This is a genomic window from Acrocarpospora sp. B8E8, assembly GCF_039871605.1.
In the GTDB taxonomy this organism is placed as follows: Bacteria; Actinomycetota; Actinomycetes; order Streptosporangiales; family Streptosporangiaceae; genus Acrocarpospora; species Acrocarpospora macrocephala.
Genome location: NZ_JBDPLV010000049.1, coordinates 1 through 57,671 on the forward strand (window position 1 = coordinate 1; position 57,671 = coordinate 57,671).

Annotated in this window: 39 protein-coding genes (1 of these 39 running past the window's edge); 7 read left to right on the forward strand and 32 right to left on the reverse strand. The window is 70.1% G+C overall.

Translation table 11 applies throughout. The features are described 5' to 3' along the window. Positions 1-319 precede the first annotated feature (319 nt). From ABGB08_RS36185 to ABGB08_RS36195, 3 genes are read right to left on the reverse strand one after another with little or no spacing between them, the layout of a single operon-like run. Positions 320-1,105, reverse strand: a complete 786-nt coding sequence (locus ABGB08_RS36185) for an SAM-dependent methyltransferase (RefSeq protein ID WP_347600061.1) — start codon at positions 1,103-1,105, stop codon at positions 320-322. Between the two features lie 54 nt (positions 1,106-1,159). Continuing rightward, the gene (locus tag ABGB08_RS36190) at positions 1,160-2,494 is read right to left on the reverse strand and encodes a 3-deoxy-7-phosphoheptulonate synthase class II (RefSeq protein ID WP_347600063.1); all 1,335 of its coding nucleotides are present in this window, start codon (positions 2,492-2,494) and stop codon (positions 1,160-1,162) included. 11 nt (positions 2,495-2,505) lie between these two features. Beyond that, positions 2,506-3,762 (reverse strand): FAD-dependent oxidoreductase, encoded by a 1,257-nt coding sequence (locus tag ABGB08_RS36195; RefSeq protein WP_347600065.1) that lies wholly within the window; start codon positions 3,760-3,762, stop codon positions 2,506-2,508. A gap of 136 nt (positions 3,763-3,898) precedes the next feature. On the opposite strand from ABGB08_RS36195, the gene ABGB08_RS36200 reads away from it, so the two are divergent. Together ABGB08_RS36200 and ABGB08_RS36205 are read left to right on the forward strand one after the other, a co-directional pair. Beyond that, positions 3,899-4,462 carry a sigma-70 family RNA polymerase sigma factor gene (locus ABGB08_RS36200; protein ID WP_155354177.1) on the forward strand — a complete coding sequence of 188 codons (564 nt, stop codon included), beginning with the start codon at positions 3,899-3,901 and terminating at the stop codon, positions 4,460-4,462. Continuing rightward, positions 4,459-5,199, forward strand: a complete 741-nt coding sequence (locus ABGB08_RS36205; RefSeq protein WP_347600067.1) for an anti-sigma factor — start codon at positions 4,459-4,461, stop codon at positions 5,197-5,199. Before ABGB08_RS36200 ends, ABGB08_RS36205 begins: the two co-directional genes overlap by 4 nt. Here ABGB08_RS36205 and ABGB08_RS36210 read toward each other — a convergent pair. The 9 genes from ABGB08_RS36210 to ABGB08_RS36250 form a co-directional block, all read right to left on the reverse strand. Further along, positions 5,183-6,169, reverse strand: coding sequence for an aminoglycoside phosphotransferase family protein (locus ABGB08_RS36210; RefSeq protein WP_347600070.1), 987 nt, complete (start codon positions 6,167-6,169; stop codon positions 5,183-5,185). The two genes, ABGB08_RS36205 and ABGB08_RS36210, sit on opposite strands and share 17 nt — an antisense overlap. Before the next feature lie 12 nt (positions 6,170-6,181). Beyond that, positions 6,182-7,060, reverse strand: a complete 879-nt coding sequence (locus ABGB08_RS36215; RefSeq protein ID WP_347600073.1) for an aldose 1-epimerase family protein — start codon at positions 7,058-7,060, stop codon at positions 6,182-6,184. Between the two features lie 137 nt (positions 7,061-7,197). Further along, positions 7,198-8,499 (reverse strand): GH1 family beta-glucosidase, encoded by a 1,302-nt coding sequence (locus tag ABGB08_RS36220; RefSeq protein ID WP_347600076.1) that lies wholly within the window; start codon positions 8,497-8,499, stop codon positions 7,198-7,200. Between the two features lie 62 nt (positions 8,500-8,561). Further along, entirely contained in the window at positions 8,562-9,665 is a 1,104-nt protein-coding gene (locus tag ABGB08_RS36225; RefSeq protein ID WP_347600079.1) for a 2-oxo acid dehydrogenase subunit E2, read from the reverse strand. Further along, positions 9,662-10,645: a transketolase C-terminal domain-containing protein gene (locus tag ABGB08_RS36230; protein ID WP_347600082.1), complete on the reverse strand. Its 984-nt coding sequence runs from the start codon at positions 10,643-10,645 to the stop codon at positions 9,662-9,664. Before ABGB08_RS36230 ends, ABGB08_RS36225 begins: the two co-directional genes overlap by 4 nt. Beyond that, positions 10,642-11,568, reverse strand: coding sequence for a thiamine pyrophosphate-dependent dehydrogenase E1 component subunit alpha (locus tag ABGB08_RS36235; protein WP_347600085.1), 927 nt, complete (start codon positions 11,566-11,568; stop codon positions 10,642-10,644). The genes ABGB08_RS36230 and ABGB08_RS36235 overlap by 4 nt, the downstream gene beginning before the upstream one ends. Beyond that, on the reverse strand, positions 11,556-12,791 hold the full coding sequence (locus ABGB08_RS36240) for a glycosyltransferase family 4 protein (protein WP_347600088.1): 1,236 nt from the start codon (positions 12,789-12,791) through the stop codon (positions 11,556-11,558). Before ABGB08_RS36240 ends, ABGB08_RS36235 begins: the two co-directional genes overlap by 13 nt. Next, positions 12,788-13,111 carry a phosphopantetheine-binding protein gene (locus ABGB08_RS36245; protein ID WP_347600091.1) on the reverse strand — a complete coding sequence of 108 codons (324 nt, stop codon included), beginning with the start codon at positions 13,109-13,111 and terminating at the stop codon, positions 12,788-12,790. The genes ABGB08_RS36240 and ABGB08_RS36245 overlap by 4 nt, the downstream gene beginning before the upstream one ends. After that, a complete protein-coding gene (locus ABGB08_RS36250) occupies positions 13,108-18,462 on the reverse strand; it encodes an amino acid adenylation domain-containing protein (protein ID WP_347600094.1) in 5,355 nt (1,784 codons plus the stop codon). Before ABGB08_RS36250 ends, ABGB08_RS36245 begins: the two co-directional genes overlap by 4 nt. A gap of 580 nt (positions 18,463-19,042) precedes the next feature. Between ABGB08_RS36250 and ABGB08_RS36255 the strand changes: the two genes are divergently transcribed. Both ABGB08_RS36255 and ABGB08_RS36260 read left to right on the forward strand, forming a co-directional pair. Beyond that, entirely contained in the window at positions 19,043-20,278 is a 1,236-nt protein-coding gene (locus ABGB08_RS36255; protein ID WP_347600097.1) for a nucleotide disphospho-sugar-binding domain-containing protein, read from the forward strand. Beyond that, complete coding sequence (locus ABGB08_RS36260) at positions 20,275-21,186, forward strand: TauD/TfdA family dioxygenase (protein ID WP_347600100.1); 912 nt, start codon at positions 20,275-20,277, stop codon at positions 21,184-21,186. The genes ABGB08_RS36255 and ABGB08_RS36260 overlap by 4 nt, the downstream gene beginning before the upstream one ends. Before the next feature lie 117 nt (positions 21,187-21,303). Here the strand turns inward: ABGB08_RS36260 and ABGB08_RS36265 are convergent, their stop codons facing one another. The 6 genes from ABGB08_RS36265 to ABGB08_RS36290 form a co-directional block, all read right to left on the reverse strand. After that, entirely contained in the window at positions 21,304-22,323 is a 1,020-nt protein-coding gene (locus ABGB08_RS36265) for a LacI family DNA-binding transcriptional regulator (protein ID WP_155346452.1), read from the reverse strand. Positions 22,324-22,349: 26 nt separating this feature from the next. Then, positions 22,350-23,786 carry a GH1 family beta-glucosidase gene (locus tag ABGB08_RS36270; RefSeq protein ID WP_347600105.1) on the reverse strand — a complete coding sequence of 479 codons (1,437 nt, stop codon included), beginning with the start codon at positions 23,784-23,786 and terminating at the stop codon, positions 22,350-22,352. Positions 23,787-23,868: 82 nt separating this feature from the next. Next, positions 23,869-24,753, reverse strand: a complete 885-nt coding sequence (locus ABGB08_RS36275) for a carbohydrate ABC transporter permease (protein ID WP_347600108.1) — start codon at positions 24,751-24,753, stop codon at positions 23,869-23,871. Beyond that, positions 24,750-25,724, reverse strand: coding sequence for a sugar ABC transporter permease (locus ABGB08_RS36280; RefSeq protein WP_347600111.1), 975 nt, complete (start codon positions 25,722-25,724; stop codon positions 24,750-24,752). Before ABGB08_RS36280 ends, ABGB08_RS36275 begins: the two co-directional genes overlap by 4 nt. Positions 25,725-25,845: 121 nt before the next feature. Then, positions 25,846-27,189, reverse strand: coding sequence for an extracellular solute-binding protein (locus ABGB08_RS36285; RefSeq protein WP_347600113.1), 1,344 nt, complete (start codon positions 27,187-27,189; stop codon positions 25,846-25,848). Positions 27,190-27,488: 299 nt separating this feature from the next. Further along, positions 27,489-28,916: a sulfatase gene (locus ABGB08_RS36290; protein ID WP_347600116.1), complete on the reverse strand. Its 1,428-nt coding sequence runs from the start codon at positions 28,914-28,916 to the stop codon at positions 27,489-27,491. 141 nt (positions 28,917-29,057) lie between these two features. On the opposite strand from ABGB08_RS36290, the gene ABGB08_RS36295 reads away from it, so the two are divergent. Next, positions 29,058-30,029 carry a hypothetical protein gene (locus tag ABGB08_RS36295; protein ID WP_347600119.1) on the forward strand — a complete coding sequence of 324 codons (972 nt, stop codon included), beginning with the start codon at positions 29,058-29,060 and terminating at the stop codon, positions 30,027-30,029. Then, entirely contained in the window at positions 30,026-31,297 is a 1,272-nt protein-coding gene (locus ABGB08_RS36300) for a DUF6716 putative glycosyltransferase (protein WP_347600122.1), read from the forward strand. The genes ABGB08_RS36295 and ABGB08_RS36300 overlap by 4 nt, the downstream gene beginning before the upstream one ends. 405 nt (positions 31,298-31,702) lie before the next feature. Here the strand turns inward: ABGB08_RS36300 and ABGB08_RS36305 are convergent, their stop codons facing one another. From ABGB08_RS36305 to ABGB08_RS36365, 13 genes are all read right to left on the reverse strand, one after another. Next, the gene (locus ABGB08_RS36305; RefSeq protein ID WP_347600125.1) at positions 31,703-32,992 is read right to left on the reverse strand and encodes a CHAP domain-containing protein; all 1,290 of its coding nucleotides are present in this window, start codon (positions 32,990-32,992) and stop codon (positions 31,703-31,705) included. A 111-nt stretch (positions 32,993-33,103) separates the two neighbouring features. Then, a complete protein-coding gene (locus ABGB08_RS36310; RefSeq protein WP_155354158.1) occupies positions 33,104-33,859 on the reverse strand; it encodes a pirin-like bicupin family protein in 756 nt (251 codons plus the stop codon). A gap of 172 nt (positions 33,860-34,031) precedes the next feature. Further along, positions 34,032-34,370, reverse strand: coding sequence for an XRE family transcriptional regulator (locus ABGB08_RS36315; RefSeq protein ID WP_347600129.1), 339 nt, complete (start codon positions 34,368-34,370; stop codon positions 34,032-34,034). After that, entirely contained in the window at positions 34,367-34,744 is a 378-nt protein-coding gene (locus ABGB08_RS36320; protein ID WP_347600132.1) for a type II toxin-antitoxin system RelE/ParE family toxin, read from the reverse strand. The genes ABGB08_RS36315 and ABGB08_RS36320 overlap by 4 nt, the downstream gene beginning before the upstream one ends. Before the next feature lie 70 nt (positions 34,745-34,814). Next, entirely contained in the window at positions 34,815-36,041 is a 1,227-nt protein-coding gene (locus ABGB08_RS36325) for a polysialyltransferase family glycosyltransferase (RefSeq protein WP_347600135.1), read from the reverse strand. Next, complete coding sequence (locus tag ABGB08_RS36330) at positions 36,038-36,961, reverse strand: glycosyltransferase family 2 protein (RefSeq protein ID WP_155346465.1); 924 nt, start codon at positions 36,959-36,961, stop codon at positions 36,038-36,040. Before ABGB08_RS36330 ends, ABGB08_RS36325 begins: the two co-directional genes overlap by 4 nt. A gap of 31 nt (positions 36,962-36,992) precedes the next feature. Continuing rightward, positions 36,993-39,056 (reverse strand): N-acetylneuraminate synthase family protein, encoded by a 2,064-nt coding sequence (locus ABGB08_RS36335; protein WP_347600139.1) that lies wholly within the window; start codon positions 39,054-39,056, stop codon positions 36,993-36,995. A 671-nt stretch (positions 39,057-39,727) separates the two neighbouring features. Then, complete coding sequence (locus ABGB08_RS36340) at positions 39,728-40,843, reverse strand: LLM class flavin-dependent oxidoreductase (protein WP_347600142.1); 1,116 nt, start codon at positions 40,841-40,843, stop codon at positions 39,728-39,730. Continuing rightward, positions 40,840-41,814: an ABC transporter substrate-binding protein gene (locus ABGB08_RS36345; RefSeq protein WP_347600144.1), complete on the reverse strand. Its 975-nt coding sequence runs from the start codon at positions 41,812-41,814 to the stop codon at positions 40,840-40,842. Before ABGB08_RS36345 ends, ABGB08_RS36340 begins: the two co-directional genes overlap by 4 nt. Continuing rightward, the gene (locus tag ABGB08_RS36350; RefSeq protein ID WP_347600147.1) at positions 41,811-42,137 is read right to left on the reverse strand and encodes an ATP-binding cassette domain-containing protein; all 327 of its coding nucleotides are present in this window, start codon (positions 42,135-42,137) and stop codon (positions 41,811-41,813) included. The genes ABGB08_RS36345 and ABGB08_RS36350 overlap by 4 nt, the downstream gene beginning before the upstream one ends. Then, complete coding sequence (locus tag ABGB08_RS36355) at positions 42,113-42,937, reverse strand: ABC transporter permease (RefSeq protein WP_347600150.1); 825 nt, start codon at positions 42,935-42,937, stop codon at positions 42,113-42,115. Before ABGB08_RS36355 ends, ABGB08_RS36350 begins: the two co-directional genes overlap by 25 nt. Positions 42,938-43,018: 81 nt before the next feature. Further along, positions 43,019-44,620 (reverse strand): condensation domain-containing protein, encoded by a 1,602-nt coding sequence (locus ABGB08_RS36360; RefSeq protein ID WP_347600153.1) that lies wholly within the window; start codon positions 44,618-44,620, stop codon positions 43,019-43,021. Further along, positions 44,617-51,207 carry an amino acid adenylation domain-containing protein gene (locus tag ABGB08_RS36365; RefSeq protein WP_347600156.1) on the reverse strand — a complete coding sequence of 2,197 codons (6,591 nt, stop codon included), beginning with the start codon at positions 51,205-51,207 and terminating at the stop codon, positions 44,617-44,619. The genes ABGB08_RS36360 and ABGB08_RS36365 overlap by 4 nt, the downstream gene beginning before the upstream one ends. A gap of 212 nt (positions 51,208-51,419) precedes the next feature. Between ABGB08_RS36365 and ABGB08_RS36370 the strand changes: the two genes are divergently transcribed. Next, a complete protein-coding gene (locus ABGB08_RS36370; RefSeq protein WP_347600159.1) occupies positions 51,420-56,681 on the forward strand; it encodes an amino acid adenylation domain-containing protein in 5,262 nt (1,753 codons plus the stop codon). Positions 56,682-56,684: 3 nt separating this feature from the next. Here the strand turns inward: ABGB08_RS36370 and ABGB08_RS36375 are convergent, their stop codons facing one another. Next, positions 56,685-57,671 carry the 3' portion of an ATP-binding protein gene (locus tag ABGB08_RS36375; protein WP_347600162.1) on the reverse strand. 291 nt of this gene lie beyond the right edge of the window, so only the last 987 of its 1,278 coding nucleotides appear in the window; the start codon falls outside the window, past its right edge; it ends in the stop codon at positions 56,685-56,687.

Genomic DNA, 57,671 nt, shown 5'->3' on the forward strand with positions numbered 1-57,671 from the left:
GCCACCTCGCCACGCCACCGGTGATCCCGCAGCCCACCCCCACCCAGCTCGATCTCCTCTATCTCCTCGGGGTGGATCCACGGCAGCTCCGGTGACGATCACAGACCTGCGGAAAACGGGGCTAGGAGTGGTAGCGGCATTCCGTTAGGTGCCCTTGGGGCCGGTTAGACCTTGAAGCCTGGTAGCTAGCGCGCCCCTCAGATCTTGAGCCGGTCAGATCTTGCGGGCGGATAGACCCTTGAGGCCCGTCAGACCCTTGAGGTCCGTCAGATCCTTGAGGTCCGTCAGATCCTTGAGGTCCGTCAGGCCTTAAGGGCGGTTAGAGCTTGCGGCCGACGCCGCCGAAGCCGACTGAGGCGTGGGTGTCGGGGAGGTAGGTGTCTGCGTCGGGGCGCCAGTCGCGGGGGGCGACCAGGCCGGGGTCGAGGAGTTCGTAGCCGTCGAAGAACGGGAGGATTTCCTCGTATTCGCGTAGGGCCAGGGCGGCTGTGGCCTTCTTGTAGATCTCCAGGGCCGCTTCGCTGACGTCGGGGATCGCGGGTGCGGCGTGGGTGAGGGCGAGGTAGCTGCCGGGGGCGCTCAGGTCCCGCATCTGGGCGACGATCTCGTACGGCTTGTCGGCTTCGTGGACGAAGTGCAGGAGCGCGAAGAGGAGGAACGCCACCGGGCGGTCGAAGTCGATCTCCTGGCCCACCTTGGCCAGGAGGTCGTCGGGCTGGCGGAAGTCGCCCATGACGACCTCCACGTTCTCGCCCCGGCTGAGCAGAGCCTGCCCGTGCGCGACCACGACGGGGTCGTAGTCGACATAGACCACCTTGCAGTCCGGCGCGACCCGGTGGGCGATCTCGTGCACGTTGCCCTGGGTGGGCAGGCCCGAGCCGATGTCCACGATCTGGCGGATCCCCGCCTCGGCGAGGCAGTGCACGGTCCTGGCCAGGAATGCCCGATTCTCCAGCGCCGCCGCCCTGACGTCGGGGAACAGACTGGCCATCTGCTCCGCGGCGGCCCGGTCGGCGGCGAAGTTATCCTTGCCCCCGAGGTAGTAGTCATACATGCGGGCCACATTGGGCGTATTCGGATCGACGCCGGGCGGCGGCTGGCTCATCGGTTCTCCCCTGACAGCGGAGTGACGATCATACGGCGAAATCCCGAAATATCGTCACTGGGCCCGGTAGAGTTCGGCGACCCGGAACGCCAGGTCGAGCGACTGGCCCCGATTGAGCCGGGGATCGCACGCCGTCTCGTACCGCAGCGCCAGATCGCCCTCCACGATCGGGTGGCCGCCACCCACGCACTCGGTGACATCGTCGCCGGTGAACTCGATGTGGATGCCCCCCGGGTGGGTGCCAAGCGCCCGGTGCACCTCGAAGAACCCGGCCACCTCCTCCAGCACGTCGTCGAGCCGCCGGGTCTTGTAGCCCCCGGCCGCCTCGAAGGTGTTGCCGTGCATCGGGTCGCACACCCAGGCCACCGTCGCCCCGCTGGCGGTGACCTTCTCCACCAGCATCGGCAGCGCCTCGCGGACCTTGCCCGCGCCCATCCGGGTGATGAAGGTGAGCCGCCCCGGCTCGTTGTCCGGGTTGAGCTTCTCGACCAGGGTGAGCGCCTCCTCCGGCGTGGTGGCCGGGCCCAGCTTCACCCCGATCGGGTTGCGGATCTTGCTGAAGAACTCCACGTGCGCCCCGTTCAGCTGCCGGGTGCGCTCGCCGATCCAGACCATGTGCGCGGACACGTCGTAGGCCAGCCCGGTGCGCGAGTCGATCCGGGTCAGCGCGTGATCGTAGTCGAGGATCAGCGCCTCGTGCGAGGAATAGAACTCAACAGTGTGGAATTCCTCGGGTTCGGCCCCGCAGGCGCGCATGAACGCGAGCGCGTGGTCGATCTCGCGGGCCAGCCGCTCATACCGCTGCCCGGCCGGGGAACCGGCCACGAAGTCCTGGTTCCAGGCGTGCACCTGGCGCAGGTCGGCGTAGCCGCCCTTGGTGAAGGCGCGGGCCAGGTTGAGCGTCACCGCCGAGGAGTGGTAGGCGCGCAGCAACCGGCCCGGGTCGGGGACCCGGGCCTCGGGGGTGAAGTCGAAGCCGTTGACCATGTCGCCCCGGTAGGCGGGCAGCTCCACGCCCTGCCGGGTCTCGGTGTTCTTGGAGCGCGGCTTGGCGAACTGCCCGGCCAGCCGCCCGATCTTGACCACCGGCACCCGGCCCGCGTAGGTGAGCACGATCGCCATCTGGAGCAGCGTCTTGAGCTTGTTCCGCACGTTGTCGGCGGTGGCCCCGGCGAAGGTCTCGGCGCAGTCGCCGCCCTGCAGCACGAAGGCCTCGCCCCGGGCGACCGCGGCCATGTGGTCCTTGAGCTGGTCGCACTCGCCGGCGAAGACCAGCGGCGGCAGGCCCTTGAGCTCGGCCACCACATGGTCCAACGCGGCCCGGTCGGGCCATTCGGGCTGCTGGGCGGCGGGCAGGTCACGCCAGGTATCGAGGTTCAGAGCGCTCACGACAACCCAGGTTATTGCACGGCGTCCACCGTCACCGCCCTCATGTCCACGTGGTGAGACCGTACATGTTCCGGCAGGAAGCCGAGTCCGACCACCCGCCCGGCCAGCCGCTTCAGCGGTCCGGGGATGTTTCTGGCCGCGCCGCCGAGGTCCTGGGAGAGCTCCTGGCCGGACAGGACCTTGGCGATGACCCGGTTCTGGACCTGCAGCTGCAGGAACTGGGTGGCCACCGTCGGGTACATCCGCCGCCGCTGCACCCGGGCCAGCAGCGAGTCCGGCACCGCGTCGAGCACCGGGCGCCTGCGCCGCTCGGCCTTCGCCATCGGCCCGGCCAGGATGTTGGCCGCCGCCACCGCGTCCTGCACGGCCAGGTTGATGCCGACGCCGGCGATCGGGGACATGGCGTGCGCGGCGTCACCGATGACCAGCAGCCCGGGCAGGTGCCATCGGCGCAGCCGGTTCACCCGTACGGTGAGCACGCTCACGTCGTCGAAGGTCAGCGCGTCCGGCTCGAGGAAGGGCACCAGACGCTTGACGGTGTCCCGGAAAGCGGCCACGCCGCGCGCCTTGAGCGCCTCGTAGCCGCCCTTCGGGATCAGGTAGGCCAGCTGCCAGTAGGTGTCCCGGTTGATCGCCGCGACGCCGACGCCGATGCCCGGCCGCAGGAACGTCTCCACCGGGTCGCCGTCGTGCCGGTCCAGCCGGAACCAGGCCACGTCCATCGGCGCGCCCAGCTCGACCGGCTGGAACCCGGCCACCCGCCGCAGGTCGGACCCCCGCCCGTCGGCCGCGACGGTGAGCGCCGCCCGGATCTCCCGCTCCCGCCCCTCCTCCCGGTACTTCACGCCGCGTACGGCGCCGCCGTCCCTGATCAGGTCGTACGCCTCCGCCCGCATGATCAGCCTGAAGTTGGGCAGCCGGGCGGCGGCCGCGGTGATCATGTTCAGGAAGTCCCACTGCGGCACCATCGCGACATGCCGGTACCTGGACGGCAGCCGCCGGAAGTCGGCCAGCGGCACCAGCTCCTCGCCGGTGTTGAGCGCCAGGAACGGCAGGGTGTGGTGCGGCAGCTTCTCGAACTCCGCCATCAGGCCCAGCTCGTCCAGGACCTGAAGGGTCGACGGATGGATGGTGTCGCCCCGGAAGTCGCGCAGGAAGTCGGCGTGCTTCTCCAGCAGGGTCACGTCGACCCCGGCCCGGGCCAGCAGCAGCCCCAGCATCGCCCCCGCGGGCCCGCCGCCCGCGATCACGCACGTGGTGTCGGTCATAATTCATCACCCCTTGAAATATGGTGTCACCCGCCGGTGGCCGACTGAAGCCGTCTACCCGGGAAAAATCCCGGCAACCCCGCCAATCCACGGGGACCCTGGTGGCGAATAGCCCAGTGTGAACGAGGTTGTGTCCATGCTCGCGGCGGGACGCGGCCCGGGGCTCGAGGAGCTGCTGGGCGAGGTCGCGCGCGGCGATGAAGCGGCGTTCGAGCGGTTCTACGACCGCGTCAGCGGCCAGGTCTTCGGGCTGATCCGCCGGGTCCTGCGGGACCGGGCGCAGGCCGAGGAGGTGGCCCAGGAGGTCCTGGTCGAGATCTGGCGCACGGCCGCCCGGTTCGACCCCGGCAGGGGGAGCGCCCTGTCCTGGGTCCTGACGATGGCGCACCGCCGCGCGGTCGACCGGGTCAGGTCGGCGCAGGCCGCCACCGACCGGGAGGAACGCGCCGCCCGGCTGGACAACGACGTCGCCTACGACCAGGTCGCCGAGGCGGTGACCACCCGGCTGGAGGGCGAACGGGTGCGTCGCTGCCTCGACGGCCTGACCGACCTGCAACGCCAGGCGGTCACGATGGCGTATTACGGGGGATACAGCTACCCGGAAGTAGCCGGGTTGCTCAAGGTGCCACTGGGCACAGTCAAGACACGCATGCGCGACGGACTGGTTCGACTGCGCGACTGCATGGGGGTGGACAAATGAACGACGACCTCCACACCCTCTCGGGGGCGTACGCGCTGAACGCACTGCCGCACCGGGATCAAGGGTTGTTCGAGGAACACCTGGCGCGCTGCGAGGCGTGCGCGGACGAGGTGCGCGGGCTGCGCGAGACCGTGGCGCGGCTGGCCGCGGGGGTGGCCGAGCCGCCGCCGCTGGCCCTGAAGCGGCGGGTGCTGGCCGAGATCGCGCAGGTGCGGCAGGAGCCGCCGAGGCCGGTCAGGACCGAGCGCGCGAACGTGGTGCCGCTGGCCCCGCGCTGGCGGTCCCGGCTGGCCGTCGGGCTCGCGGCGGCCTCGGTGGCCGCGGCCGTCACGGTCGGGGTGGTGGCGGTCAACACCGTCCAGCAGCGGGACCGCACGCTGGAAGAGACCCAGCAGCTGCTGGCTGCGACCCAGAACCTGCTGGCCGCGCCGGACGCCGTGGTCCGGCGGGTGCCGATGACGGGCGGCGGCGGGGCGACCATCGTGCTCTCGCCGCACCAGGGCAAGCTCATGTTCGCCTCGGACATGCCCGGGCTGCCGTCCGGCCAGACGTACCAGATGTGGCTGATCGGCCCGACCGGGATCCACTCGGCCGGCCTGGTGGACGGCGGCGGCGGGGTCAGGACGGCCACGCTGGCCGTTCCCGGCGAGGCGGAGCGGTTCGGCGTGACGGTCGAGCCCGCGGGCGGTTCCCGGCAGCCGACCACCACGCCGATCCTGCTCACGAAGCTCGCCTGAGCACCTCCAGGGCCCGGACCAGGCTCTCGGTGGCCAGCTCGCGGATCCGCCCGTAGGACTCCTCGGGATACTGCCGGGGGCCGTTCTCCACCAGCAGGATCAGGTAGAGATAGGCCCGGTAGAGCGCGACCCTGACCTCGGTGGTATGGGTGAACAGGCCGCGCCCGCCGCCCCCGTCGTGGTATCCGGCCAGCATCGGGTCGTCGCCCTGGATCTCGCCGAAGATCGTCGGGGTGACGAAGTCGGCGATCGGGTCGCCCCAGAACGCCCGCTCGTGGTCGATGAGCGCCTCGATCCTGCCGTCCTTGAGGAAGACGTTGCCGGGCCAGATGTCGAAGTGCACCAGATGGGGGGTGACGATCTCGTCCAGCGCGGCGGCGTTGGTGTGGAACAGGCGGGCGATCTCCAGGATGGTGGCGGGCAGCGGCGTGTCGTAGCGCACGGCGTCGTCCAGCAGCGCCCCGGCCATGACCAGGAACGCCTCCCGCCAGGTGCCGCCGGTGAGTCCCGCGTACGGGTAGCCGAACACGCCCGTGCCCGGGATCGTGTGCAGCGTGGCCAGGTGGCGGCCGAGTTCGAAGCGGATCTCGCGGTCCTGGGCGGGCTCCAGGGTGGCCCGGTTCCACGGCACCCCGTCCAGGGCGGCCAGGATCAGGTAGTCGCCGCCGATCAGTGCGTCGTCGAAACCCGCGTGCAGCAGCGCGGGGAGCGGCAGGCCGGTGCCGGCCGCGAGGTCGTAGACCATCGCCTCGGTGCGCAGCAGGTCCCGCTCGTAGGTGAGGAGTTTCAGGTCGGGTGGGGGGCCGACCTTGAGCACGACGTCCCGGCCGTCCTCCAGGCCGAGCCGCCAGACGGCGTTGGCGAAGCCGTCGGGTAACTCCTCGGAGGAGACCATCCCGACGCCCAGCGCGCCAAGCACGAGGGCGTCCAGTTCGGCGGCGGAGAGCCGCCGTTTCGTCCTGCTGTCCATAGGTGTGGGTTCCTAGATGATGGCGAGGGTCCAGGCGGCCTCGTGCGTGTCTCCGGGCTTGAGCACGATCAGGTCGGTGCCGGAGTTGAAGGCGTCCGGCGGGCAGGTCATGGGTTCGACGGCCAGCCCGCGGAAGTCGAGCCCGGTCCCGGTGCAGACCTGAACCCAGGGCAGCACCCGCGGGTCCCACGACATCTCCAGGCCGCCTTCCGGGCCGCGCACCCGCACCCGCCCGGCCGTCAGGTCGGTGAAGGCGTGGTCGATGGCCGTCTCCCCGATCTGGCGGGGGACGCGGTAGTCGTACGGCGTGTACGTGACGTCCTCCAGCGTCACGGGCGCGAGGATGTCGTTGACGAGCAGGACCTTGGCCGCGGGCAGATCCAGCTCGTACTCCCGCACGTCCGGGCCGGCGAGCAGCCACGGGTGCGGCCCGGTGCCGTACGGCGCGGCGGCCTCGCCCACGTTCTCGGCGGTCATGGTGGTCGTCAGGCCGTTCGCCGACAGGTCGTGCCGCAGCTCGAACCGCAGCCGGAACGGGTAGCCCGGCTTCGGCTCCAGCGTGTGGGTCAGCCGGATGAACGCGTGCTCGTCCTCGATGGAGGCGAACTCCACCGCCGTCCACGGCACGTCCGCGACGAACCCGTGCAGCGCGTGACCCCGGTCGGGCTCGTTGACCGGGAGTTCGAAGCACTCGTCGGCGAACACGTATCGGGCGCCCACCACCCGGTTCGGCCACGGCGCGAGCACCGCCCCGCTGTAGAAGGGGATCGGGCCGTCCTCCGGCCAGCTCGGCATGAGCTCGTGGCCGCCGCGCCAGAGGCCGTGGACGGCGCCGCCGAGCTCGGTGACATCGGCGCGATAGCCACCACCGAGAAGTGTGAACTGGGACACGGGGGTCCTTTCTAGGCATTAGCCGTACCTGAGGCGCGGCGGGACCCATATTAATGACAATTCCGGCAAGGCTGTGGGAGCGCTCCCACAGATTAAGGGGACTTTGATGGGATAGTCAACTAACTAGAATCAGGGGATCACCGCAGCTCTCCGGTCCTGATCAGGTCGCGGTACCAGTGGGCGCTGTCCTTCGGGATACGCTTCTGCGTCTCGAAGTCGACGTGCACGATGCCGAAACGCTGGGCGTAGCCCTCGGCCCACTCGAAGTTGTCGAGCAGCGACCAGACGTGGTAGCCCTCGACCCGCACGCCCGCCTTCATCGCGCGGTGCATCGCGGCCAGGTGCCCGCGCAGGTAGGAGATCCGGTCCTCGTCGGCGACGCGCCCGTCCGCGCCCGGCTCGTCGTCGGTGGCCAGACCGTTCTCGGTGATGACGAGGGGGACTTCGGGGTAGTCGCGCTTGAGGCGGACCAGGATGTCGTGGAAGCCGTCCGGGTAGTCCTCCAGCCAGCCCGCCTGCCGGGTCCGATGTTTGATCACCCGGCGCTGGTCGGGCCCGACGAAGATCGGCGTGTAGTATTGTACGCCGAGCAAGTCGATTGGCTCGCTGATCGTTGCCAAGTCACCTTCGCGGATATGGTCGCGGTCGGTCGAGAGGATCTCAATCGGGTAGAACCCCTTGAAGATCGGATCCAGGTAGAGCCGGTTTTCGACGGCGTCCTGCCGCACGGCCGCGTCCCTAGCCTCCTGGCTGTCCTCGGCCGGGTAGGTGGGGTGCAGGTTGAGGGCGGGGCCGATCCGGCGTCCCGGGTGTTGCTCGTGCAGTAGCCGGGACGCCAAGCCGTGCGCCAGCAGCAGGTGGTGGCAGGCCACCAGGGCGCGGTCCCCATCGGCGATCCCCGGCGCGTGCACGCCCTGCCGGTAGCCGCAGTCCACCACGGTCTTCGGCTCGTTGATGGTCAGCCAGTCGCGCGCGTGCAGCGCCCCGAAGACGATCTCCGCGTACTCGGCGAACCGGAGCGCCGTGTCCCGGCTCTCCCAGCCGCCCGCGTCCTGCAGCGCCTGCGGCAGGTCCCAGTGGAACAGCGTCACCATCGGCCGGGTGCCCCGATCGACCAGGCCGTCGATCAGCCGCCGGTAGAAGTCCAGGCCCTTCTGGTTGGCCTTGCCGGACCCGTTGGGCTGGATCCGCGGCCAGGCCACCGAGAACCGGTAGCTCTGCAGGCCGAGGTCGCGCATCAGGTCGAGGTCCTGCGCGTAGCGGTGGTAGTGGTCGGCGCCCGGGTCCCCGGTGTCGCCGCCGCGCACCTTCCCGGGCGTGGCGGCGAAGGTGTCCCAGATGGACACCCCCCGGCCGTCCTCCTTGGTCGCTCCCTCGATCTGGTACGCCGACGTGGACGCACCCCAGACGAAGTCACTGGGGAACCTCAGGGCGTTCATGGGCCTCCTAGATGGGTTGGCGCAGGCACTGACCGGTATCAGCAGGAATACGGTACGACGAGTTATTCCAGCCATCGCCGCGGCGTCTCCAGCATCTGCTTCACCGCGCCCAGGAACATCGCGGCGTCCCGCCCGTTGACCACCCGATGGTCGAAGGCGAGCCCGAGCTGCACGGTCTGCCGGACCGTGAAACCATCATCGGCGGGCGCCACCTCCTGCTGCGTCGCCGCCAGCGACAGCGCGCACACGTGGCCCGGGTAGACGATCGGGATGGCGAGCGTGATCGCGCCGTCGTTGTGCAGGGTGACGGCGATGTTGGCGCCCTCCAGGTCCCGCTCCCGGAAGCTGCCGCGCAGCGCGGTCATCCGGTAGTCCATGAGCTCGCGGGCGACCGAGTCCAGCGGCCGCGCGTCCGCGTCGCGGACGACCGGGATGAACAGGCCCTTGCCGACGTCGATGGTCACCCCGACGTGCGCGCCCTCGGCGAGCCGGACGTAGCCGGGCTCGACCAGGGTGGCGAACAGCAGCGGGAACTCGGCCCGCTGGTCGGCGACGGACTTCACCACCAGCTCGGACAGGCCGATCAGGGTACGCGCGTGCTTGGACAGGTCGCGGGTGAGCTTGGCCGTGCCGGTGACGTCGATCTTGACGGCGGTGAAGGCGGCCGGGATCGTCTGGTGCGAGCGGCTGACCACGTCACCGGTCAGCCGCTGCGCCTTGCTCAGCGCGACGAGTCCGGCGCGGGCGTCCGGTTCGGGGGCGCGGGTGAGGGCTTCCACGTCCTCGCGGCGGATCACCTTCTTGCCGAGCGTGCGCAACCGCTCCGCGGACACCCCGAGCTCCTCGATGAGCGCTCGCGCGGGAGCGGTGATGACGATCTCCCCGGCGTCCTGCTGCCCGGCCGCCACGCTCACCTGCTGGGGTACGGCCTCGCCGGGCGCCTGCAACCGGGCGATGAGCTGCCCGGGTTCGCAGTCGGAGCCCTCGGCCACCACCCGGCGCAGGATGCCCGCGTCCTCGGCGAGCAGCTCCTCGGCGGTCTTGGAGGTCTCCACCACGACCAGCGGATCGCCGATCGCCACCGCCTCGCCGTCGGCGGCCAGCCACTCCACCAGGATGTAGCTGGTGTCGTTGTTGTTGAGCTTGGGCACCCTGATCTCGATCACGCCAGCACCGCTCTCCTGATGGTGTCCGCCTGGACGAGGACCTCGCGTTCCAGGTGCGCGGCCGTGGGGATGATCGAGTCGGCCGCGCTGACCAGCCGGATGGGCCCGGACAGGGAGGCCCACAGCTCGGGATGGAGCAGCCGGGACACCTCGGCCCCCCAGGTGCCGCCCGCGGAGCCGTCCTCGGCCACGACGATCGTGCCGGCGCCGCGCAGCACCTGCATGACGGGGGCCGGGTCGAGCGGGTAGAGGCGTTCCGGGACCAGCAGCACGCAGGTGATCTCGTGGTCGATGAGCAGGTCGCGCATGGCTTCCAGGGCGCGGTCGGTGAGGCCGCCGGGGGCGATGATCACGCAGTCGGGGGGCAGGTCGCCGTCGGCGTAGACGCGGGCCCAGCCGCCGATCAGCTCGAACCTGAACAGGTCGTCGACGACGCCGTCCCGGCAGATCCGCCGGGTGTAGAGGACCTTGTCCTCGAAGAGCACGCAGGGGTTCTGGCGGGCGAACATGGTGGCCAGCAGGGCGTGCGCGTCGTGGAAGGGGCTCAGCTCGTACAGGTCCAGGCCGGGGATGCCGATGAAGTGTTTCTGCAGGCTCTGGCTGTGGGTGGGGCCGTAGCCGCGCCGGCCGCCGGTGGGGCAGCGGACGATGAGGGGGATCGGGACGCGCCTGCCGTACATGGTGGTGGACTTGCTGGCGAAGTTGAGCAGCTGGTCGAAGGCGAGGGCGGCGAAGTCGCCGAACATGATCTCGACGATGGCGCGGTCGCCCGCCAGGGCGAGACCGGCGCCGACGCCGACGATGCCGCCCTCGCTGAGCGGGGTGGAGATGACCCGGGAGCCGTGTTTGGTGGACAGGCCTTTGGTGATCTTGAAGGCGCCGCCGTAGGGGTCGACGATGTCCTCGCCGAGCACGTGCACGGCGGGGTCGGCGTCCAGCAGCGCGTGCAGCGCCTCGTTCAGGTGCTCGGCGACCCTCATGGCCGCTCCCATTCCGACGCCGGGCGGATCAGCACGTCGTCCACCACGCGGGCGATGAAGGCGCGCTGCTCCTCGTCCAGGCGGGCGAACTGCTCGGGGAACGCCTCGGCGTAGCGCGGGTGCCAGTCGCCCTCGGCCGCCTCGCGCAGCTCCTCCGGGGTGCGCGTGTCGTCGCCCTTGCTGTGCGGCCCGGCCCGGCGCACCGCGATCTCGGCGACCACCGGCCGGAACTCGGATCTGACCACGGCCGCCAGCGGGGCCAGCTCGGCCCTGATCACGTTCACGTCCACCGACTCGATCCGGTGGTGGAGCACGCCGAACCCGGCCGCGCGGCCCGCGATCGAGCCGGACAGCTGCGCGGTCGTCGGCGTGGACTGGGCGATCCGGTTGTGCTCCACCACGACCAGCAGGGGCACCCGCCACAGCTGCGCCATGTTCAGCGCCTCGTAGACCGACCCCTCACCCCACGTCCCGTCCCCGATGTACGCGCAGGCGAGCCGTCCCGGCGTGACCCGCTTCAGCCGCAGCGCCACCCCGACCGCCACCGGCAGGCTCTCGCCCTGCACCCCGGTGGACAGGAACCGCTCGTGGTAGACGTGCTGGCTGCCGCCGACGCCGTTGCAGACCGCCCCGGCCCGGCCCATGATCTCGGCCAGCAGCGCGTGCGGCTCGTCGTGCCTGGCCAGGAAGTGGCCGTGGCCGCGATGGTTGCTGAACACGTAGTCGTCCGGATGTAGCAGAGCACTGACCGCCACCGGGACATGTTCCTGCCCCAGGCAGGTGTGCGTGGTGCCGTTGAGCTGGCCGCGCTCGAAGAGGAGTAGTAGCGCCCGCTCGAAATGCCTGATCCTGAGCATGCGCCCCAGATCCACGTCGGCCACAGGCGTCAACGCCCGCACCCGCTCCTGAATCACACCGACCATGTGCTCTCTATCCTGCCTTCCTTCGCACGAGCCGCGAGCGCCGCCAGCGCGGCCTGACGCCGGTTCGGGCGCAGTGCGGTGAGATGGGTCTCCAGCGCGTCCTCGTCCAGCGACGCGATGAAGTCACGGGCGGACGCGCGAGACCGCCGCGACAGCTCGTGGTAGAGGTCGGGGTGGGCCAGCACGGCCGACAGCGCGTCCGCCCACGGCCCGAGGTCCTGCTCGGGCACCACGGGAACCGGCCGCGCGTGGCCCGCCGACTCGTACTTCTCGATCCGCCGCACCGGCAGCAGATAGGGCACGCCCAGCTTGGCCTCGGCCAGGCCGCCGACGTCGGAGGCCAGCACCGGGATGCCGCGCGCCATCGCCTCCACGCAGGTGTAGCCGAACGTCTCGTCCCACAACGACGGCATCAGCAGCACCCGGGTGCGGGCCAGGATGTCGTCGATCTCGTCGGACGGCTCGATCACCGTGATGTTCGGCCGCCGCTCCAGCTCGGCCAGCTCCGGTGGGGTCGCCCCCCAGGTGGGCACGGCCAGGAACGGCACGTCGGGCCGCGCGTCGGCCAGCCCCAGCAGGATGGGCAGCCCCTTGTAGCCGCACGGGTTGATCATCGTGACGTGCGTGCCCTCGGTCCGCTCCTGCGGATCCCCGTAGATGTGCGGGTAGATCAGCGTCGACCGCAGCTCGCCCCATCGCTCCATGTACGACTGCGCCGCCTTGCTCACCGCCAGCACGCTCGCCGCCCGCTTCACCATCCGGGTCCCCGCCCCGCTCGGATAGAACGAGCCGGGGCCGAACGGCAGCTGCTGCAGCGTGTGCGCGAGATACACCACCCGCTCCGGCGTCGCCTTCAGCGCCGCCCCCAGCATCAGCAGGCCGGGGTCGTCGGACGGCACCAGCGTCCAGTCCGGCTTGACCTCGGCGGCCACCTCCCCGACCCGGCGGGCCAGCTGCGGCGGGCGCGCGACCGCGCGCGCGTTCACTCCCTTGTACGCGTACTCCACCCCGTCCTCGGTGACCGATGTGATCGTGGCGCCAAGATTCCGCAGGTAGGCCACGTGCTCGTCCACCGAGGTGGCCCGGAGCGCGCCGGACATCGGCGCCACCACGTGGCACTCGTGGCCGCGCGCCGCGAGCTGCTCCAGCAGGACCCGGTTGGATTTGTTCGCCCCGCCGTGACTCGGCAGGTGGAACATGTTCTGGGCCAGCAGCACCCTCATGCGTCTTCCGAGAGCAGCTCGCTGATCTCCTCGTCGGACATGCCCTCAAGCTGCTTGAGCAACTCGGCCAGCTCCTCCTCGCCGACCGCGTCCAACCGGCCCTGGTCGATCGCCTTGGCCACCTCGGCGACCGTGAAGCCGGAGGTGAACAGGACGTCGATGGGGAGCTCCACGCCGTACTGCTCCTCGACCCTGGCCAGGAACTGGACCATGGTCAGCGACTGGCCGCCGAGCTCGAAGAAGTCGTCGTGCGGGGTCGGCGGGGCCTGCCCGAGCAGCTCGGTCCAGATCTCCGTCACGGCGGACTCGGTGGGGGTCATGCCAAAATCCTTTCAGCGGGAGACTTCCTGGCGTTCAGCTCCGCGAGGCCGGCCAGATCGTCCGGCTCGGCGTCGGGAGTGTCCCGGTCGAAGTGGGCGAGCGCGGGATGGCGCAGCGCGATCACGATGGTGACCGCCATCGCCAGGCCGCAGATCAGGTAGAGCAGGCCGATGCCGCGCCCCTCGCCCACCCCGATCAGCGCGCCCACGGTCGGCGCGAGCGCGCCGCCCTCCCGCAGCAGTGGTTCGAAGACCAGCCCGGCCGCCCACGCCTGCACGGCCAGGCCGATCGGCTGGGTGGACATGGCCAGCATCTGGTTGATCGAGATCACCCGGGCGTGGTAGCGCTGCGGGACCTTGGCGTGGATGATCGTGATCCAGATGCCGTCGCCGATCGACATCATCAGCGCCATCCCGGCCGCGCACACCGCGATCAGCGCCAGCGACGGGCGCAGGCCCATCGCGAAGGCGAACGCCGCCACGACCCCCACCGAGGCGAGCATTCCGAACATCCGCCGGCGTTTCGGGCCGCCCCAGAGGGAGATGGCGAAACCGCCCGCGACCGCGCCCAGACCGGCGATCACCGCGATCCTGCCGGTGTCGGCCAGATCCCCGATCGACAGCACCAGCGGCGAGATCATCACGAACGCGGTGAACAGGAAGAAGTTCACGGCGAACATGGTCAGCGCCATCGCCCGCAGGCCGCGCCGCCGCCACAGGTAGCGGAAGCCGTTACGGATCTCCGCGCCGACGCTCTCCCGCCGCGTCCAGGCCAGCCGCTTCGGGAACGGCGTGAGCAGGGTGACCGTGACGGCGACCACGTAGCAGGCCACGTTGGCGATCAGGATGCCGTCCAGGCCGATCGCGGCCAGCACGCCGACCGCGAACAGCGGCACCATCAGGCGGCCGATCGCGTTGCCGAGCTGGAGCACGCCGCCGGCGTGGCCGAGATAGTGCTTGGGCGCCAGCTGCGGCACCGCCGACGACCAGGCCAGGCGCTGCACGGTCAGCGAGATGGACAGCAGCGTCAGGATGCCGTACAGGGCGGGCATGGACAGGTTGCCGGTGAGCAGCAAGGCCAGCATCACGGCCTGCAGGGCCAGGCAGGCGCCGTCCCCGGCCAGCATGGCGAGACGGCGGTCGTTCCGGTCCACCAGCGCGCCGATCACCGGGGACAGCACGAGCCCCGGCACCAGGCCGATGATGGCGAACAGGCTGAACTGGAGCAGCGAGCCGGTCTGCAGGTAGGCCCAGATCGGCACGGCGAACTCGGTCATCGCGGTGCCGATCATCGACACCATCTGGCCGCCCGCGACGCGCAGGAACCGGCCGAGCCGGGTGTCGGCGGGCGGCGCCTCCCGGGAGACCGCCTCCTTGCGCCAGGTCCCGGCCTCGTGCGGGCCGTCCAGCGACCGGTGCACGGTGGTGACGATCTTGGCTAGCTCGTCGGGGCGGTAGCGGAGGAAGTAGTGCCCGGCCTCGTCGATGACGACCAGGGCGGTGGTCCTGGCGGTGACGTGCCAGTCCCGGTAGCGCTCCGGGTAGTAGTCGGTGATCGGGTCGCGGCTGCCCACGATCGAGATGACCGGCGCGGACAGCAGCGGCGCGCCGGTCTCGATCAGGTCGGTGAAGTACTCCTCGCCCGCGCGGGCGTCGCCGCGCATGGTCCTGACGATCGTCTCCACCTGGTCGACGTCCAGGCCGTCCAGGTCGGCGCCGATGGCCCGCAGCCAGTTGGCCTCGCCGTTGTCGTTGAGCGTGCGCTCGCGCCGGAAGTAGCGGGCCAGCAGGCCGTTGAGGCCCTTGCGGGGGGCGGCGAACGGGAAGCTGCCGCCGATGTAGACGGCGTCGATGGTGCGCCCGGCCCGCTCCACCCGGCGGGCGATCTCGGTGGTGAGGGCGCTGCCGACGCAGTGGCCGTACAGCACGAGCGGGCCGCGGACGGTGGCCAGGATCTCGGCGGCGACCTGCTCGGCGGCCTCGTGGAAGGGCAGCGCGTCTTCCTCGACGCCCAGCTCGTGGCCGGGCAGGGCCACCGCGTGCAGGGCCACCCCCGCCGGCAGCGCTTCGGCGAGGGCCTGGTAGACGACCGCGCTGCCACCGCCGTACGGCACGCAGACCAGCGTCGTCGTGGCCGGGCCCGGGGGAGTGAGGCGCACCAGCAGGCCACGGCCCGGCTGGCCCGGCTCCTCCGCTTCCTCCGGGCCGTCGACGAGGGCGGCCAGGGCGGCGATCGTCCGGTTGGCGAGCGCGTCCAGGACGCTGACCGGGCGTTCCGGGAGGACCTGCCGGAGGCGGGCGATCATCCGGATCATCAGCAGCGAGTGGCCGCCGAGCGCCATGAAGTCGTCCTCGACGCCGACCTCGTCCCGGCCGAGCACCTCGCGCCAGACGCCCGCGATCACCCGCTCGGTCTCGGTGCGCGGCCCGACGGCGCCGGCGGTGACGGCCGCGACGGGTTCGGGCAGGGCCTTTCTGTCCACCTTGCCGTTGGCGTTGAGCGGGATCGCGTCCAGCTCGGTGAACACCACGGGGATCATGTACTCGGGCAGCCGCAGCGCGCAGTGTTCCGCCAGATCACCGGCCGGGCCCGCCGCGACGTAGTAGGCGACCAGGCGGTCTTCGTAGACGGTTGCCACCGCGTCGCGTACGCCCGGGTGGTCGAGCAGCGCGGCGCGGACCTCGTCCAGCTCGATCCGGTAGCCGCGGATCTTGACCTGGTCGTCGAAACGGCCGAGGAAGGCGACGTTCCCGTCGGGCAGCCAGTGCACGCGGTCGCCGGTGCGGTAGACGCGCTCGCCCTCGAAGGCGACGAAGCGCTCGGCGGTGAGGTCGGGGCGGTTCAGGTAACCGCGGGTGACTCCGACGCCGCCGACGTAGAGCTCGCCGGGGACTCCGGCGGGGACGAGCTTGCCGGCCGGGTCGAGGACGTACATCCGCATGTTGGGCAGCGGGCGGCCGATGGGCACGATCTCGTGGTGCTGGTGGTGGGTGATCGGGTAGACACAGGTGCCGACCGACGCCTCGGTGGGGCCGTACTCGTTGATCAGCCGGCCGGGGCCGAGGATCTCCAGCCAGCGGTCGGCCAGCGAGCCGGGTAACGCCTCGCCCGCGACGACGATCACCCCGGCCAGCCGGGCCGCCTGCTCGTCGTCGAGTTGATGCCCGAGAACCTCGAGGTGGCCGGGGGTGAGCTTAATAAAGGAGAAGGGTCCGGAACGTGCCAGAATCTGACCTAGCTCACCCATATCAATGTCTTGCGGGAGGATTGTCACGGTTTGCCCGGCTACCAGCGGGGCCCACAGGTTGGGCACCACCAGGTCGAACGCGACAGAGCCCATCAGCGGCGCGCCGCCGTCGCCGCGCGCGGCGAGCTCCTGAACCGCCCACCAGACGTGGTTGACCAGCCCTCGATGGGTGACCTGCACGCCTTTCGGACGTCCGGTCGAACCCGAGGTGAAGATCAGATACGCGAGCCGATCGAGGTCATAAGGCACGCCGGGCGGCGTCGCGGGCTGTGCCTCGATTGTCGGATCGGTGATGTCGAGCACCTCGACGCCGGTGAACAGGTCCGCGTAGGCGGCCTCCGTCACCACTAACCGGGTCTCGGCCGTCTCGAGCATGTCGGCGATCCGCTGCGCCGGGAAGGCCGGATCCATCGGCACGTAGGCCGCGCCCGCCTGCCACACGCCGAGCAGCGTCGCGATCAGGTCGCGCGAACGATCCAGCAGCACGCCGACCGTCGACTCCGTCCCCACGCCCAGCTCCCGCAACCGGTTGGCGATCCGGTTCGCTCGCGCGTGCAGCCCCTCGTAGCTGGTGGCGACCCCGTCGAAGACGATCGCGGTGCCGTCCCGCCGCTCCTGGAGCAGCTCCGGCAGCGGCGTCTCGGGGTAGGGGGCGGCCGAGTCGTTCCACGGCCCCCGGATGAGCTCCCGCTCCTCGGCCGTCACCAGTTCGAGCGCCGACAGCGGCAGGGTAGGATCGGCGGCGATCTGCCCGGCCAGCCAGTGGAAGTGCCGGGACATGCGGTCGACCGTGTCGTCGTCCAGCACGTCCCTGCGATAGGTGAAGTCGAGGCCCACCTCGTCGCCGTCCAGATGCACGAGCAGCGACAGCTCGTAGCCCAGGTCGTCGACCTCGTGACCCCAGATCGACGCGGTCAGGCCCGGCCAGTCGCCGCCGCGCTGGTCGCGGAAGCCGCGCAGCGAGAAGCTCACCGGAAGGGCCAGGTCGATCGAGGCGCGCTCGGCCAGCACCGCCAGCGGCAGGTGGCCGGTGAGCGCGCCGCCCACCGACCGCCGCAGCCGGGTGGCCACCTCGGGGAACGCCGGATCGCCGGATAAATCCCCACGAACCGGGACGGCGCTTACGAAACAGCCCACGACCGGTTCGAGTTCGACCCGGCGGCGTCCGCCGTTGGTGGAGGCCAGGGTCAGGTCGTGCTCGCCGGTGTAGCGGGCCAGCAGCATGCTGAAGACCGCCAGCAGCGCGGTGAACGGGGTCGTGCCCGGGCCGCCGGCCGCCTGGAGTCTGGGCAGCACGCCCGGCGGCAGGACCGTCCAGTGGGTGGCGGTCCTGCGGCCGCTGGGGGCCGGGCGCTCGCGGCGCATCGGCAGGCGCACCCCGGTCGCGCCGTCCAGCCTGCGCCGCCAGTGCTCCACCCGGGCGTCGACCGTGTCCTGGGTGAGCTCGGCGCGGGACCAGGCCGCGTAGTCGGCGTACTGGATCGGGAGCGGCGGCAGGTCGGGTTCGCGACCGTCGAGGGCGGCGGCGTAGCGGGCGGCGAGCTCGTCGGCGAGCAGGCTCATCGACCAGCCGTCGGCGGCGATGTGGTGACAGACCACCAGCAGGGCGTGCGAATCCTCGGCCAGGCGGATCAGCGTGGTCCGGACGACCGGGCCCTCGCGCAGGTCGAAGCGGTGGGTGACGGCGTCGGCGGTGACCTCGGCGGCGATGTCCGGAGCGTCGAGGTACTCCAGCGGCATCGGGAACGGCGGGTGGATCCGCTGGTGCGGTTCGTCCCCCTCGTAGGTGGTCCGCAGGCTCTCGTGCCGGGCCAGCACGCCGTCCAGGGCGGTGGTGAGCGCGGCCAGGTCGAGCGGGCCGTCCAGGCGGAGGCCGAGGGTGGCGTTGGGCGCCGTCGCGGTCCCGTCGATCTGGGAGCCCAGCCACATCTGGCGCTGCTCGTACGAGCAGGGCAGGACGCCGTCGTCCCGGGGGACGCTCGGGATCGGAGCCTTCGCGCGGGATGGCAGGAGCCGGGCGAGGGCGGCCTGGCGGAGGGGAGACAGGCCTCCGATCGACGAGCGCGGTGCTGATGGCGACGTGGAGGTGGATGTCACTGCCACTGAGTGGCCTCTCCTCTTCGAACTTTGAACATGGGGCGAGCTCTGGCGAACAACACGCATGCCGAAAGCGGCCGACGCGCCTATTTCGGTCCGCCGCCTATTTCGGTGCTGTAGTCGAATGCTGTGCTATTCAGCAATGGGAGCGCTCCCACAGCGCCTCCCAGAGAGATTAAATGAACCCCTCCACCAGCGCAAGACTGATGGCGGTAATTATGTCACACGGTCGCATGTAAAGCGGATCCGTGTCACATCCGGTGAGCAATCGAGTACGTGGGAGCGCGTCCACCTCCGGCGGGCTTCGTGCAGGTCACGTGCGTTCGACCAGGATAGTGTGATACTTAAAAAAAGTCACGGCCTCGACGCTGAGGAACCGGATGGGCGAGCGTTCCAGATTTCGGGATCACCGTTGACAAGGATACGTCCGTACTGCTTCTTTGTACTCATTCCGGGGTTGGGGAAGAGTGCAAGAGAGCGCTCTCCGAATGGGAGTATCACTCACCGCGTGCCATCGAAGCAAGGGAAATGAAAGTTTCATGTCCAAGACGCTGTCAGGCGGTTTCCCCGTGCCGGAGTGGTGCGTGTGACGCGGATCCTGCTGGTGACCCACGGCACCGACGGCGACGTGCTGCCCTTCGTCCGGCTCGGCGCCGAACTCCGCGCCGCCGGGCACGAGATCACCCTGGTCAGCCACGCACCTTACCGGGATCGCTGCGATCTGGACTTCGCGGCGATCGACACACCGGAGGAGTTCGCCCGCCACCAGGCCGACACCGCCCATCTCATGGACACCCGGGGCGAGTCAAGCTGGCTCGGCTTCTACCTGCGCAACGGGCTCTTCGACCAGCTGATCCGGGAATGCCGCATCATGATGGCCGCGCACCGGCCGGGCGACACCGTGCTGGTCGGCCGCCACACCTCGGCGGTCTCGGTCCGCTTCGCGGCCGAACTGCTCGGCGCGCCCGTCGCCTGGGTGGCCGTCTCCCCGATCCAGGTCATGTCCGCCCGCCTCGCCGCCCACATGTACGGCACCGAACTCGCCCCCCGCTTCGCCCAGGTACGCGCCGAGCTCGGCCTGCCCGAGGTCATCGACTGGCAGAAATGGTTCGCCGGGGCCGATCTCGACATCGGGCTGTGGCCGGGCTGGTTCGACCGGGCCGGGGCGCGGGCGCCCGAGCGGTTCGCGCTGACCGGCTTCGCCGTACCGGACGAGGGGGAGGAGCGGCTGCCGGACGGGGCCGAGGCCGCGCTGGCCGGGCGGCCGGTGCTGATCACCGGCGGGACCGGGCGCATGCTCAACACCCGCTTCTACGAGGCCGCCGTGGAGGGCTGCGCGGGCCACCCGGCGCTGCTGGTGGTGCCGCACGAGGACCTGGTGCCCCGGCCGTTGCCGCCGGAGATCACCTGGTTTCCCCGGCTGCCGTTCCGCCAGGTGATGCCCCGGGTCGCCGCGATCGTGCACCACGGCGGCATCGGCACGCTCACCCGGGCGCTGGCGGCCGGGACCCCGCAGGTGGTGCTGGCCGACGGCGCCGACCGGCCGGACAACGCGTCCCGGCTGGCCCGGCTCGGGCTCGCCGCCTGGCTGCCGCCCGCCCGCTGGGGCGAGACCGCCGCCGCCCTCGGCGGCGTGCTGGCCGACCGCGGCCTGCCCGGCCGGCTGCCCGGGGACCTCGATCCGTCGGCCGGGATCGCCGGGGCGGCCCGGCTGATCGAGAAGCTCGCCGACCCGGTTCCGCCCACCCGGCCCAAACTCACCCCGCACCAGCGCCTCGCGCTCAGAAAACACCTCAGCTCAGCGAAGAAGGACAACCGATGACCTGGCAGCCATTCGAGATCGCGCCCGAGAGCCCCGGCCAGAGCCTGGGCGACTACCTGCGCGGCAACCCCGTCGACGACCTGCTGATCAAGGAGAAGGCGCTCGTCTTCCGCGGGTTCGCCGTCACCGAGCAGACCCTGGAAGGGCCGATGGAGCTGCTGCTGCCCCACCGGCTGGCCTATGTGCACGGCAACTCACCCCGCACCAAAGTGGGGCAGAACGTCTACACCTCCACCGAATACCCGGCCGAGTTCACGATCTCGATGCACAACGAGCTCTCCTACGCGGCCGGGTGGCCGTCCCGGCTGATGTTCTTCTGCGCCCAGGCCGCCGCCATCGGGGGAGCCACCCCGGTCGTGGACGGCGTGCGCTGGCTGGAGTCGCTCGACTCCGGCGTGCGCGACGACTTCGCCAAGGGCGTGCGCTACACCCAGAACCTGCACGGCGGCATGGGCCTGGGCAAGAGCTGGCAGGAAACCTTCGAAACCGACTCGAAGCCGGAGGTGGAGGCGTTCCTCGACGCCTCCGCCGCCGAATGGGAGTGGCGCGCCGACGGCGGCATCCGGGTCAGCCAGGTACGGCCCGCCACCACCCGCCACCCCGTCACCGGCGCCGAGGTCTGGTTCAACCAGGCCGACCAGTGGCACCCGGCCTCCCTCGGCGACGACACCGCCGCCATGCTGGCCGAGATCATGCCCCCCGAGGACCTGCCCCAGTCCGTCACCTTCGCCGACGGCAGCCCCATCCCGCCCGGCCACGTCATCCAGGCCCGCGACCGCGGCCTCGACAACGCCGTCGACGTGAACTGGCGAACGGGCGACGTCCTGCTGATCGACAATGTCCTCGTCGGTCACGGACGCCGCCCGTTCACCGGAGCTCGGCGCGTTCTGGTGGCTATGAGTGATTAGGCTTGGCCGCGCCCCCGTCTGGACTGACGGAGCGCCGGGAGCGTAGCGACCAGAGCGGAGGAGGGAAGACGGGGGCTCCCCAGCGGCCAAGCCCGCCGATCCGGAGGATCGGCCATGTTACGTACTGGCCCGGATCACCAGGTGGGTGTCTAGGATGACCACGGGTTGTTCGAGCGGTTCGCCGTTGATCCGGGCCACCAGGAGCTGGACCATCTGCCGGCCCATGGATTCGGTCGGCTGATGAACGCTGGTGAGAGGGGGATCGGTGTGCAGGGCCACCTTGGAGTCCTCGAAACCGATCAGCGCGACGTCGCCGGGGACCGACTTGCCGCGTTCCCGGAGCACTCGGAGCGCTCCCACGGCCATCGGGTCGGAGGCCGCGAACACCGCGTCGAGGTCGCCGTGCCGGTCCAGCAGCTCGCGCATCGCCGTGGAGCCGCTCTCCTCGGAGAAGTCGCCGTACGACACCCGTTCCGGCGTGCCGGTGGCGAGCAGCGCGTCCCGGTAGCCGGCCAGCCGGTCCACGCCCACGCCCATGTCCTGCGGGCCCGCGATCGTGGCCACCCGGGACCGGCCGTTGCCGAGCAGGTACTTCACCGCCTGCCGGGCCCCGGCCCGGTTGTCCATGTCCACGTAGCTGTACGGATTGAGCCCCACCGGGCGACCGCCCAGCACGGTCGGCACGCCCAGGTTCTCCAGCCGCCCCGGCAGCGGGTCGGCGCCGTGCACCGAGGTCAGCAAAACGCCGTCCACGTGCTGCCCGGTCAGGTAGTTCTCCAGCCGGTCGTGCTCGTTCCTGTTCTGCGCCATGCTCAGGATCAGCTGCAGCCCGGTCTCGGCCAGCGCCGAGCCGATGCCGCGGATGAGCCCCGCGAAGTACGGCTCGTCGAACACGCGCTGCTCGGACTCCGACACCACCAGCGCGATGGTGTCGGTCCGATTGGTGACCAGGGTCCTGGCCGCCCGGTTCGGCACATATCCGAGTTCGTCGATGGCGAGCAGGACGGCGTCGCGGGCCTTGTCGCTCACCTTCGGCGACCCGTTGATGACCCGTGACACCGTGCCACGCCCGACCCCGGCCCTGGCCGCGACCGCTTCGAGAGTCGGTCTGGCGGCCAAGCGGCGGTCCCCGTTCATCAAATCTGCCCCCTCATCACTTGGGCCTATTCTGCCGGACCCCGAAGGCCTCCGTGCCGGATGGTCTCGGCGTACCAGAGAGCGCTATCTTTCAGGATCCTCGTCTGTGCTGAATAGTCCACATAGACCAGCCCGAACCGCTTGCCGTAGCCCCAGGCCCATTCGAAGTTGTCCATGAGGGACCAGGCGAAGTAGCCCTGCAGGGGCACGCCACCCTCGATGGCCTGGTGACAAACGCGCAGGTGGGTCTCGATGAAGGCGCGCCGCTCCACGTCGTGGACGGCGCCGTCCTCGGTCAGGACGTCGTCGTAGGCGGCGCCGTTCTCTGAAATGTACAGAGGGATGGCGGGGTACTCGCGGGCCAGCCGGGTGAGCACCTCGTACAGACCGGTCCCGTCCACCTCCCATCCCATGGACGTCACCGGGCGGCCCCCGTTGACGAAACCGATGTGCTCGCTGCCGACCCAGGGTGATCCGGAGTCGGTGGGCGCGGCGGCGGCCGACTGGGCTCCGCCGGGCGCGCCGGACACCGTGAACCGGCTGTAGTAGTTGATCAGCAGCATGTCCAGCGGCGCCGCGATCACCGCCAGGTCGCCGTCCTCGATGAACTCTGGGCCGGTCAGGTGGCTCAGGTCCGCCAGCACGTCGTCCGGGTAGCGGCCGTGCATGATCGCGTCCAGGAAGAAGCGGTTCTGCAGGCCGTCGATGCGGCGGGCCGCGTCCTGGTCGGCCTCGCTCTCGGTGGCCGGGGTGACGGCGTACAGGTTGACGCAGCCGCCGATCCTGGAGTCGGCGTGCTGGGCGCGCATCGCCTGCACGGCCAGGCCGTGGGCCAGGTTGAGGTGGTGCGCGGCGTGGATCGCCAGGGCGGGCTCACGCCGTCCCGGTGCGTGCTCCCCCGAGGCGTACCCCAGGTACGCCGCGCACCACGGCTCGTTGACGGTGCTCCAGTTCTGCACCCGGTCGCCGAGCGCCCCGTGCACCACCGTCGCGTAGTCCGCGAAGCGCTTCGACGTGTCACGTGACGGCCACCCGCCCGCGTCTTCGAGCGCCTGCGGCAGGTCCCAGTGGTAGAGCGTTATCCACGGGTCGATCCCGTAGCTGAGCAGCTCGTCCACCAGGTTCTTGTAGAAGTCCAGGCCCTTGGTGTTGATCGCGCCGCTGCCGAGCGGCTGGATCCGGGGCCAGGACACCGAGAACCGGTACGCGGACAGACCGAGGTCGGCCATCAGGCGCACGTCGTCCCGGTAGCGGTTGTAGTGGTCGATGGCGACGTCGGCGTGCTCGCCGTTGACCACGTGGCCGGGCTGGCTGACGAAAGTGTCCCAGATCGACCGGCCGCGGCCGTCGGTGCTGACCGCGCCCTCGATCTGGTACGCCGAGGTGGCCGAACCCCAGACGAATCCGGTGGGGAACACCAGACCCGGGGCCTCGAGCTGGGTGTCTGTCTTCTGGGTGGTCACGCGTCCTCCTCCTTCGCCGGCCGTGTGACCGAAGCGCTTGATGGGCGACCTGATGAGTAGTGAATGGTTTCCGATCGCGGGCTCACTCCTTGACCGCGCCTTCCATGAGTCCGCCGATGATCTGGCGGCCGAAGAGGACGAAGACGAGCAGGAGCGGGATGATCGAGATCGTGGTGCCCGCGAAGATGAGCACGTAATTGGTGGAGTATCGGTCATTCAGCGCCCGGAGCGCGACCTGCACGGTCGGGTTGTCCGGGGTCAGGATGATCAGCGGCCAGAGGAACTCGTTCCAGATCAGCATGAAGGTCTGGATGGCGAGCACCGCCATGCCGGGCCGGACCGCCGGAACCGCGACGTTCCACCAGATCCTGATCGTGTTGGCGCCGTCCACCCGGGCCGCCTCGACCAGCTCCCGCGGCACCGCCTGCCGGGTGTACTGGGTCATCAGGAAGACGCCGAACCCGTTCACCAGGAACGGGAGGATGACCGCCTTGAGGGTGTTCGTCCAGCCCAGCGTGACCATCATCTGGTACAGCGGGACGATGCCCATCTGCTGCAGGGGGACCATCATGGTCAGCACGACCGACAGCAGCAGCAGGTTGCGGCCGCGGAAGTTGAGCGAGGCGAACGCGAAACCGGCCAGCGTCGAGATCACCACGATGCCTGCCGTGACCGTGGACGCGATGATGATCGAGTTGATGATGCCGGTCATGAAGTGGGCGTTCTCGGCGTCGAAGACCGCCTGGATGTTCTCGCCCAGGTTGCCGCCCGGCAGGAACGGCGGCGGCACGCTGTGCGCGTCCTCGTTGCTGCGGGTGGCGATGATGATCATCCAGTAGATCGGGAAGATCGACAGGAAGATCGCCAGGGCCAGCATGGCCCTGGTGAACGGGGTGGCCCGGAACGGGTCGAGCCGGGCGCTGCCCGCGCGGGAGGCCCTCGGCCGGGTCTGCGTCAGCGTGGTCATCGTGATCTCCCGAGGCCGCGGACGAGCGCGAAGTTGATCAAAGCGGAGATCAGGATCAGCAGGAACAGGATCCAGGCCGCCGCCGCGGCGTAGCCGTACTGGAAGTCACGGAAACCCTCCTTGACGATGAACATGGCCACCGTCTGGAACTGGCCCGTGGTGCCGCCGGTCATGAGCCCGGCGCCGAACATCACCGGCTCGGCGAACAGGGTGAAGCCGCCGATGGTGGAGACGATCACGGTGAAGATGATCGTGGGCTTGAGCAGGGGGACGGTGATCCCCCAGAACTGGCGCCGGGGGCTGGCGCCGTCGATCGCGGCCGCCTCGTACAGGTCCTTGGGGATGGTCTGCATGGCGGCCAGGTAGATGATCGCGTTGTAGCCGGTCCAGCGCCAGTCCACCATCGTGGCGATCGCGACCCAGGACGTCCATTTCTCGTTCTGCCAGTGGATGGCGTCCACCCCGAACAGGCTGAGCAGCCAGTTGACCAGGCCGTAGTCGCGCCCGTACAGCTGGGTGAAGACGACCGCCACCGCGACCACCGAGGTGATCAGCGGCGCGAGCACGCTCAGCCGCAGCACCAGCCGGCCACGCAGCTTCTTGTTCAGCGCGTTGGCCAGCAGCAGCGCGAGCAGCAGCTGCGGCACCGTGGCGATCAGGAAGATGCCCACGGTGTTGACGACGGAGTTCCAGAACTTGTCGTCGGCGAGGAGCTCGGTGTAGTTCTCCATGCCGATGAAGGTCTTGTCGCCGGCGAGCTGCCAGTCGTGCAGGGAGACCCAGAGCGTGAAGATCAGCGGGAAGATGCCGAAGATCGCGAAGAGCACGAAGTACGGGGAGACGAAGAAATAGGGCGCTGCCCGCAGGTCCAGCCAGGACAACAGCCGCCGGGGTCCCGGCGGCCGGGCGTGCCGCCGTTGGTTCGACGGCAGCGTGCGGGTCCTATGGCCCGCGTCGACGTCGAGGCTCATCACGGAAACCTTTCGTGGAAGGAGCGGCCAGCGGGCGGGGGTCCGCTCTGGCCGCTCTTGAGTCGAGACGACCGGCCCGCCCGCGGGCGGCGGGGGGCCGGTGACGTTCGCGGCCGGGGGATCAGCCCGCGGCCTTGACGCCCTCCTCCACGAACCGGGTCCAGGCGTCGGCCCACTTGACCGAACCCTGGTCAGCGCCCACGAGGACCTCCTCCACGGCGGCCTTCACCTGGGCGTGCTTCTCACCGAAGAACACCGGCGACAGCTGCGCGACCGAGGCGGCGAAGATCGGCCCGCTCGGCGCGTCGTTGAAGTAGGGGTTCTTGGCGTCCGCGACGGCCGGGTCCTGCTGCGCGGGAAGGCTGCTCGGGAAGTTGCCGCCCTCCTTGAAGGCCGCGACCTGGCCGTCCTTGCCGGTCAGGTAGTTGAGGACCTCGGCGGCCTCCTTCGGGTGCTTGCTCTGCGACGGGACCATCAGCCAGGAGCCGCCCCAGTTGCCGCTGGCGCCGGGAACGGCCGCGACGTCCCAGTTGCCCTTGTTGGCGTCGCCGGAGGTGCCGGAGATGACGCCGAGCATCCAGCTCGGGCAGCCCATGGTGGCGAAGCCGCCCTTCTGCATGGCGGTGTTCCACTCCTCCGTCCAGGAGCGCAGCTTGGCCGTCAGACCGGCCGTGCTGAGCGTCTGCACGTAGTCGAACGCCGCCTTGACGCCCGGGTTCTTGTCGACGATGAGCGTCTGGTTCTGGTCGAAGTAGACCTGGCCGCCGTTCTTGCCGGCCTCCTGCGCGAGGACGGAGTTGTAGACGGTGTTGGCGCCGTCCACGAAGCCGACCTTGGGCAGCGCGGCCTTGAACTTCTTGCCGGTCTCCAGGTACGCGTTCCAGTCCGGCCAGAGGGCGGAGACCTCGTCGCGGCCGGTGGGCAGGCCGGCCTGCTTGAACAGGTCGGTCCGGTAGCACATGGCCATGCCGCCGATGTCGGTGCCGAGCGCGTAGAGCTTGCCGTCCTTGTTGACGCCGGTGTTCCACTTGTACTCGGGGAAGTCGGCCTTGCGGCTGTCCAGGCCGTACTGGGACAGGTCGGCGAAGTACTGCGGGCGGGCCGACATGAGGCCCATCGCGCCCTCGTCCATGGCGATGACGTCGCCGGCGCCGCTGCCGGCCTCCAGCCACTGCAGCACCTGCGGCAGGTAGGTGTCCTCGAAGCGGTCGGTCAGGTTGACGTACTTGACCTGGATGTTGGGGTGGCTGGCGTTCCAGGCCGCGACCGCGTCGTCGTACGCGAAGTTCTCACCGCCGCCGAAGGTCTGGAGCGTGATCTCGACCTTCTCCGCCGGTGCCGACGCGGCGCCGCTGGCTCCGGCGGCGGGCGCCGGGTCGTCCGAACCGCAGGCGGCGGCCGACAAGGCAAGAGCGCCAACCGCGACGGCCGCGAGCAGCCTGCCGCGGCGCGTGTTGTTCATCATTCCGGACCCCTCTCAGGTGGTTCCCGAATCTCGTTTGGGGGGCAGCTCCCGGACCAGTCCCCGACGACATGGCCCTGCGTTGAGTCTGCGTTGGGAGCGCTCCCACGAAGAGTCCACTATACGCAATGTCAGCGTCAATATGCCGAAACCTAACTGTTACTCCTGGACAGGTTGTGCAGTCAGATTCCGGCATTTCATGACATAAGCCGCATGTAGGCATTTGGGAGCGCTCCCGTGCGCGTTCCAGGCTGCTACTCTCCGTGACACGCGCAGCTCCGCCATCCAGGCGAGGAGACGGGCTAGGAGGCCTCCGGCAGGGCTGCGTCGGCCACGCGGCAGCCGGCGCCCTGGCACCACCGCAGGGCGGCCAGGCGGCTGGACAGGTGGGCGATCAGCGCGGGATCCGCGCCGGCGACGAGGTTGTGGAGCTGGTTCGGGTCGGCGGCGAGGTCGTAGAGCTGACTCTCGCCGGTCTCGTACTCGACGTAGCTGTGCCGCGCCGTCCGCAGCGCCTGGTAAGTCGGCTGCGACCCGGTGGCGTAATCCGGCCGCACGAACTCCACCAGGACGGCGTCGCGCCAGCTCACCGGTCGGCCCCGCAGGATCGGCACCAGCGAGCGCCCCTCGCAGAAGCCGGGCAGGCGGGCTCCGGCGAGCTCGGCGAAGGTGGGGCCGAAGTCCACGCTGGAGCCGAGCACGTCGGTGCTGCGACCGGCCGCGACGCCGGGGCCGCGCACGATCATCGGCACCCGGATGTCCTCCTCGAAGGGCGTCGTCTTGCCGGGCCTGAGCCGGTGCTGGCCGAGATGGAAGCCGTTGTCGGAGGTGAAGAACAGGTAGGTGCTGGCGAGCTTGCCGGTCCGGGTGAGCTCCGCCACCAGGTCGCCCACCAGGTCGTCCACGCCGAGCATGGCGCGCAGGCGGTCGCGGTACTGGCGGTCGATGGAGTCGATCGCGCTCTCCGACAGCGGTTTGCGCTTGCGCAGCCAGGCGGGCTCGGCGGAGACGTCATGCTGGTCGAAGGCGGGCGTGCGCGGGGCCCGCGCGCCGGGGAACGCCTTCTCGTGGCGGGGGGCGTGGTTGGCGGGGCGGTGCGGGGCGACGGGGGACAGGTAGAGGAAGAACGGGTCGTCCTGGGCGGCGAAGTCGACGGCCTTTCGGGCCAGCACGTCGGTCAGGTAGTCCTCGGGCGCGTAGCCGTGACCGGCCAGCCTGCCGTTGTCGTTGAGCAGGTAGCCGTACTCCTCGTAGAGGCGGGTGACCGGGACCACCCACTCGTCCCAGCCGGGAGGGATGTAGGTGGGGTGGACCCCGTCTGGGTACTGATTGAGGTACTTGCCCATCAGTGCGGTGCGGTATCCGGCGTCCTGCATCCAGGTCCCGAGCGTCGAGCCCTCCATGGCATGAAATTTCGGGAAACCGCCGGTCGGGTAGCGGTTGGAGGTCACACCATGGCTGTGCACGTACTGCGACCGGAGGATCGACGAGCGGGACGGGCAGCACCACGAGTTGGCCACGAAGAATCGTGAGAAAGTCGTGCCCTGCCGCATGAGCAAAGATGAAATATTCGGAAACTTCCATAGGTCGTTGGTATCGAGATCATCGGTCAAGATGAAGATGATGTTCGGCTTGCCCGCCGTCTCCGGCAGCGGCGACCTCTCCGCGAGCGCGGGAAACGCCGAACCCAGCAACGCCACCACAGCCACCCAGACCCACCATTTACTCATGGAGCAGATCATTGCCGGGCTGCCACCTGCGGAAACGTCCCGGAGCTCACAGGGGGTGAAGATCGTGGCAGTTGTCCCGTGGGCGGCTGTTCACCGGTTGTTCCCTGTTCCGTCGCATCTGACGGCTACGGTGAGCCCGTCGTGAAAGGGTCCTCGGAGAGTTCGGACGGCCAGGCCGTCGCGTGGGTGGAATCCCCCTTACAGCTGCTGTGCGTGATCGAGGCACAGCATGCCGGTCTGCTCGGCCCGGCCACCACGGTCGTGCCGCGCTCGGGGCTGCCCGCGTTGCGCCGTACCCGCGCCGAGATGACCCGCCTCGACCTCCCGCCGGGACTGGAACTGGCCGAGCCCGCGGCGCGCATGCCCAAGCCCGGCAGGACCTGGGTGTTCGGTGACGCCTTCTCCGGCCGGGTGCAGCTCAACCTGCTCACCTCGGCCCCCCGCCGGGTCGTCCTGGTCGACGACGGGCTGGCCACGATCCGGCTGCTCGAGCTGCTGGTCGCCCGCCGCCCGCTGCTGCGCGCCCGGGTCAAATCCGGCCTGGCCCGCTCGATCCTCGGCGCCGCCGCCGGGCTGCGCCTGCGCGGCGGCAGGCTCTCGGTCTTCACCGCGCTCCCGGTTCCGGACGCGCTGGCCGAGGCCGTCCGGGCCCGCGGCGCCGAACTGGTGCGGCATGACTTCACCTGGCTGCGCTCCCAGCCCGGCGACGTCCCCCCCGACGAGCGGACCGTCGTGCTCGGCACCTCGCTGGTGCGCAACGGACTGATCCACCGGGACGCGTACGTGAAGTGGCTGGCCGCCATCGACGAACCGGTCGCGTACTACCCGCACCGCCGCGAGGACCCCCGCGACCTGGAACGGGTCCGGCGCATCTCCGGCGTCACCGTGTACGAGACCGGCGCGCCCGCCGAGATGACGCTGCGCGGCCTGCGCCCGGACCAGCGGGTGCTCAGCCTGCCGTCCACGGCCGTCACCTCGCTGCGCATCCTGCTGCGGGCCCGCGGCGTCTCGATCGAGACCGTCGAGGTCCCCGACGACTGGTGGACGGCCTCCGCCGGTCCGTCCCTGCGTTCCCACCTCCAACTCTTCGCCCATGAAAGGGTTGCTCCTTGACCCGCGCCACCCCTGACCGCCTGCTCGTCCCGGTCCCCCTGCGCGTGCTCGCCGTCGCCGACTCTGACTCCTACCTGAAATGGGCGGCGGGCCTGCTCGACGCCGCGCCCCAGGGCTGGACCACGGAACTGGCGGTCGTCCGCACCCCGATCACCCCGTCGCCCGGGCAGATCGCGGCGGCCGTGAGCGGCACCCGCTTCGACGCGGCACGGTCACCCGTGCAATCGCCGGACGAGGAGGGGCCGACGCAGGTGCTCGGCGCCCGCGGCCTGCGCAAGGCGGCCGAGCGGTTCCGTCCCGACGTGGTACTGCTGGCCTGCACGGGACCGGTGGTGGACGCGCTGGCCGCCGAGGTGCTGGCCGGGCTGAAGCCGCGGCCGGTGTTCGCGACCGGGCTGCCCGGGATCTCGGTGCCCGCGACCGAGAAGGCCTGGCTGTTCCGCAGCGGCTGCGACCTGTTCATCCTGCACAGCGGCCGTGAGGTGGGGGAGTTCACCGAGCTGGCGGGGGAGCTGGGCGGGGGCGGGGAGATCGCGCTGGCGCGCCTGCCGTACCTGGATCTGGGGAGCCGGGGGAGCGGCGATCGGGTGATCTTCGCGACCCAGGCCAAGGTCCCGGCCAAGCGAGAAGATCGCGAGAACATCCTGCTCGCGCTGCAGTCGCTCGCCGACGCCCGGCCCGAGCTCGACATCGTGGTCAAGCTCCGGGCCCGCGACGACGAGCGCCAGACCCACAACGAGCGCCACCACTACGAACGCCTCTGGACCACGATGGCCGCCGACGGCCGGGTCCGGGCCGGGGCGGTCCGCTTCGAGGCCGGCCCCATGCACGAGCACCTGGCCCGCGCGGGCGGATTCGTGACGGTCAGCTCGACCGCCGCCCTGGAGGCCATCGCTCAGGACGTCCCGCTGCTGATCCTGTCCGACTTCGGCGTCAGCGCCGAAATGATCAACCTCGTCTTCGAGGGCAGCGGCACCCTCGGCACGCTCGACGACCTGGCCAAAGCCGACTTCCGCACCCCCGCCCCCGACTGGTGCCAGGCCAACTACTTCCACGACGCCGCCACCAGCGACTGGATCCCCCGCCTCTCCGCCCTCGTCGTCGCCGCCCGCGAGGGCTCCCTCACCCCGGCCCGCTCCCTCCTCGACGGCCCCGCCCACGCTTCCGCCCGCCGCCGCGCCCGCCTCCGCATCGAAATCCCCCCGCGTGTCCTCAGGTACGGCTACCGCACCAAACGCCGAATCCGCCGCTACCTGAAACCCTTCTGAGGCGTTTATCAAATCGACCCCCGACGTCCTCACCCGGCTGGCCGAAAACCGGCCGGGTGGTGAGGTTGGGCGGCCGGTTGGCCATTCAGGTAACTAAAATGAATCAGGCGCTATGGAGTCGAAGCTCCGAATCCACGGCACGGTTTCCAGGGCCTGTTTCGTAATAGGATGCTGAAGGGTTTCTAGTATTGGTTCTCCGGCTGCCTGCTCCGTGTGATCTAAGTCGAAGTCATTCCCGCCTCGGCGGGGTTGGTTGCTCCTGGCGGCCTGCAAGAATATCTCTGCATTTGCGCGCGTTTCTCTTATGTGGAGGCTGTCTACCTGCCATAACGTGAGCGTTCGCGAGAATATCTCATGCATGATCCATTCAATTTTGACCATTTTTTACTATGCGGGCAAGACCGCTCAGAAGTAGCCAGCGAAGCCCTTGGCGGCGGGGGCGGTGGGGGCGTTGCCGAACGAGTGGGTGGTGCCGGTTTTCGTGATGATCGTGTAGCCATTGGCGGTGTGGGTGATGTCTGCGGCTTCCGGTGATCCGGTGGGCAGGTCGCCCAGGTGTTTCGCGTCGCCGAAGGCGTAGACGTGGCCGGTTTTGTCGAGGAGGACGTAGCCCTTGCCGGTGGGTGTCGCGGACATGGCGACGATCGCGGCGTCGAAGGTGGTGGCGTTGCCGTGCCAGGGGGCCGTGCCGTGGATCTGGCCGGCGGAGGTCAGGAGCCAGTAGCCGTCTTTGGTTGCTTCTATGTCGATAAATCGGCCTGAATAGCCTTCTGGGCTGCGGGTTGGCTCCTTGCCCGGGGCGAAAACGCGGCCGAGAGCGTCGGTCAGCAGGAGGCCGTCGTCCGTGGTCGTGATCGCCGTGATGTCGGCCTTGATCGTGGGGTACGGCTTCGCGTCGCCGTACGGGAAGAGTTGGCCGGTCGAACTGGCCAGCCAGTAGCCGTTGCCCGTGGGGGTCACGGCGGCGTCGACGATTCGTCCGGTCACGGTGGTCGGCGCGCCGTGGGGGAGTGGGCCGCCGAAAGCCTGGCCTGTCGAGGTCACCGACAGGAGGGTGGTTCCGATGGGGTGGATGCCGCCGCCGTTGACGACCTCTTCGTAGGTGGGGGCGCCGCCGCCGTACGACAGGATGCCGATGTTCGCGGGGGAGCGGACCACGCCCGCGACGCTGTAGGAGGCCCAGAAGCTGTCGAGGACGCCGCCGTGCCAGCGCATCGGGTTTCGGACGACCTTCGAGTTCTGGCCGACGGTCATCACGCTGCGGGTGCCGTCCCGATTGGGGGTGACGGATTCGACGATCACGACGTGGCCGGCCTGGCCGGTGCGGTTCATGACGATCATGTCGCCGGGGACGATGTCGGTGATCGCGCCGTTGGGCTGGGGCGCCATCCGCAGCGCCGACGCCTTGGTGAAGATGTGCGAGGCGATGCCGACTCCGGCGAAGATGCCCTTGTGCCAGCCGCGCCGCTGGTAGAAGCGCTGGGCCAGCTCCACGCACTGCCACCAGTTGGACGAGACGCCGCCCACGTGCGGCTGGCCGGCGCAGGTCCGCGCGGTGCTGCTCGCGCAGACCGGCACCCCGCCCCCGGCGAACCAGGCGGTCCCGGCCATCCGGAGCGGCGCTCCGGCGGATGCCTCCGCCGGGCCGCCCGCCAGCAGACCCAGAACCATTCCCGCCGTGATGATCTTCCGCAAGGCTCGTCCTTCCGTCGCGAATGCCATCCGGAAGCTTGCCGATAAAGCAGAAGAATCGCCGCGTTAATGCCCTTTAGGTATGCGTCTCAGTTAATTTGGTTATGTCGTAATTCAGGCGGCGAGGGTGGCGTGCATCTCCCAGACCAGGATCTCGGCCGGGTCGATCGCGGTCACCCGCTGGCCGCCGGTCGCCGTGAACCGGACCGCGTCGCCCTCGCCGAGCGCGCCCGCGCCTTCGAGGGTGACCGAGCCGCGCGGGACGAACAGGTGCAGGAACGGCGCTTCGGGCAGGTCCACCGAGTCGCCGGGCTCCAGGCGCGCGACGTGCAGGGCCGCGTACTTGTTCTTGATCCGGATCGCGGCGTCATGGCCGGGCATGCCCGAAGCGACGATCGCGAGCTTGCCGCGCAGCAGGGCGTCGTCGAGTTCCAGCTGCTCGTAGCCAGGGGCGATCCGAGCCTCGTCAGGAACCACCCACATCTGGACGAAATGCACAGGCTCCTCGTGCTTCGCGCCCTCCAGACGCCAGGAGTCGTTCTTCTCCGAGTGCAGGATGCCCGTTCCCGCGCTCATCCGCTGGGCCAGGCCCGGGTAGATCACACCGGAGTGCCCTTCGGAGTCCTGGTGCACCAGCGAGCCGCGCAGCACCCAGGTGACGATCTCCATGTCCTGGTGCGGGTGGGTCTCAAAGCCCATCCCCGGAGTGACGATGTCGTCGTTGTTGACCAGCAGCAGGCCGTGGTGCGTGTTGCGGGGATCGTGATGGTGCCCGAAAGAGAAGGAATGCTTGGAGTCGAGCCAGCCGATCCGCGTCTTGTACCGATCGCCCGCCCGCCGGACGTCCATACCGGGCGTCACCGTGACCATCGTGTGCCTCCAGTCCGAGTTGGTTGAAAAGTTAACCACTCTCGGACTGGGGATGTTCCCGGCCTACCGGCCGCAGGGCAGGGTGGGGCAGGTTGGGGACTCCAGGCGGCGGCGCTTGAAATATCGGGCCGTTGGATTCCAGGTAGACGCGCAACCGAACCGTCGATGTCGATCAGGCGATCTTGTATTCCGTGTCGCCGAAGTCTGCGATCACCCGCATTTTGCCGCCGAGGGCTTCCACATAAGCACGCAGGGTGGACACCTCGACTCGATCCAGCTCACCGTGCTCGATGGCTGACACCCGAGGCCCGGAGACCCCCATGGCCGCCGCCACGTCACGCTGGGTCAAATCCTGTTCCCGGCGGATCTCCGCTAGCCGGTAGGCGCGGATCTCAGCCGCCATCCGCCCCATCGCGGCGTCCTTCTCCGCCTGCGAGCGCACCGGCAACCCGGCCGCCTTCCGCCGCTCGTGCGCCTTACGCTTGACCTCGTCCCAGCCGACCGCGCTCATTCGTACTCCCTGGTATGCAATTCCGCCACGTGCTGGGCGAGTCGTTTCTCGGCGAGTGGGATGTTGACTTCGTACCAGTGACTCCAGTCGCCCGCCTTGTCGCCGGCGACAAGGAGTACCGCGCGACGGATCGGGTCGAAGGTGAAGATTATCCGTATCTCACTCCGCCCCGATGATCCCGGGCGAAGCTCCTTCAGGTGATGGTTCGTCGAACCTTTGAGCCGGTCCGCGTATGGCCGACCTAGCGTAGGTCCGACGTGAGCGAGCATATCGATCGCGTCCTCAACCAGCTCAGCGCTCTCCCAATCCTCCTCGCACAATCTCTCGAACCACTCGCCGACCTCCGCCACGAGAACGATTTCCCATCCAGCCACCAGCGTAACTTAACACTGATGTTAAGTATAGGCCGGGAGAACAGCGTAGCCGAGGACCCCGCGCTGATCCCTATCGGCCGCGGATCAGGGAGCGGAGGCGGGAGCGGGGCTGGGTGGGGAGGTTGAGGGATTCCAGGCGGCGGCGTTTGAAGTAGCGGATGGGGCCGTTGGATTCCAGGTAGGACTGGGCGGGTTCGCGGAGTTCGGGGTGGGCGGTGGGCTGCATGCAGTACGCGACCGCGTTGATCAGGCCGGGGAGGTCGACCTTGGGTGGGTCGGTGAGGGAGCCGTCGGTGTCGAGGCGGGGGAAGGTGGCGTCGGCGATGGTGACCGGGACGCGGTTGCTGTTCTCGTATGGGGTGAGGCGTTCCAGGAGGAGTTCGGTGCCCATCGTGGCCACGGGCAGGCCGAAGAAGAGTCTGGCCGTGGTCAGGGCCGTGGAGAAGCAGCTGACCACGAGCTTCGGCCGTACCGCCGCGAAAAGGGCCTCGGCGGGGGTGCCCTCGGCGGGAAAGGTGAGCCGGGCGCCCAGGTCGGCGGCGAGGCGGCGCAGTTCGCGGCCCTGGCGGTGGCGGGCGGCCGGGTGCGGCTGGAAGATCACCTCGCGGTGGCCGCGGGCGACGACGGCGCGCAGCATCCCGGCGTGCAGCTGGTTCTCCTCGTCCTCGGTGAGGATGCCCAGGGACGAGAGGTACTGGCCGAGGATGATCGCCTCGCCGTAGACCGCCGGGGTCTCGATCTTGGGGAAGTATTCGGCGGGGATGGTCTCGGCGGGCACGCCGTACTCGCTGAGCAGGAGCGGGGCGACGCCGGGGACCAGGCCGAGGTGGATCAGGCGGGTGACCCGGGAGGAGATCTCGCCGGGCAGCAGGTCGCGGGTCGGGCTGTGCGCCATCAGGCCGTCGGAGTAGACCGTGATCGGGCAGTCCTTGAACAGGCCCGGCAGGCTGCGCGCGGGCGGCACGATCACCGACTCCAGCACGAGTTCCCGCAGGTCCGTGACGCCGAGGTGGGACAGCAGCAGGCGGCCCAGCATCGGGACCTCGATCGTGCGGGCCTTCCACTCCGACGGGTGCAGCGGCGCGATGATCTCGTTCCACGAGTGCACCTCGTCGAAGCGGTCCCGCAGGGTGGCGAAGGCCGGCGTCTCGTCCAGGCCGAGCGAGATCTCCGGGATGTCCGCGTTGTTGGTCACGATCAGCACTCGCCGCCCGGACGGGCCGAACGCGCCGGAATCGATCGCGGCCGCGAGTGTCATCGCGCCGAACAGGCGGGAGGCGTGGAACACCGTCGTCATGTGGGCCTCAGCAGGGCGCGGCGGTCAGGGTCCAGGCTGCCGAGCGCGTCGGCCACCAGGTCGGCGGGCAGTCCCGCCAGAGTCGCCGCGCCGCGCTCGGCGAAACGTGCCGCGGTGTCTGGAGTGAGACGGTCGCTCATCTCCAGGTGGTTGGCGAGCAACGCGCAGAACGTCCGGACCGCCTTCGCCCGGAACGGATCCTCGACCTCGGCCAGGACCAGGTCGAAGGCGTCGAAGAAGTGCAGCTGGCGCTCGTCGCCGATCCGGGTCAGCGACTGCGGCAGGCCGCGCCGGTAGAACACGCCCGACAGCGAGACCACCGCGAACGACTTGGCCCGCTGGTGCAGCCGCCAGATCCACGGCCGGTCCTCGGCGGTGTGCAGGCCGTCCGGGAAGGCGAGCAGGTCGCCGAGCTCGCGGCGGTAGATGCCCGCCCACGCGTACGGATAGTCGACCATGGTCTTCGCGGCCGTCGGCAGGATCGCGTCCCGCGGATCCAGGACCACGTCACGGCGGGCCTCCGGAGCGCGATGCGGCTCCCGCTTGCGGCCGTCCGACTGGACGTGGTCGACCCGGACGAAATCGCAGCCGAGGCCGTCAATCGCGGCGACCAGCGCCACCAGGTAGCCGCGCCCGATCCAGTCGTCCCCGTCCAGGAACGTCACATACCGCCCGGACGCCAGCTTCAGCCCCGCGTTCCGCGCGCTCGCCAGCCCGGCCGCCTCGGCATGCCTGATCACGTGCAGCGCGGGCAGCTCGTCCCGGAACTCGGCCACGATCTCGCCGGTCGCGTCCGCGGAGCCGTCGTCGACGACGATCACCTCGAAGTCCGCGCGCGCGTTGCGCGCCAGTGAGGTCAGGGCGTCCGCGATGTACGGCTCGCCGTCCCGCACCGGCACGATGACCGACAGCGTGATCAAGATCCTCCTCCGAGGGCTCGGGCGGTCCGGGTCAGACCGTCACGCGGCGCAGGCGGGCCCGGGGGGCCTCCTCGCCGGGGAAGACCCGCTTGACGCCGTCGCCCAGCGCCGACTCGATGATCCGGATGTCCCGGACCAGGTGCTCGAGGCCGCTCGGCTCCAGCGAGGCCGCGTGGTCGGAACCCCACATCGTGCGGTCCAGGGTGATGTGGCGCTCCACCGTGACCGCGCCCAGCGTAACCGCCGCGAGCGAGATCTGCAGGCCGCGCTCGTGGCCGGAATAGCCGACGGGCACGCCGTACCGGTCCTGGAGGGTGACGATCGTGCGGAGGTTGGCCTCCTCCGGCGGCAGCGGGTACGTCGAGGTGGCGTGCATCATCACGAGCTTCGACGTGCCGAGGATCTCCACCGCCTTGTCGATCTCCTCCAGCGTGGACATGCCGGTGGACAGGATGATCGGCTTGCCGGTGGCGGCCAGCGCGCGCAGCAGCTCGTGGTCGGTCACCGAGGCCGAGGCCACCTTGTGGGTGACCACGTCCATCTCCTCCAGGAACTGCACCGACGGCACGTCCCACGGGGAGGCGAACCAGTCGATGCCGCGCTCCTCGCAGTACTTGGCGATCTGGGTGTACTCGTCGCGGCCGAACTCGGTGCGGATCTTGTACTCCAGGTACGTCATCTCGCCCCACGGCGTCTGCCGCATCTGCCCGCGCTGCTCCGGCGGCACGCAGATCTCCGGGGTGCGCTTCTGGAACTTGACCGCCTGGCAGCCCGCCTCCACGGCCACGTCGATCAGGCGGCGGGCGATGTCCACGTCGCCGTTGTGGTTGATGCCGATCTCGCCGATCACGTACACCGGGTGGCCCGGGCCGAGCAGGGCGTCGCCGATCCGTACGCTGGGGGTCTGAGCCGGACGGGGACGGAAGGTCAGCGGGCTCAGCGGCGGCTGCTCCGTCTCCGCCAGCGGCGGGCGGGCCGCCAGCACCCGGTCGCAGAGCTCGCGGACCGCGCCCGCGCCTCCCGAGTGGGTGAGTACGACCCGGGCGGCGGCCCGCACCCGCGGATGCGCGTCCGGCACCGCGACCGGCCAGCCCACCAGCTGCATGCAGGCCAGGTCGTTCAGGTCGTTGCCGACATAGGCCACCCGCTCCGGGTCCAGGCCCTCGATGGCCAGCCAGTCCCGCAGCGCCGTCTGCTTGGTGTTCAGCCCCTGCAGCACCGGCACGCCCAGCTTGCGCGCCCGGGCGGCCACCACCGGGTTCTGCTCGGTCGACAGCACCAGCAGCTTGACCCCCGACCGCTTGAGCAGCGCCACGCCCATGCCGTCCGACCGGCTCACCGCGACCATCTCCCGGCCTTCGGAGTCCACGTAGGCCCGGTCGTCGGTGTGCACCCCGTCGAAGTCGGTGATCACCGCGTCCACGTCGATCGGCTGCGGCTCGTCCACGAACGGCGCCAGCGCCCGCACGATCTCCAGATCCTCGGGCGTGTCCACCTCGACCGCGTGCCGGGCCGGGACCGGCTGCACGGCCACGATGCCGAAGAACCGGTGCCCGCGCTCGCGCAGCCCCGCCGTCCGCATCACGTAGAACGCGCCGGTCTCCCGGTAGTGCGGGTCGCGGTCCTGGCGGCGCGGCCGGTGCGCCGGGTCGTGATTGATCCCGTCGCCGTCGATGTTCCAGATGAACTCGTAGGTCTCCATACCCGAGAAGACCACGTCGGCCTCGCCGTCGAGCACCTTCGTGATGGCGGCGTCCAGGTCCTTGGGGTCGATGAAGGCGCTGGTGCACTGCACCAGGATCACGATCTCCGGCTCCTCGCCGAGCGCGTCCAGCACGTGCAGCACCGCCGACTCGCTCGACGCCGTCCCGCCGCTCAGATCCGCCGGCCGCGGCACCACCCGCGCCCCCGCCAGCTCGGCCGCGTCCGCGATCCCCGCGTGATCGGTGCTCACCACGACCGTGTCGACCAGCTCCGCGCGCACGCACGTCGCCACCGCCCGGGACACCAGCGGCGTCCCGCCCACGCGCTCCAGGTTCTTCAGCGGAACCCCCACCGAACCTCCACGGGCAGGAACAACGGCAAGCACTCGCACGGGACACTCCTCTTACCTGCGACAACATGCCCCGAGCCCGGGGGTGCCTGGAAACCTAGCCATGAGGGTGTCCCACAAGGGGATGAGCAGCTGAACGGCCAGGGGCATAAATCTGAACATTCCGTGCCGCCGGATGGACCACTACCCCCCTCATCTGGAGCGGAAGTGGTTCTGGTTGCCTCCGTGGCCCGGCGGATTGAATAGAGGTAAGCGAGCGTCATTTCGCCACCACCAACCAAGCTTGAGCTGCCGGTTCCCACCGCTCCGCTCTGCAAGACGCCCGTCCGGAGAAGCCCCCGTATCGTCCGGACGGGCCGCCCCCGATGGTGATCCTCTCACCGCCCCAAATCGGGGGCCCTAGACCCTCGCCAGAGGGGTCGCAGGCCCGCCGGGCTCAGCCGGCGGGCCTGCCGTGTTCACGACCGAGTCACCGCGAATTCGTCCCCCGGCCAGCGCGGGAACGCCGTGTAACTTTCATTGGGCCCGATACGATTTTAGTTTGTTTAATTGACATACATAAGTGGCTTGTTTAGCGTGGCTCGTGGTTGGGTTCGGTCCGGGTTAGCTGACCCGGAAGGGACCTGGGAGCGCCATCGCCACCGGGCGGGGGCACGCGTCGTGGCCCGCCCGGTGGGTCCTTTTCTGCAAGGTCAGCGTGTGATCAGCGGGAGTTACGCCGCTTTGGGGAGTACGCCGCGATGGCGGAGTTCGGGGAGCACGCCTTCGCCGAACCAGTAGGCCTCCTCCAGGTGCGGGTAGCCGGACAGGACGAATTCCTCGATGCCGAGCGCGGTGTACTCCTCGATCAGGTCGGCGACCTCGGCGTGGCTGCCCACGAGGGCGGTTCCGGCGCCGCCGCGGACCAGGCCGACGCCCGCCCACAGGCCGGGATGGACCTCCAGGTCTCTGGCCGTTCCGCCCTGGAATCCGGCGTGCAGGGCCAGCATGCGCTGCTGGCCCACCGACGCGCTCTGCCCGAGCAGCTTCCTGGCCTTGGCGATGTCCTCGGGCGGGATGCGGTCCAGCAGGCGCCCCGCCTCGGCCCAGGCCTCGGCGGAGGTGTCCCGCGTGATCACGTGCAACCGGATCCCGAACCGCAGCGTACGCCCCTGCTCGGCGGCCAGCCCGCGAACCCAGGCCACCTTCTCGGCCACTGCGGCGGGCGGCTCGCCCCAGGTCAGGTAGACGTCCACGTGCTTGGCCGCTACCGTCCCCGCGGCCGCGGAGGAACCGCCGAAATACAGCTCGGGCAGCGGGTCGGGCCGCTCGGCCACGGTGGCGTCCTCGACGTCGTAGTAGTCGCCGGCGAAGTCGTACCCGCGGTTCCAGGCGCCCTTGACGATGGAGAGGAACTCGTCGGTCCTGGCATATCGCTCGTCCTTGCCGAGGTGGTCGCCGAAGCGGCGCTGCTCGGCGTCCTCGCCGCCGGTGACGATGTTGAGCAGCAGCCGCCCGCCGGAGATCCGCTGGTACGTCGCGGCCATCTGGGCCGCCAGCGTGGGGGAGAGCAGGCCGGGCCGGAAGGCGACCAGGAACTTGAGCTTGGTGGTCACCTGGGTGAGGGCCGCGGTGACCAGCCAGGCGTCCTCGCAGTAGGTGCCGGTCGGGGTGAGCACCGCCTCGAAGCCGAGCTGCTCGGCCGAGCGGGCGATCTGCCCGAGATAGTCGATCGTGGGCGGCCGGTATTCGGACCGGCCGTGCACGCGGGAGAGGCCGTGGCCGCCGCCGACGATCGAGCGGCCGTCGCCCGTGGTGGGCAGGAACCAGTGGAATCGCGGCGCGTTCATTGGGCGCTCACCACGTCGTTGAAGCGCTGGTCGACGAAGTCGGCGAATTTCAGGCTGCCCGGGATCAGGCCTTCCGCGCTGAACGCGTCGGCCATCTGCTGCTCGGAGGTCACCACGGCGTCGTCGATCAGGATCGGGGTGGCCACCGCGTTGTCCACGGCCGCGTCGGCGACCTCCTGCGGCAGGCCGGTCTCCTGCGCCCACACCTTCGCCCACTCGGCCTTGTGGTTCACCGACCAGGCGCGCGCCTTGGCCAGCCGGGTCAGGAAGTCGCGCAGCGCGGCCTCCTTGCCGTCCACCGCCGAAGGGGCGGCCACCTGGAAGTTGAGCCCGTTGACATAGCCTTCGCCGTTCACAAGCAGCCGGGCCTTGTGCTGGATGGAGGCCTGGGAGGTGAAGGGGTCCCAGATCGCCCAGGCGTCGACCGTGCCGCCGGAGAACGCGGCCAGCGCGTCGGCGGGCTGGAGGTATTGGGGCTGGATGTCGGCGAAGGTCAGGCCTTCCTTCTTCAGGACCGACAGCAGGTGGTAGTGGGCGGAGCTGCCCTTGGCGACCGCGACCTTCTTGCCCTTGAGCTGGGCGGGCGCGGTGATCGGCGAGGCGTCGGGCACCACGATGGCGGCGGCGGCCAGATTCTGCCGGTACGCGGCGACCACCTTGATCTTGGACCCCGCGGCGGCGGCGAACACCGGCGGGGTGTTGCCGACCCCGCCCACGTCGACCGCGCCCGCGTTGACGGCCTCCAGCAGCGGCGGCCCGGAGGTGAACTGGGACCAGGTGATCGTGTAGTCGGTGCCGTCCAGCAGGCCCGCGGCCTTCAGGAACGCCTGCGAGCCCGCCTTCTGGTCGCCGACGCGGAGCGTGACCTTCGCGGGCTGGCCGGTCGTGGCGGGGTCCTCGGAGCCGCAGGCCGTACCGGCGGCGGCGGTGAGGAGGAGGACGGCGAGGAGCCGGCGGGCGGTGCTGATCATGACCTTCCTTCGGGTGCGACGCCGAGCGCGGTGAGCAGGTCGGCGCGGAGTGTGATGAGCTCGGGGTTGTCCCGGTGCCGGGGCTCCTGGAACGCCACCGCGACCGAATCGGTGACCGAGAGCTCCCCGCTGACCTCCCGGTCCAGGCCCGCCAGGGCGCGCAGCAGGGTGGACTTGCCCGAGCCGCTGCGGCCGAGCAGGGCGATGAACTCGCCGGAGTCGATCTCCAGGTCGAGCGCGTCGAGCACGACCCGCTCGCCGAACGCCCGGGTCAGGTCCCGTACGGAGGCCACCGCCTTCACCCCAGGAAGCCGCGCCGCCATGACAGGGCCCTCCTCTCCAGCAGTCGGACGAGGGCGTCGGTGAGCAGGCCGAGCGCGCTGTAGACGAGCAGACCGACCACGATCACGTCGGTGCGCAGGAACTCCCGGGCGTCGTTGATCATGTATCCGAGCCCGGCGGTGGCGTTGACCTGCTCGGCCACGATGAGCGCCAGCCAGGCCACGCCCAGGCTCTGCCGCAACCCGACGAGCGTCTGGGGGAGCGCGCCCGGCAGCACGATGTGCCGGATCAGCGCGGCTCGCCCGAGTTTCAGGGTGTGGGCGACCTCGGCGAGCTTGCCGTCCACGCCGCGGATGCCGGCGAAGGTGTTGAGGTAGAGCGGGAAGGACACGGCCAGGGCGACCAGCAGGACCTTCGGGGTCTCGCCGATCCCGAACCAGAGGATGAACAGCGGGATCAGCCCGAAGAACGGCAGCGCCCGCAACATCTGCATGAGCGGGTCGACCGCGTTCTCGCCCGGCCGGCTCAGCCCGGCGACCAGGGCCAGCAGGATCCCGGCCGCCGCGCCCGCCGCGAACCCGAGCAGCACGCGCTGCAGCGACACGCCGACGGCCGTCGGCAGGACCCCCGACTGGACCAGGTCGGCGGCCGTGGCGGCGATGGTGGCGGGCGCCGCCAGCAGCCGCGGCGGCAATAATCCGGTGCTGCTGGCGACCTGCCAGATGACGATGACCGCGACCGGGCTGAGCCAGCGTTGCCAGGCTTTCCCGGACGTCCGGGACGGCCGGGGCCGGGAACGCGGCCGGGCGTCGGCCGGAGCCTCCAGTTCGATGACGGACATAGGCAAACCTCGCAAGCGCTGGGCACTGTCGCTTCAGAGTTACCTATATTTCCTACCAAGTCAATCGGGTTAATCTGGAGTTCAGCGGCCGTCTCCTCCGGCCAGGCGGGGCTGGTCCTCCCAGCGCTCGCCCGGCGCGGGCGAGGTCGAGCAGATGATGTAGTGATGTGGGGCGATGGCGGACATGCGCCCCGGAAGGGCGGTCAGGCAGGCGTTGTGCAGCTCCTCTGGCGTGGTGTCCGCCGTCGTGTACGCCACGAGCCGCGCCCCCAGCCCCTCATCGGGCACCGCCACGACCTCCGAGCCCGGCGGAAGCAGCCGGCGCACCTCCGCCAGATCGGTCCAGCAGTTGTCGGATCTGACCCAGTCGTGGTCGCGGGGGAGCGGCGTGACGGCGAGTTCGGCGAGCGGGACGTCCCGGGTGGCCGCGTCGATGAGCAGGCGGGCCATGCCCTCGCCGACGGCTTGCGCGTCCGCGCGAGGGATGACGCGCGGATCAGCCCAGAGCGTGACGTCGAACTCGCCTTCGAGACGGTTGACCCACAGGGACAGCCGGGTCGGCAGCGTCGCCTCCGGAAGCCAGGTCGAGTGCACGCCGTCGCCGGAACGGATGACGCGCCCGCCCTGGCCCGGCACGCTCATGTCGTTGAACACGACGTCCCTGGCGAAGAACACGCCACGGTCGCGCTGCACGGCCTCCATGACGCGGATCAGGGCGGCGGAGTCGAACCTGCTGTTCTGGTACGCGGCGAGCGTGATCGTCCGCACCCCACGCAGCACATCGTCGAACGTGCCGGCGTCCAGATCCACGGGGACCAGGGCGTCCTGGGCCAGCGGTCCCACGTACTCGCGGAGGCCCGGGCGGAACCTGTTCGCCGAGATGGACAGGACGGGCACCACGGAGGCGCCGCCGCGCAGGCCGAGGAGCGTGGCCAGGGCCGCGAGGGTGGCCGCCGACGCGCTGACGCCGGTGCGCGCGGTGATCCGGCGCAGGGCGCGGGCGGCGGCGGCCGAGCGCACGCGCAGGCGGGGGAGCAGCCATTCGGTGCCGGTGTCGTCCACGGAGACCGTCAGGGTGGAGCGGGGGATGCGGCGCAGGTGCTCCTCCCAGTAGCGCAGCGCGGCGTCGGCGCGGCGCAGGCTGGCCGGGCTGCGCTCGCTCGCGGCCACGTCCAGCGGCTGCGGGGCGGTCACCGGGGGGAGGGGTTTGCCCAGGATGAGGGCGTCCCATTCGGCCAGCAGCACCGCCAGGCCGGTCGCGTCCACGACGCTGTGGGTGGTCACCAGGGCGACCTGGCAGGGCACACCGCCGCAGGTGACGGCGGCGACCCGGAACGGCACCTCGGACTCCAGGGCGAACCGCGTTCCCTGGAGTTCGCGGGCGAGTTCCTCGGCGGTCTCCTCCGGGGTGGCGGAGTCGCGGACCGGGATGGCCAGCTCTCCGGTTGCGAGCACGTGCTGGGTGTCGTCGCGGACGAGGGTGCGCAGGGACTCGTGCCGGGACATCAGCTGGCCCGCCGCCTCGGCCAGCGCGGCCAGGGTCGTCTCCGGCGGGAGGGGGCGTACTGCCCGGTAGTTCATGTGCTCGGGCGGGTCGGTGAGCACGCAGCGGACCATGTTCGCCTGGCCCATCGTCAGCGGGCCGGTGCGCGCTTCCGCCGCGCGGAAACGGGCGATGATCATGGGTCGCTCCTCACAGATCGGGCCAGCAGCGCCGCCTCCTCGTCGGAGAGCCCGTCCAGCTCCTCGACCAGCAGCGTCTCGACGGCCTCCGCCAGGGCGGCCACCGTGGAACCGTCGAACATGGTGCGAATCGGCACGTCCACGCCGGTGATCGACCGGATCCGGGCGATGACCCGCGCCGCCAGCAGCGAATGCCCGCCGATGGCGAAGAAATCATCCAGAGCGCCGACTTCGCCGACGCCGAGCACCTCGCCGTACACCTCGGCGACCAGCTGCTCCGCGTCCGTCCGCGGCGGCACGCTCCCGGCCTGGATTTCGATCTCCGGGTACGGCAACGCCCGCCGATCCACTTTCCCGTGCCGGGTCAGCGGCAGCTCCTCCAGCCACACCCACACCGAAGGGACCATGTAGGCGGGCAGCGCCTCCCCGGCGAACGCCGTCAGCTCGGCTCGGGTGACGCCGTCGGCGACGACGTACGCGGCCAGGCGGTCCTCGGCGGCGGTCACCGCGACCTGCCGCACCCGGGGGTGGGCGAGCAGCCGGGCCTCCACCTCGCCCGGCTCGACCCTGAACCCCCGGACCTTGACCTGCTCGTCGATCCGCCCGAGGAACTCCAGCTGCCCGTCGGGCCGCCAGCGGGCGCGGTCTCCCGAGCGGTAGAGCCGGGCCCCCTGCTCGCCCCAGGCGATGAACCGCTCGGCGGTCAGCTCGGGACGCCGCAGATATCCCCGCGCTACTCCGGCTCCGCCGATGCACAACTCACCCGGAGCTCCCGGCGGCACCGGCACCCCTGACCGATCGAGCACCACGACCCGCGTCTCCGCGATGGGCCTCCCGATCGGCGGCCTGGAGCCGGCTTGACCATCGGCCGGAATCAGGTTGGCCGCCGTGGCGATGATGGTGGTCTCGGTCGGCCCATACGTGTTGACGACCCGGATCCGCTCCCCGAACCGGGAACGCCACCGGGCGACAGCCGCGGCCTGAACTTCCTCGCCACCCAGAATGACCAGCCGAAGCCCGGACGGCCACGCGATCTCATCGATCTGCCCGACCAGGTGGTGCCAGTACGCCGTTGGCAGATCGAGAACCGTTGCCTCCTGCCCGTTCGGCGTGGCGAGAACGTCCGGGAGCGTGACCGGCCCATCGGGCAGGAGCTCCAGCGTGGCCCCGGCGGCGAGCGCCGGATAGATCTCCTCGGCGTGCGTGTCAAAACTCAAGGCAGCGAACTGCACGATCCGGTCACCCGGGCGAATGCCATACGCGGCCACCATCCACGCGACCCGGGCCGCCAAGGCGGTGTGCTCGATGAGAACACCCTTGGGAATCCCCGTGGAGCCCGAGGTGTAGAGCACGCAGGCGACGCCATCGGCGGACGTCGCGGTGGCTTCGGAACGCATGAAGGCGATGCGCTCAGCCGGAAGAGCCGGATCGATCGGAAGATAAGCGGCACCAGCCTTCCACGCGCCCAACAACGCCGCGATACCTTCCGGCGACCGCTCCAGCGACACCTGCCAGATCCCCGCGTCCTCCCCGCCACCGGCAACCGCCCCGACTTCGGCCGGACGTTGGACGTTTGGCCCCTTGCCCGCGACTTCGCCCGGATCTTCGGCCTTTCCGGAAATTTCGCCTTGATGCTGGATGTGTTCACCCTTGCTCGCGACTTCGCCACCGACGGCATGTTCGGCGGCGGTGCCGTTGCCGGGGCGTAAGCCGTTGTCACCCTCGCCCAGGCTTGCGCTCCCCGATACGCCGTTGCCCGGATATATGGCGCCTTTGCCGCCTGGCCTTGCGACGGTCTTCTCGATCATTTCGCCGAGTTCGCGGTATGTGACCTGGCGATTGCCGCAGCTGATGGCGACCAGATCCGGATATTTCTGGATCGAGTCGGTGATCAGGTCGAGGACGGGTCTCGGCGCCGGGAGGTGAGGGCCTTCGGAGACTGTCGCGAGGAACGTTTCGTCGGCTCCGGTGAGCAGGGGGAGGGCGGAGAGGGGCTGGGATGGATTGGTTGTGATGGACAGGAGGAGGCGTTCGAGGCGAGCCGCCATAGCTTCGATCGTCGCCGCGTCGAACAGCGCCGTGTCGTACTCCAGTTGCACGAGCAGCTCGGCGCCTTCGTCGTGCCAGGCTTCCAGCATCAGGTCGAACTTGGCCTGTGCGTGCCCGCCCGGGAAGCCCTCGACGGTGAGCCCGGCGAACGGGCGGGGTTCCCGGCCGGAGTCCTCGGTGTGCAGGATCGCCATGGTCTGGAACACCGGTGTCCGCGTCAGGTCGCGTTCGAGTTTGAGCGTGCTGACCAGCTCTTCGAACGGGATGCCCTGATGCGCGAACGCGTCCAGCACGCTCGTCCGGGTCGCGGCCAGCAGGTCGGTGAACGCCGGATCGCCGGACAGGTCGCCGCGCAGGACCAGGATGTCGGTGAGATAGCCGACCACGGATTCGAGCGCGAGCGTGTCCCGCCCCGCGTTGGAGGTGCCGACGAGGATGTCGTCCCGGCCGCTGTGCCGGGCCAGCAGCACCTGGTAGGCCGCCAGCAACGTCATGAACAACGTCGCCCCGTGCCGCCGGCCCATCGCGGTCAGCGCGGCCGCGTCCCCAGCGCTGAGCCGGAAGTCCACGGTGGCCCCCCGCCCGGCGCTGCCGACACTTCGCGGGCGATCCGTGGGCAGGTCGAGCGGCGTGGGATCGGCCAGCCGGTCCCGCCAGTACTCCAGCAGTTCCGCCGTGTCCCGCCCCCGCTGCCAGACGGCGACGTCCCCGAACTGCAACGGCACCTCGGCCAGCGAACGCCCGGAATAGGCGTCCGCGAGCTCATCCAGCATCAGATTGAGCGACCAGCCATCCCCGAGGATGTGATGCGCCACCAGGCAAAGCACATGATCGTCATCGCTCTGCCGGATCAACGTCACTCGTATCGGCGGCCGCTCATCCAGCGCGAACGGCGTGTTCACCCGCTCGGCGACGGCCTGTGCCACGTCGATGCCGGCCAACGGCCCCACCGGAAAACTCCCAGGCGGGTCGGCCGTTTGCCTGGCACCCGCGCCGGTCAGATATTCCCGCTGGAAGTTCTCCGGTTGCTCGATCGACTGCGTCGCGTCGGTGCCGGTCACATACTCCACTGGGAAGGGGCCTGGCGGGTCGATCACAGCGACGGGCACGCCGTCGGCGTCGGGGAAGTGGGTGCGCAGGCTTTCGTGGCGTCCGGCCACCACGCTGAACGCGTTCCGGAGCGCGTCCACGTCGAGCGGGCCGCGCAGGCGGCGGACCACCCACATGTTGAACGCGGCGTCCGTCTCGGGATACAGGCGGTTCAGGAACCAGAGGCGCTCCTGACCGCTCGACAGCGGCGGCGTCATCCCGGCCGGCCTCGGCACCGGCCCCTCCAGATCCGGTACGCCGGGCGCTTCCAGCAACTCCGCCAGCGCGGCGGCGGTCGGCCGGGTGAACACCTCCCGGACCTGAACCCGGATCGGCAACCGCGCGATCACCATCGTGGCCAGCAGTGAATGCCCGCCAAGCGCGAAGAAGTCGTCATATGCCCCGATCTCGCCCGCGTCCCGCCCGAGCACCTCCGCGAACACCGAGACGACCATCCGCTCGGCGTCCGTCCGGGGCGGCGTGCGGTCCGCCCGCGCGGCGGGGGCGTGCGCGGGCAGTGCCCCCCGGTCCACCTTTCCGTTGGGCGTCATCGGCATCTCATCGAGCACGATGACTTGCCGGGGAACCATGTAACCGGGCAGCACCCGCGCGGCATGCGCGCGAACATCGTCGGCGATGGAAATGCTCATCTGCGGGCGAATCCCGCCTGCGCCGGATTCCCCCATACGTTCCTGAACGCCGCCATTCGCAGTGGACTCGCTCGTATGCTCATGAACGTCGCCATCCACGGCGGAGCGGCTCGAATGCTTGTGAGCGTCGCTGTCCGGGCCGGATCCGCTCATACGCTTGTGAACGTCGCCATCCACAGCGGAGCCGCTCGAATGCTCGGGAGCGTCGCCGTTCGCGCCGGATCCGGTCATAGGCTCGTGAGCGTCGCCGGTAAGCACGATGAACGCGATCAGGGTGTCGTCGCGGACGGTCGCGACCGCTTGTCGTACCCCCGGGTGGGAGTCGAGGACGGATTCGATTTCGCCTAGTTCGATGCGGTGGCCGCGGAGTTTGATCTGGTTGTCGGTGCGGCCGAGGAATTCGATGGTGCCGTCGGGGCGCCAGCGGGCCAGGTCGCCGGTGCGGTAGAGGCGGGAGCCCGCGGGGCCGTACGGGGAGGGGACGAACTTTTCGGCGGTGAGGGCGGGGCGGCCGAGGTAGCCGGTGGTGACGCCGTTGCCGCCGAGGACGAGTTCGCCGGGGACGCCGATGGGGGACAGGCCGGACCGGCCGAGGATGTAGGCCCGAGTGTTGGTGATTGGGTGGCCGATGGTGATGTCGCTGGAGTCAACGTCCCAGGTCGAGGAGTAGATGGTGGTCTCGGTCGGGCCGTACCCGTTGATGAGGCGGGTGGTGCGGGCGCGCAACGCGAGGGCGAGCTGGGGCGACAGTGGCTCCCCGGCGGTGATTCCGGTTATTTCCGGGAAATCGCCGGTCAGCAGGATGCGCCAGCCGGACGGGGTCGCCTGCACGTGGGTGGCGCCGCTCCGCCGGATCAGCTCGGCCGCCGCCATCCCGTCGCGGGCGTGGTCGGCGGTGGCCATCACCACCCGGCCGCCGGTGATCAGCGGCAGGAACAGCTCGACCGCCGAGATGTCGAACGCCGTCGACGTCAGCGCCAGCCAGGCGTGCTCGGGCGTCGACCCGATCAGCTCCCGCATCGCGAGCAGCAGGTTCGTGAGCGCCGCATGCGGCACGACCACACCCTTGGGCCGCCCGGTCGACCCGGAGGTGTACAGCACATAAGCGGTGTCATCGGGACGCGGCAGCCACCCGGGCACCGGCTCGCCCGTATCACCGAGGTCGTCGTCGGTCAGCACCAGCACGGCCCCGGAATCCCGGAGCACGTAATCCACCCGGGCCTGCGGATACTCCGGATCCACCGGCAGATACGCCGCCCCGGCCAGCGTCACCCCGAGGAACGCGACCAGGATCCCCGGCCCTCGCGAGACCTGAACCGCGACCAGCGACCCGCGCCCGACGCCCTTGTCCCGCAGCCGCGCCGCCAGCCCCGCAGCACGCCCCACTAAATCCGCATATTTCATCTCATCCACGGCAACCGCGTCGGGAGTCGCCGCGGCCTGAGCCAGGACCAGATCGGCCAGCGTGACCGGCGGAACCTCCGCGAACGACCCCCTGCTCAGCAGCCAGTCCCGTTCCCCGGCGGGCAACATCTCCAGGTCGTGTACGCGCGCCTCCGGCGCCCCCACGATCGACTCCACCAGCACCTGAAACCGCTCCGCCAGCCGCCGCGCGGTCGCCTCCGCGAATACGTCCGCGCTGTAGATGAGCGACCCGACCAGCCCTCGGTTCGACGGCCACAGATCCAGCGACAGATCGGTGCGCGCCGCCATCCACCCCGGCGTGAACGGCGTCGCGTCCGTCCCCGGCACAGGCCCCGCCGACGCCTCCCCGGTGACCTGCGTGTGCAGCGCGAACATCGTCTGGAACAGCGGAGTCCGGCTCAGATCACGCTCGATCTCCAGCGCCCCAAGCAACCGTTCCAGCGGCACGTCCGCGTGGCTGATCGCCTCGATCACCGTCCGCCGGGTGCGCTTGACCGCCTCCAGGAAACTCGGATTCCCGCTCAGATCCGTCCGCAGCACCAGCGTCCCGGACAGATGCCCGATGAGCGGCTCCAGCTCGGTCCGATCCCGCCGCGCCACCGGCGAGCCCACGCAGAAGTCCTCCTGCCCGCTGTGCCGGGCCAGCAGCACCTGGTAGGCCGTCAGCCACACCATGAACGGCGTGCACCGATGCGCGCGCGCCAGCTCCGCGACCCCCGCCACCAGCTCGGGCGCGACCACGAACTCGACCTCGCCGCCGTCCCCGGTCCGCTGCGGCGGCCGGGGACGGTCGACGGGAAGCTCCAGCACGGGCGTCCCGGCCAGCGCCCGCGCCCAGCGCCCGAGCTCGGCGGGCTCGTTGGCCCGTTCCGCGCGCGCGTGCTCGGCGTACTGCAGGGGCAGCGGCGGCAGCGGCGGACGTCCGGCGTAGTAGTGGGCGATCTCGTCGCTGAGCAGGGCCACCGACATGCCGTCGGCGATGATGTGGTGCAGCGTGATCGCGAGGATGTGGTCGTCGGGCGCCAGCCGTACCAGGGTGACCCGGAGCGGGGGAGCGGCGGACAGGTCGAACGGCGCGTTGGCGGCGGTGGAGACGATCTGGCGGGCTTCGTGCAGGTCCGCGGTGTCCCTGACGGTGATCGTGATCGGCTCGGGCGGGCAGAGGATCGCGACCGGCGTGCCGTCGATCTCGTCGAAGCGGGTGCGCAGGGATTCCTGACGGGCGGCCACCGCCGTGAAGGCCGCGGCCAGGCGATCGAGGTCGATCGGGCCGCGCAGCCGGTCGGCGTGGCAGGTGTTGTAGGAGTGGTCCTCAGGGTCGAGCCGATGCAGGAACCAGAGCCGTTCCTGGCCGTACGAGAGCGGCTGTGCCACGGAAACCGCCAAACTGGAAAGTTTGTTACTGGAAAGTTTGCTTACAGATCTGAGGACGGCGTCAGTGAACCACGCTGCACGCGCGCGCGACAAGCCCTAGTTTTCATGCCTTGCCGGTGGTTTATGGACCGTGTCACACTGTCGATCACTTGCAAACTGTAAAGACTCTTTCCGGTAAGTATCTTTACAGATCTCTGTCGTCGGAGGATGTCGTGAGCACACTGTCGGCCGACAAGAGGGCCCTGCTCGCTCAGCGGCTGCGCCGCCGCGAGGAGACCCGCGCCATCCCGCCGCGCGACCCTTCGGCCGGACTCGTGCTCTCCCCGGCCCAGGAACGGCTCTGGTTCCTGGAGCAGTACCGGCCGGGCACCACTACGTACACCGTGCCGCTGACCGTCAGGATCGAAGGCGAACTCGACGGTGTCGAGGCGGCGCTCGGCGAGATCGTCCAGCGCCACGAGGCGCTGCGCACCCGCTTCACGGCGACCGAGGACGGCATCCCGGTCGTGACCGTCGACCCCGGCGCGCGCGCCGAATTCCGGCAGGCCGACGCCGGTTCACCGGCCGAAGCCCGCCTCCTGATCGAAACCGAACTCACCCGGACCTTCGACCTCGCCGCGGGCCCGCTCCTGAGAGCCCTGCTGGTACGGCTCGAGCCCCGCGACCACGTCCTCCTCCTCGCGGCCCACCACCTGGTGACCGACGGCATCTCCTTCGACGTGATCCTGTCGGAGCTCCTGGCCCTGTGCCGGGGCGAGACACCTGCGCCGCCCCCGATTCAGTACGGTGACTACGCCCACTGGCAGCGGGACCGGGACCTCGGCAGGGAGACCGCGTACTGGCGGGACCGGCTCGAAGGGGTGCCGGTTCTGGAACTGCCCACGGATCGGCCCAGACCAGCCGAGATGGGCCACGCGGGAGCGGTGTTCGACTTCCCGGTGGAAGTGCCGCTCGGGTCGCTGGCCGTCGGCGGGGCGACCCCCTACATGATCCTTCTGGCCGCGTATCAGGTGCTGCTCGGCCGGTACTCGGGGCAGAGCGACTTCGCCATCGCCACTCCGGTGGCCGGTCGCAGCCTGCCCGAACTGGATCGGGTCGTCGGCATGTTCGTCAACACGCTGGCGATGCGAGCCGATCTGTCCGGTGATCCGTCGTTCAGCGAGTTCCTGGCGCGGACCCGGTCGCTCGCGCTGGACGCGTACGCCCATCAGGATCTGCCCTTCGACCGGCTCGTGAGCGAGCTCAACGTCGAGCGGGATGTCAGCAGGTCGCCGATCGCGCAGGTGACGCTGGCGCTGCAGAACTTCAGGACCGGGCTGGACCAGCATGGGCTGCGGTTGAGCGCGTTTCCGGTGGAGCCTGGGATCAGCCGGTTCGACCTGTCGCTGTATCTCTACGAGACGGGCGAGGGATTCGTCGGGCAGTTCGCGTACAACACCGATCTGTTCGATCAGGCGACCATCGCCCGCATGTCCCGGCATTTCACGAATCTGCTGCGGGAGATCGTGGCCGATCCGGACCGGCGGCTGTCCGAGCTGGCGCTGCTGGATTCGGAGGAACGAACCCAGGTCCTGGGCTTCGCCGCAAGCCCAGCCGCGTCCGCGCCCGTCGCGTCTCTTCTGCACGAGGTCGTGGCGGGACCACCGGGGCGGGTCGCGGTAACGTGCGGCGACGATTCCCTGACATATGCCGAATTGGCCGAGCGATCCGACGCGCTCGCCGGACGATTACGCGAACTCGGCGCGGCCGCGGACACGCGAATCGGGATATGTCTGGAACAGTCCGTGGAAGTGGCTGTCGCCGTGCTCGCTGTGCTCAAGGCGGGAGCGGCCTACGTGCCCCTCGACCCGGCGCAGCCCGCCAGCCGCCTCGCGTACATGATCGAGGACGCGGGAATCCAGATCGCGATCGCCACCACGCAGCTCCCTGTCGACCACCTGATCCCCCCGGACGCTGTCCCGATCGACGACTCAGATGTGATTCGTCCGGTATCCGGCGACCTCGCGTATGTGATCTACACCTCCGGCACGACCGGCCGCCCCAAAGGGGTCGCCGTCCAGCACCGCCAGGTCCTCGAATACCTCGCGGGAGTGCGCGAGCGCCTGGCCGTCGAGCCCGGCGGGAGTTACGCCCTCCTGCAATCCCTCTCCTTCGACTTCGGCATCACGGTCTTCTACCTGTCGCTGATGACCGGCGGCACCCTCCACCTGCTCAACCCTCGCCTGCCCGCCGCCGAACTGGCGGAGACCCTGCGCGGGACCGACTACCTGAAGATCACCCCAAGCCACCTGGCGTCCCTGCTCCAGGAGACCGACGTCCTCCCGCGCAAACTCCTGATCCTGGGCGGCGAAGCTTCCCAGGCCGACTGGGCCGCCTCTCTCGTCCGCCCGGGCTTGCGCGTCGTCAACCACTACGGCCCCACCGAAGCCACCGTCGGCGTCACCACCCACGACGTCGGCACCGCCACCGGCCTGCTCCCGATCGGGCGGCCGCTCCCGGGCGCTCGCGCGTACATCCTGGACGAACGCGGCGAACCCACCCCCATCGGCGTGGTCGGCGAGATCCACCTCGGCGGCGACCGCCTGGCCCGCGGCTACCTCGGCCGCCCGGCGCTCACCGCCGAGAAGTTCGTCCCCGACCCGTACGGCGAACCCGGCTCCCGCATGTACCGCACCGGCGACCTGGGCCGCTGGCTGCCCTCCGGCGAACTGCAATTCCTCGGCCGCCGCGACCTCCAGGTCAAGGTACGCGGCTACCGCGTCGAACTCCCCGAGATCGAAGCCGTCCTCACCCGCCACGACGCCGTCGCCCAGGCCGTCGTCGACTTCCGCCGCGACCGCCTCGTCGCCTACCTCGTCGGAGACTCCGCCGGCGAACGGCCGTCGTTACGTGGCTACCTGGCCGAGCGCCTCCCCGACTACATGATCCCCGCCCGCTACGTCTGGCTCGACGAACTCCCCCTGAAATCCCACGGCAAGGTCGACCGGGACCGCCTGCCCGAGCCCTCCGACGAACGATCCGCCGACGAGGTCTACGTCCCCCCGGCCACCCCGCTCGAACAGGCCATCGCCGACGTCTGGGCGAAAGTCCTCGAACTCGACCGGGTCGGCGCCGAAGACGACTTCTTCGCGCTCGGCGGGCACTCCCTGCTCGCCGCCCAGGTGGTGGCCCGGCTGCGGAAGGTCACCGACCGCCCGGTCACCATCATGGACATCTTCCGCCACCGCACCGTACGCGCGCTCGCCTCCCGCGCCGACGAAGGACCGCGCCGCTTCCTGCACCGGCTCACCCCCGCCCGCCCGGCCACCCGCACCCTCGTCTGCGTCCCGTACGGCGGCGGCAGCGCGGCCATCTACCAACCCTTGGCCGACGCGATGCCCCCCGAGTGGGCCCTGCACTCGGTAGCCGTACCGGGCCAGGAATGGGGTCTGGACGAGGAGACGCGGCCAATCGCCGAGGTCGCCGACGCCTGCGTCCAGGAGATCCGCACCACCGTCCAGGGCCCGCTCTCCCTGTACGGCCACTGCGGCCTCGGCGTCATGCTCGTCGTCGAGATCGCCCGCCGCCTCGAAGCCGAGGGCAGAACCGTCGACGCCGTCCACGTCGGCGGCATCTTCCCCTTCGCCCGCCCCTCCTCGATGGCCACCCCCCTCCGCGACCTGGGCGAACGCCTGCGCAGCGACCGCGTCTGGGCCAACGCCCTGATCGCCGCCGGACTCGACATCGAGGAACTCGACGACGACCAGCTCAAGGCCATCATCCGCAATCGCCGCGAGGGCACCCGCGAAGCGGAGGCGTACTTCACCCGCCTGTACGCCCATGACACGGCGGAACGCCTCACCGCCCCCATCATCTCGGTCGTCGGCGAACGCGACCCGGCCACCGAGTTCTACCAGGAGCGTTTCCGCGAGTGGCATCACCTCACGGACGCCGCCGCCCTGGTCGTCCTGGACGAGGCGGGCCACTTCTTCCTCAAGCACCGCGCGGCGGAACTGGCTGAGATCGTCACGGGCACGCAGGACGCGATCGCCGCGGGCCGTACCGAACGGATAGAGCGAGCCCCAGACCGCTCCTGGTGGCTGCACGGAACATCCACGCCGGGCGACGTGCTCGCGCCCGCCACCCGCCCCAGCCTGAAACGCTTCGGCGCGGTCGCCGCCGGGCAGCTCGTCTCCATCGTCGGGTCGGCGCTCACCGAGTTCGCCATCCCGCTCTGGATCTACGTCACCACCGGCTCCCTGGTCAGCTTCGCCCTGTTCTCCGTCATCGCCCTCGTCCCCGGCATGCTGGTCGCCCCCCTCGCCGGCGTGATCGCCGACCGGTACGACCGCCGCCGCGTCATGCTCGCCGGAGACGCCGGCGCGGGCGGCACCCAGCTCGCCCTCGGCCTGCTGCTCTGGACCGGCAACCTGCAGACCTGGCACGTCTACCCGCTGCTCGCGCTGCTCTCGGTGGCCCTCACCTTCCAGCGCCTCGCGTATGGCGCGGCGATCCCGCAGCTCGTGCCCAAGCGATACCTCGGCCACGCCAACGGCATCGTGCAGATGGTCACCGGCACCGCCCAGCTGATCGTCCCGCTGATCGCCGTCGGCCTGATGGCCGCGATCGGCCTGGAGGGCATCCTGGTCCTGGACGTGGTCAGCTACGCGTTCGCGTTCACCTCGGTGCTGCTGATCCGGTTCCCGAAGACGATGGGCTTCCGCCGCCGCGAATCCCTGCTCACCGAGATGGCCGAAGGTTTCCGCTACACCTGGGGCAACCGCAACTTCCGCGCCATGCTGCTGTTCTTCGCCGGCCTGAACGTGTTCCTGTCCCCGCTGTTCCTGCTGCTCAGCCCGCTCGTGCTGGCCTTCGCCACGCTCACCGACGTGGGCAGGGTGTCGTTCGCGGGGGGCGTGGGCGTCCTGCTCGGCGGCCTGGCCATGACCGTCTGGGGCGGCCCGCGCCGCCACCGCCTGCGCGGCGTGCTCCTGGCCACCCTGGTGCTGGCCGTGTTCTGCCTGGTCACCGGCGTACGGCAGGACCTGCTCGTGATCGCGGCCGGGGCGTTCGGCATGTCGCTCGCGCTCACCCTGGTCAACGGGATCTACGCCACGATCATCCAGGTCAAGGTCCCGCAGCGGTTCCACGGCCGGGTCATCGCGCTCAACACGCTCATCGCCTGGTCCACCCTGCCGCTCGCGTTCGGCCTCGTCGCCCCCTACGGAAGCGCCCTGTTCGAGCCGCTGCTGGCCGAAGGCGGGCCGCTCGCCGGAACCGTCGGCGCGGTGATCGGCGTCGGCGAGGGCCGCGGCATCGGCTTCATGTACGTGGTGTTCGCGCTGGCCATCGCGCTGATCGCGGTCATCGCGCTGCGCGTGCGGCGGCTGGCCCGCTTCGACGCGGAAGTCCCGGACGCGCCACCCGACGACCTCCTCGGCCTCCAGACCGTCGAACGCCGCCGCGCGGAAGCCGCCGAACGCCAAGCCGGGTGATCCTTATCGGGCTCCGGGTCGCCGGGTGCCGGGGAGCGGGAGCCGGATGACGAAGCGCACGCCGGTGGGTTCTGACTCGACGTCGAGCGTTCCGCCGTGCGCCTCCACGACCTCGCGAGAGATGGCCAGGCCGAGCCCGGTGCCGCCCTTGCCCCGGCTGCGGGCCGTGTCCAGCCGGGTGAACCGTTCGAAGATCCGCGCCTGGTCGGCGGCCGGGATCGGCTCGCCGTCGTTCCAGACGGCCAGCTCCGCCTGATCGCCGGTGCGCCGCACGTCCACGCTCACCTCCGTGGCCGCGTGCCGGTCGGCGTTGCTCAGCAGCTCGTTGATCGCGCGCGCCAGCTGCGACACCACGCACTCGACCCGGACGCCCGGCTGCAGGTCCAGCTTGGCCACCACCCGCGCGGGCCGGGCCGCGACGTGGGAGGCGACCAGGTTCGCCAGATCCACCTCCTCCCGCGCCGTCGTCTGGGCCGCGCCCATCCTGGCCAGGAAGAGCAGGTCGGTGACGATCGACTCAAGCCGGTCGGTGTCCCGCAGCGCCGCCTCGATCGCGTCCGCCATGTCGTCCGGGTGCAGCTGCCCGCTCTCCAGCTGCGCCCGGATTCCCGCGATCGGCGTGCGCAGCTCGTGCGAGGCGTCGGCGGCGAACTGCCGCTGCTTCATCACGGCCTGCTCCATCCGGTCCAGCGCCCGGTTCGCGGTCCTGGCCAGCCTGGCGATCTCGTCCTCGCTCTCCGGCTCCGGCACCCGGCGGCTCAGATCGTTCTCGGTGAGCTCGGCCAGTTCGGCGCGGATGTCCTCCACCGGCCGCAGCGCCCGGCCCGCGATCCGCCAGGCCACCCAGCCGATGAACGCGATGAGCAGGATCAGCTGGACCGCGATCACCGTGGCCAGGATGCGGCTGCGGACGACGGGCGGGGTCTGCTTTCCCGCGTACACGACCGGGGAGTCCGGGGCCGGGGTGGCGCGGACCGCGGTCACGTGCAC

Bases quoted from the DNA above. Each gene is read 5' to 3' on its own strand.
- ABGB08_RS36185 (WP_347600061.1), bottom strand. From the start codon at position 1,105: ATGAGCCAGCCGCCGCCCGGCGTCGATCCGAATACGCCCAATGTGGCC.
- ABGB08_RS36195 (WP_347600065.1), bottom strand. From the start codon at position 3,762: ATGACCGACACCACGTGCGTGATCGCGGGCGGCGGGCCCGCGGGGGCG.
- ABGB08_RS36200 (WP_155354177.1), top strand. From the start codon at position 3,899: ATGCTCGCGGCGGGACGCGGCCCGGGGCTCGAGGAGCTGCTGGGCGAG.
- ABGB08_RS36205 (WP_347600067.1), top strand. From the start codon at position 4,459: ATGAACGACGACCTCCACACCCTCTCGGGGGCGTACGCGCTGAACGCA.
- ABGB08_RS36210 (WP_347600070.1), bottom strand. From the start codon at position 6,169: ATGGACAGCAGGACGAAACGGCGGCTCTCCGCCGCCGAACTGGACGCC.
- ABGB08_RS36220 (WP_347600076.1), bottom strand. From the start codon at position 8,499: ATGAACGCCCTGAGGTTCCCCAGTGACTTCGTCTGGGGTGCGTCCACG.
- ABGB08_RS36230 (WP_347600082.1), bottom strand. From the start codon at position 10,645: ATGAGGGTCGCCGAGCACCTGAACGAGGCGCTGCACGCGCTGCTGGAC.
- ABGB08_RS36235 (WP_347600085.1), bottom strand. From the start codon at position 11,568: ATGGTCGGTGTGATTCAGGAGCGGGTGCGGGCGTTGACGCCTGTGGCC.
- ABGB08_RS36240 (WP_347600088.1), bottom strand. From the start codon at position 12,791: ATGAGGGTGCTGCTGGCCCAGAACATGTTCCACCTGCCGAGTCACGGC.
- ABGB08_RS36245 (WP_347600091.1), bottom strand. From the start codon at position 13,111: ATGACCCCCACCGAGTCCGCCGTGACGGAGATCTGGACCGAGCTGCTC.
- ABGB08_RS36260 (WP_347600100.1), top strand. From the start codon at position 20,275: ATGACCTGGCAGCCATTCGAGATCGCGCCCGAGAGCCCCGGCCAGAGC.
- ABGB08_RS36265 (WP_155346452.1), bottom strand. From the start codon at position 22,323: ATGAACGGGGACCGCCGCTTGGCCGCCAGACCGACTCTCGAAGCGGTC.
- ABGB08_RS36275 (WP_347600108.1), bottom strand. From the start codon at position 24,753: ATGACCACGCTGACGCAGACCCGGCCGAGGGCCTCCCGCGCGGGCAGC.
- ABGB08_RS36280 (WP_347600111.1), bottom strand. From the start codon at position 25,724: ATGAGCCTCGACGTCGACGCGGGCCATAGGACCCGCACGCTGCCGTCG.
- ABGB08_RS36285 (WP_347600113.1), bottom strand. From the start codon at position 27,189: ATGATGAACAACACGCGCCGCGGCAGGCTGCTCGCGGCCGTCGCGGTT.
- ABGB08_RS36290 (WP_347600116.1), bottom strand. From the start codon at position 28,916: ATGAGTAAATGGTGGGTCTGGGTGGCTGTGGTGGCGTTGCTGGGTTCG.
- ABGB08_RS36310 (WP_155354158.1), bottom strand. From the start codon at position 33,859: ATGGTCACGGTGACGCCCGGTATGGACGTCCGGCGGGCGGGCGATCGG.
- ABGB08_RS36315 (WP_347600129.1), bottom strand. From the start codon at position 34,370: ATGAGCGCGGTCGGCTGGGACGAGGTCAAGCGTAAGGCGCACGAGCGG.
- ABGB08_RS36325 (WP_347600135.1), bottom strand. From the start codon at position 36,041: ATGACGACGGTGTTCCACGCCTCCCGCCTGTTCGGCGCGATGACACTC.
- ABGB08_RS36340 (WP_347600142.1), bottom strand. From the start codon at position 40,843: ATGAACGCGCCGCGATTCCACTGGTTCCTGCCCACCACGGGCGACGGC.
- ABGB08_RS36345 (WP_347600144.1), bottom strand. From the start codon at position 41,814: ATGATCAGCACCGCCCGCCGGCTCCTCGCCGTCCTCCTCCTCACCGCC.
- ABGB08_RS36350 (WP_347600147.1), bottom strand. From the start codon at position 42,137: ATGGCGGCGCGGCTTCCTGGGGTGAAGGCGGTGGCCTCCGTACGGGAC.
- ABGB08_RS36355 (WP_347600150.1), bottom strand. From the start codon at position 42,937: ATGTCCGTCATCGAACTGGAGGCTCCGGCCGACGCCCGGCCGCGTTCC.
- ABGB08_RS36360 (WP_347600153.1), bottom strand. From the start codon at position 44,620: ATGATCATCGCCCGTTTCCGCGCGGCGGAAGCGCGCACCGGCCCGCTG.